The following is a 56,437-nucleotide window of genomic DNA, read 5'->3' as shown; positions in this document are numbered from 1 at the left end:
GGCGGCAACTACGCCTTCTTCCGCGAGCACGACGTCACCCGGCCCGGCTTCCCGCTCGCCGAACTGCGCGCCGACGGCTCCAGCGTGATCACCAAGCACCCGGGCACCGGCGGCGCCGTCACCACCGGCACCGTCACCGCCCAACTCCTGTACGAGACCGGCGGACCGCGCTACCTCGGCCCGGACGTCACGGCCCGGCTGGACAGCGTGCGGCTCACCGGGGAGGGCCCGGACCGGGTCCGGATCGACGGCGTGCGCGGCGAGGCCCCGCCGCCCACCCTGAAGGCGGGCCTCAACCGGCTCGGCGGCCACCTCAACGAGGTGGTGTTCGTCCTCACCGGCCTGGACATCGAGGCCAAGGCCGACCTGGTGCGGCGGCAGTTCGCCGACGCCCTGCCGCCCGGCGCCCGGCCCGCCGAACTGCGCTGGACCCTGGCCCGCACCGACCACCCGGACGCCCCGACCGAAGAGGGCGCCTCCGCCCTGCTGCGGCTGGCCGCCCGCGACCCGGACCCGGCCAAGGTCGGACGCGAACTCGGCAAGGCGGCCGTCGAGTTGGGTCTCGCCGGGTACCCGGGCTTCCACCTCACCGCCCCGCCCGGACCGGGCGCGCCCTACGGCGTGTTCAGTGCCGCGCACGTCGATGCGAAGGCCGTCGAGCACACCGCCGTGCTGCCGGACGGCCGCCGGATCGCCGTACCGCCGGCGCCCGTCACCACCGGGGCCCAACAGCCCCACCAGACCCGCCCGGTGGAGGCCGAGCTGCCCGAACCGCTGCCGGCCGGCCCCACCCGGCGGGCCCCGCTCGGCCTGGTGGCCGGCGCCCGCAGCGGCGACAAGGGCGGGGACGCCAACCTCGGTGTCTGGGCCCGCTCCGCGGACGGCTGGCGCTGGCTGGCGCACGCCCTCACCGTCGAGCGGCTGCGCGAACTCCTGCCAGAGACCGCCGGGTTGAGCGTCACCCGGCACGTTCTGCCGAACCTGCGCGCGGTCAACTTCACCCTCACCAGTCTGCTCGGCGAGGGCGTCGCCGCCCGGCACCGCTTCGACCCGCAGGCCAAGGCCCTCGGGGAGTGGCTGCGCTCGCGCCACCTCGACATCCCGATCCTGCTCCTGGACAGCCCGGAGGCCCTGCTGTGACCGTCCTGACCACCCGTATCGACCCGGCCGGGCCCGATCACGCCGAGCACCGCGCCGCGATGGTCGCCAAGCTCGCCGAACTCGACGCCGAGCACGCCAAGGCGCTGGCGGGCGGCGGCCCCAGGTACGTGGAGCGCCACCGCAAGCGCGGCAAGCTGCCGGTCCGCGAGCGGATCGAGCTGCTGGTCGACCCGGACTCCCCGTTCCTGGAGCTGTCCCCGCTGGCCGCGTGGGGCAGCGACTACCCGGTGGGCGCGGCCCTGGTCACCGGGATCGGCACGATCGAGGGCGTGGAGTGCGTGATCACCGCCAACGACCCGACGGTGCGCGGCGGCGCCAGCAACCCCTGGACCCTGCGAAAGGCCCTGCGGGCCAACGAGATCGCGCTGAACAACCGCCTCCCGCTGGTCAACCTGGTCGAGTCGGGCGGCGCCGACCTGCCCAGCCAGAAGGAGATCTTCATCCCCGGCGGCGCCCTCTTCCGCGACCTCACCCGGCTGTCCGCCGCCGGAATCCCCACCGTGGCCGTGGTGTTCGGCAACTCGACGGCCGGCGGCGCCTACGTGCCGGGCATGTCCGACCACACCGTGCTGGTCAAGGAGCGCGCCAAGGTGTTCCTCGGCGGCCCGCCGCTGGTGAGGATGGCCACCGGCGAGGAGGCCGACGACGAGTCGCTGGGCGGCGCCGAGATGCACGCCCGCGTCTCCGGCCTGGCCGACCACTTCGCGGTGGACGAGGCGGACGCGCTGCGGATCGCCCGCCGGATCGTCGCCCGACTCGACCACCGCAAGCCCGGCCCCGGCCCGGACCGGCTGGCCGAACCGCCCGCGTACGACGAGGAGGAGCTGCTCGGGATCGTCCCCGGCGACCTCAAGGTGCCCTTCGACCCGCGCGAGGTGATCGCCCGGATCGTCGACGGCTCCGACTTCGACGAGTTCAAGCCGCTCTACGGCACCAGCCTGGCCACCGGCTGGGCCCGCCTCCACGGCTACCCGGTCGGCGTCCTGGCCAACGCCCAGGGCGTGCTGTTCAGCCAGGAGTCCCAGAAGGCCGCCCAGTTCATCCAGCTGGCCAATCAGCGGGACACCCCGCTGCTCTTCCTGCACAACACCACCGGCTACATGGTCGGCAGGGACTACGAGCAGGGCGGCATCATCAAGCACGGCGCGATGATGATCAACGCGGTCGCCAACTCGAAGGTCCCGCACCTGTCGGTCCTGATGGGCGCCTCGTACGGGGCCGGCCACTACGGCATGTGCGGGCGGGCCTTCGAGCCGCGGTTCCTGTTCGCCTGGCCGAGCGCCAAGTCCGCGGTGATGGGCCCGCAGCAGCTCGCCGGCGTGCTGTCGATCGTCGCCCGGCAGTCCGCCGCGGCGAAGGGACAGCCCTACGACGAGGACGCGGACGCGGCGATCCGGGCGATGGTCGAGCAGCAGATCGAGGCCGAGTCGCTGCCGGTGTTCCTCTCCGGCCGGCTCTACGACGACGGCGTGATCGACCCGCGCGACACCCGGACGGTGCTCGGCCTGTGCCTGTCCGCGATCCACAACGCGCCGGTCGAGGGCGCGCGCGGCTATGGCGTCTTCCGACTGTAAAGGACCCCCGAGACGATGATCACCAATCTGCTGGTCGCCAACCGGGGTGAGATCGCCCGCCGGGTCTTCCGCACCTGCCGGGAGCTCGGCATCGCGACCACCGCCGTCCACTCCGACCCGGACGCCGGCGCCCCGCACGTGCGCGAGGCCGACGCGGCCGTCCGGCTGCCCGGCGCCGCGCCCGCCGACACCTACCTGCGGGCCGACCTGATCGTCCGGGCCGCGCTCGCCGCCGGGGCCGACGCCGTCCACCCCGGCTACGGATTCCTGTCCGAGAGCGCGGACTTCGCGCGGGCCGTGCTGGACGCGGGACTGCTCTGGATCGGCCCGCCGCCGGCCGCGATCGCCGCGATGGGCTCCAAGACCGCCGCCAAGGAGCTGATGGCCGCGGCCGGGGTGCCGGTGCTCGGCGCGCTGACCGAGCCCACCGAGGCCGACCTGCCCCTGCTGGTCAAGGCCGCGGCGGGCGGCGGCGGGCGCGGCATGCGGGTCGTCCGGAGCCTGGCGGACCTCCCCGGCGAACTGGCGGCCGCCCGCGCCGAGGCGGCCAAGGCCTTCGGCTCGGACGAGGTGTTCTGCGAGCGCTACCTGCCCGCCGGACGGCACGTCGAGGTCCAGCTGCTGGCCGACGCCCACGGCACCGTCTGGGCGGTCGGCGACCGCGACTGCTCGCTGCAGCGGCGGCACCAGAAGGTGATCGAGGAGGCCCCGGCCCCCGGCCTGCCCGCGGAGGTGCGCGCCGGCCTGCACGCGGCGGCCCGCGACGCGGCCGGGGCGATCGGCTACACGGGCGCCGGCACCGCGGAGTTCCTGCTCACCGGGGACGGCCGGTTCTACTTCCTGGAGATGAACACCCGCCTGCAGGTCGAACACCCGGTCACCGAGGCCGTCACCGGGCTGGACCTGGTGGCGCTGCAGCTCGCCGTCGCCGAGGGAGAGGCGCTGGCGCCCGAGCCCCCGGCCCCCGGCGGCCACGCGATCGAGGCCCGGCTCTACGCCGAGGACCCGGCCAAGGACTGGCAGCCCGCCACCGGGACCCTGCACCGGCTCGAACTCACGCTCCCGTACCAGGAGTTCACCGGAGCAGGAGCAGGAGCAGGAGCAGGAGCAGGGGCAGGAGCAGGACCAGGTGCGGGCGCAGGCACCGGAACGGGCACGGGCACCGGACTGCGGCTGGACTCCGGAGTGGAGGCCGGCAGCGAGATCACCCCGCACTACGACGCGATGCTCGCCAAGGTGATCGCCTGGGCGCCCACCCGCGCGGCCGCCGCCCGCCGGCTCGCCGACGCGCTCGCCCGTGCCCGCATCCACGGCCCGGCCACCAACCGGGACCTGCTGGTGCGCGCCCTGCGCCACCCGGCCTTCCTGGCCGCGGAGCTGCACACCGGTTTCCTGGCCGAGCACGCGGCCGAACTCACCGCCCCGGACAGCAAGGGCGCCGACCGCGCCGCGCTGGCCGCCGCCCTCGCCGACGCCGCGGGCCGCCGCGGCGCCCTGCCCTCCGGCTGGCGCAACCTGCCCTCGCAGCCGCAGCTCAAGCGCTTCCGGGCCGAGGACGGCACCGAGTCGGCCGTCCGCTACCGGCTGACCCGCGCAGGTCTGCTGGCCGAGGACCACCCGGGCGTCGAGCTCGTCGAGGCCGCGCCGGACCGGGTGGTGCTGTCCGAGGACGGGCTGCGACGCACCTACCGGGTCGCCCGCTACGGCGACCGGGTGCACGTCGACACCCCGGCCGGCGGCACCGTGCTCACCGCCCTGCCGCGCTTCCCCGACCCCACCGTCCGCACCGAGCCCGGCGCGCTGCTCGCCCCGATGCCCGGCACCGTCGTCCGGGTCGTCGCCGCCGTCGGGGACACCGTCGCCGCCGGCCAGCCGCTGCTGGTGCTGGAGGCGATGAAGATGGAGCACCGCGTCGCCGCCCCGTCCGACGGCACCCTCGTCGAACTGCGCGCCACCCCCGGCCGGCAGGTCGAAACCGGCACCCTGCTGGCCGTCGTCCAGCCCATCGAAGCCTGAGGAAGGACCCGCATGTCCACCATCGGCAGTCAGCTCCTGGAGACCCCCGAACGCCAGGCCCTGCGCCGGGCCGTCGGCGACCTCGGCCGCCGCTACGGCTCCGCCTACTACCTCGCCAAGGCCCGGGCCGGCGAACCCGCCGACGAGCTGTGGGCGGACGCCGGCAAGGCCGGATACCTCGGCGTCAACCTGCCCGTCGAGTACGGCGGTGGGGGCGGCGGCATCACCGACCTCGCCATCGTCCTGGAGGAGCTCGGCACCGCCGGCTGTCCGCTGCTGCTGCTCATCGTCTCGCCGGCGATCTGCGGCACCGTGATAGCCCGCTACGGCACCGAGGAGCAGAAGCGCCGCTGGCTGCCGGGCCTGGCCGACGGCAGCCGCCGGATGGCCTTCGGCATCACCGAACCGGACGCCGGATCGAACTCCCACCGGATCTCCACGGTGGCCCGCCGGGACGGCGAGGACTGGCTGCTGACCGGCCGCAAGGTGTTCGTCTCCGGCATCGACCACTGTGACGCGGTGCTGTTCGTGGCCCGCACCGAGGACGCCAGTACGGGCAAGCTGAAGCCCTGCCTGTTCGTCGTCCCGCGCGAGACCCCCGGCTTCGAGTTCCGGGCGATCCCGATGGAGCTCGTCGCCCCGGAGAAGCAGTTTCAGGTCTTCCTGGACGACGTCCGGCTGCCCGCCGACGCCCTGGTCGGCGACGAGAACGCGGGCCTGCTCCAGCTGTTCGCCGGCCTCAACCCCGAGCGCGTCCTCACCGCGGCCTTCTCGCTCGGCCTCGCCCGCCAGGCCCTCGGCAAGGCGGTCGAGTACGCGAAGACCCGTACGGTCTGGTCCACCCCGATCGGCGCCCACCAGGGCCTGGCCCATCCGCTCGCCCAGTGCGCGGTGGAGATCGAGCTGGCCCGGCTGATGACCCAGAAGGCCGGGCTGCTCTACGACGCGGGGGAGGACCTCGCCGCCGGGGAGGCCGCCAACATGGCCAAGTACGCGGCCGGCGAGGCCGCCGCCCGTACCGTCGACCAGGCGGTGCAGACCCTCGGCGGCAACGGCCTGACCCAGGAGTACGGGCTGGGCGCGCTGCTGGCCGCCACCCGGGTCGGCCGGGTCGCCCCGGTCAGCCGGGAGATGGTGCTCAACTACGTGGCCCAGCACACCCTCGGGCTGCCGAAGTCGTACTGATGCACGAGATCTCGCCCAGGTGTGCGAACGCGCCGGTGGTGTTCCCGGTGCGCGGCGGTCGGCCCGAGGGCGGTCGCCGGGGCGTCGGGCGCGAGCGCGGGGAGCCGGATCCCGGGTGAGCGGCGCGGCGGGCGGCGGTGCTCACCCGGACGGTCCATTCGAGCCCGTGGTGCACACCGTCCCGTCGGGCGCCCCCCGGGAGCAACCGCGCCACGCACGGACCGTCACGGGTTCCCCGCAATGGCCGAGCCGGACCCCCGACTGTCCGTATGCTCCTGAACGCGCCCCGCACGGAACTGCTCGCCGGTTTTGTTGCTACGTCAACTTCCTTACTGGAGGCTCACCTTGGTGTTCCGCAGCGAGTTCCCCGACGTCTCCGCGGTCGACCAGCCGATCCACGAGGCGGTACTCGGCGCCGCGCACAGGTACGGCGACCGCCCGGCCCTGATCGACGGCGTCACCGGCGAGAGCACCAGCTACGCCCAACTCGCCGCCGCCGTCGAGCGGGTGGCCGCCGGGCTGGCCGAGACAGGCGTGCGCCGCGGTGACGTCGTCGCCCTCTTCAGCCCCAACTCGACCGCCTACCCGATGGCCTTCTACGGCGCGACCAGGGCCGGCGCCACCGTCACCACGGTCTCCTCCTTCGCCAAGCCCGCCGACCTGGCCGGCCAGCTGCGCGACAGCGGCGCCCGCTGGCTGGTCACCGTCTCCGCCTTCCTGTCGACCGCCCGTGCGGCCGCCGAACTCCTCGCCGAACAGGGCCACCCGCTGGCCGGGACCGTCGTCCTGGACGGCGCCGAGGGCCACCGCTCGCTCGCCGACCTGCTGGCCGCCACCGGCCCCGCCCCCGAGGTCGCCATCGACCCGGGCGAGGACATCGCCGTGCTGCCGTACTCCAGCGGCACCACCGGCCTGCCCAAGGGCGTGATGCTCACCCACCGCTCGATCGCCACCAACCTCGCCCAGTGCGACGCCCTCTACCGCCCCGCCGAGGGCGAACGGGTGCTCGCCGTCCTGCCCTTCTTCCACATCTACGGGCTGGCCGCGCTGCTCAACCAGCCGCTGCGCTGCGGCGCCACCGTGGTCGTGCTGCCCCGCTTCGACCTGGAGCAGTTCTGCCGCACCGTCCAGGACCACCGGGTGCAGGCCCTGGTGGTCGCCCCGCCGATCGCCCTCGCACTGGCCCGGCACCCGATCGTGGACCAGTACGACCTCTCCTCCGTCGAGTACCTGCTGTGCGCCGCCGCCCCGCTGGACCACGAACTCGCCGACGCCTGCGCCCGGCGCCTGGGCCTGCCGCACCTGCTCCAGGGCTACGGCATGACCGAGCTCTCCCCGGTCACCCACGTCGTCTCCCCGCGCGAGGGCGACCCCTCGCCCGGCTCGGTCGGCCGGATGGTCCCCTCCACCGAGCTGCGGATCGCCGCCCTGGACGGCTCCGACGGCGACCTCGGGCCCGACGAGCGCGGCGAGCTGCTGATCCGCGGCCCGCAGGTGATGAAGGGGTACCTCGGACGGCCCTCCGAGACCGCCGCGGTGGTCGACGCCGAGGGCTGGCTGCACACCGGCGACGTCGGCTTCGTGGACGAGCGCGGCTACCTGCACATCGTCGACCGGGTCAAGGAACTGATCAAGTACAAGGGCTACCAGGTCGCCCCCGCCGAGCTGGAGGCCGTCCTGCTCGGCCACCCGCAGATCACCGACGCCGCCGTGATCGGGGTCCCGGACGCCGAGGGCACCGAGTGCCCCAAGGCCTTCGTGGTCCGCGCCCCGGGCAGCGCCCTGACCGAGGAGGAGGTCACCGGGTACGTCGCCGGGCAGGTCGCCCCGTACAAGAAGGTCCGCGCGGTGGAGTTCGTGGACGCCGTCCCCAAGTCCGCGGCCGGCAAGATCCTCCGCCGCGAACTGCGCGCCCGCGAGGCCGGTCGCGCCGGCGTCCACTGACCGGACCGGGCCGCCCCGGCGGCCGAAGACCGGCGCCCGTCTGTGAGGATCTTCCTGCCGCGCCCCGACCGGGACCCGCCGCGCCCCGATCGGAACAGGAACCGCCCGCCGCCATGACCAGCCACTCCGCCGCCCGCGCCCCGCAGCAGGACCGCAGCCGAGCCACCCGGGCCCGGCTGCTCGCGGCGGCCGTGGAATGCCTGGCCGAACTCGGCTGGCACGGCTCGACCGTCACCGTCGTCGCCGAGCGGGCCGGGGTCTCCCGGGGCGCGGCCCAGCACCACTTCCCGACCCGCGAGGACCTCTTCACCGCGGCCGTCGAGCACGTCACCGCCGAGCGGCTGGCAGCCGTCCGCGCCCACGCGGACGAACTGCCGGCCGCCGGGCCGGACCGCACCGGGGCCGTGGTCGACATGATCGTGCGCCTCTACACCGGCCCGCTGTTCCGCGCCGCCCTGCACCTGTGGACCGCCGCCGCCACCGAGGAGGTGCTGCGTGAGCGGATCATCGCCCTGGAGGGCCGCGTCGGCCGGGAGGCCCACCGGGCCGCCGTGGAGTTCCTGGACGCCGACGAGAGCCGCCCCGGCGTGCGCGAATCCGTGCAGGCCACACTGGACCTCGCCCGCGGACTGGGCCTCGCCAACCTGCTCACCGACGACAGCCACCGACGTTCCGGAGTGATCCGGCAGTGGGCGGGCGTTCTGGAGAGTACGCTGCGGCCGGTACGCCCATGACGCCCGTACAGCCGGAGCGGCCGGACGCCCCCTGACCAAGGGGTCGCCGGGCGGCCGATGTCCGTGCAGTCTGGAGAAGAATCCCGGCCGACACGGACCGCGAGGCCCCCGGCCGGGCACGAGCCGAACCGGGGTGCTGCCTGATCATGCACGGACACGAGTGGGACGCGACCGACGCCGCCCCGGCACCGGGCGGCAATCCCGGACGTTCCGACGGCACGTACCCCGAAGGCCATCGGCTCGTCCCGCTCGCCACGGTGCTGCTCCAGGACGACGGACTGATCCTGCACTGGAGCGAGGACGCCGAGGCCCTGCTCGGCTACTCCTCCGAGGAGGCCGTCGGCAGCTACGCCGCCCAACTGCTCACCGACGAGTCCGACCGCTCCGAGGTGCTCGGCCTCTTCCAGCGGATCATGGGCGGCAGCGGTTGGTCCGGCGTCTTCCCGGTGCGCCACCGCGACGGCCACAAGGTCGACCTGGAGTTCCGCACCTACCCGATCGCCGTCCCCGGCGGCACCCTGCTGCTGCTCGCCACCGCCTCCGACACCCGCGCCCTGCACGCCGTCGAGGCCGACCTCGCGGTGCTGGACGGCGTCTTCGACCGCTCGCCGATCGGCATGGCCGTCTACGACACCGAACTGCGCTACATCCGGATCAACGAGGCGCTGGCCCGGATGAACGGGGTGCCGGTCGCCGCCCACCTCGGCCGCCGGATATCCGCCGTGCTGCCCGGCATCAACAGCGCCGAGATCGAGCAGATCATGCGTCAGGTGCTGAGGACCGGCAAACCCGTGGTGGACGCCCGCTCGCACGGAAGGGTCCCCGGCGACCCCAAGCGGGACCACGCCTGGTCCGCCTCCTACTTCCGGCTGGAGGACTCCACCGGCCGGATCTTCGGGGTCTGCTCCTCGATCATCGACGTCACCGAGCGCTTCCAGGCCGAGGCCCGCGCCGCCCGCGCCCAGGAACGGCTCGCCACCATCGCCGAGGCGACCGCCCGGATCGGCACCACCCTCGACCTCCAGCGCACCGCCGAGGAGCTGATCGAGGCGGTCGTCCCCCGGTTCGCCGACTTCGCCACCGTCGACCTGCTGGAGCCGGTGCTGCGCGGCTCCGAGCCCACCGTGATCCCCTCCGACCGGAACATCACGCTGCGCGCCGTCGCCGTCGGGGAGTCCTACGAGAGCGGCCTCGCGCACGCCGTGGACGTGGTCGGCGAGACCTCCGAGTACTCCCCGGACCGCAGCTACGTCCAGTGCCTGCGCAGCGGGAAGCCGCTGCTGCGCTCGCACGTGGACGAGGAGGCGCTGCGCGGCCTGGTGGCCAGCGAGGACCGGGTGGCCCCCGGCATAGCGGCGGGCATCCACTCGTACCTGATGGTGCCGATCACCGCCCGGGGCATGGTGCTCGGCGGCTCCGAGTTCATCCGGATGCGCAACCCCGAGCCGTTCACCGCCGCCGACGTCGCCCTCGCCGAGGAACTGGTCGCCCGTACCGCGCTGGCGCTCGACAACGCCCGGCTCTACCGCCGCGAGCGGGAGACCGCGCTCACCCTCCAGCGCAGCCTGCTGCCGCAGGAGGTGCACCGCACCCTCGGCCTGGAGATCGCCTACCGCTACCTGCCCAGCAGCGTGGTCAGCGAGGTCGGCGGCGACTGGTTCGACGTGGTGCCGCTGTCCTGCGGACGGGTCGCCCTGGTGGTCGGCGACGTGATGGGCCACGGCATCCGGGCCGCCGCCACGATGGGCCAGCTGCGCACCGTCGCCCGGACCCTCGCCACCCTCGACATGCCGCCCGAGCAGGTCCTCACCCGGCTGGACGAGACCGCCACGGGGATCGGCGAGGGCCAGTTCGCCACGTGTATCTGCGCGGTGTACGACCCGCTGGAGCGCACCGTCCAGATCGCCGCGGCCGGGCACCTGCCGCCGGTCCGGGTGGGCCCCGACGGCACCGCCGCCCGGGTGGACGTGCCGCCCGGGGTGCCGCTGGGCGTCGGCGGGGTGGCCTTCGAGTCGATCGAGTTCGACATTCCCGAGGGCGGCATGGTCGCGCTCTACACCGACGGCCTGGTCGAGCGGCGCGGCCAGGACCTGGACGCCGGCATCGACCTGCTCGCCCGCACCCTGTCCGGCCCCGGCCGGACCCTGGAGGAGAACTGCGACGCCGTCCTCGCGGCGCTGGTCACCGACGGCACCGAGGACGACATCGCGATGATCATGGCCCGGGTGCTGCCGCTGCCCGCCGACCGGATCGCCACCCTGCCGCTGTCCGGCGGGGGACGGGTACCCGGCAAGGCCCGCCGCTTCACCCGCGCCACCCTGGAGGCCTGGGGTCTGTCGGCGCTCACCGACTACGCCGAGCTGCTGGTCAGCGAGCTGGTCACGAACGCCCTGCTGCACGCCGACGCCCCGCGCCGGCTGCGGCTGTTCCGCGACCGGGTGCTCACCCTGGAGGTCTCCGACGCCGGCGGCCAGACCCCCCAGCTGCGCCCGTTCGCCGAGCAGGACGAGGGCGGACGCGGGATGTTCCTGGTCAGCGAGCTGGCCCAGCGCTGGGGCAGCCGGCTGACCCGGGACGGCAAGGTGGTCTGGGCGGAGCTGGAGCTGCCCTTCGGGGCCTCCTGAGGGAACGCCCGCTCCGGCAGACGGGAACGGCCGTTCCCCCGGGGGAAACGGCCGTTCCCGGGCACTGCTACGCGGTGACCTTCGGCTGCTCGGCCGGTGCGTCGACCGCGTCCTGCGAACCGGTCGCCGCCCCGGGCTTCGGCTCGGACAGCCCGCGCAGCAGCCGCCAGGCCATCACGGCCGCGCCGACCAGCAGCGCGGCGGCCAGCAGCCCGGCGCTGTTCATGCCGTTGACGAAGGATTCCCGGGCGCTCGCCAGCAGCGGCCGGGCGAGTTCCGGCGACAGGCCCTGCGCCGTCTCGACGGCCGAGCCCAGCGATTCGCCGGCCCGGGCGGCGGCCGCCGGGTCCGTCCCGGCCGGGACCGCCAGCCCGCTCGCGTAGATCGAGCCGACCACCGAGCCCACCAGGGCGATGCCGAGCGCGGTGCCCAGCTCGTACGCCGTCTCCGAGACCGCCGAGGCGGCCCCGGCCTTGTCGGCGGGCGCGGCGGTCAGCACCAGGTCGGCGCCGAGCGTGTAGACCACGCCCTCGGCCGTCCCGACCAGCAGGAAGGAGGCGGCCAGCAGCAGGTAGGTGGTGTCCTGCGACAGCCAGCCGAGCGCGCCCACGCCCAGTCCCATCGCCAGCAGGCAGGCCGTCAGCGCCTTGCGGGCGCCGAAGCGCCGGGCGATCGCGGCGGTGAGCAGACCGCCGGCCACCGAACCCGCGAAGGCCGGCAGCTCGGCCAGGCCCGCCTGGAGCGGCTGGTAGCCGCGGACCAGCTGGAGGTACTGCGAGACCACGAAGATCACGCCGGAGAGCCCGACCAGGGAGATCAGCGAGGCCGAGACGGCCGCCGTGAACCGCCGGTCGCGGAACAGCCGGACGTCGAGCAGCGGGGTCTCCAGCCGCAGCTGGCGGCGGACGAAGAGGAACAGCGCGGTGGCGCCGAGGACGAAGGTGACCGGCACGTCCCAGCGGTCCACGCCGTGCGCGGCGGCCTCCTTGATCGCGTACACCGTGCCGATCACACCGGCCATCGACAGCAGCACGCTCAGCACGTCCCAGCGGCCCGGCTTCGGGTCCTTGGACTCCGGCAGCAGCCAGGCGCCGGACACCAGCAGCAGGATCAGCACCGGGATGTTCAGCAGGAACACCGAACCCCACCAGAAGTGCTCCAGCAGCACCCCGCCGACCACCGGCCCGAGGGCGGCGCCGGCGGTGGCGGCCGCGCCCCAGATGCCGATCGCGGTGGCCCGCTCCCGGTCGTCCGGGAAGAGACTGCGGATCAGCGAGAGCGTGGACGGCATGATCGTGGCCCCGGCCACGCCGAGCAGCGCGCGGGCCAGGATCAGCCAGCCGGCGCTCGGCGCGTAGGCGGCCAGCAGCGAGGCGGCGCCGAAGGCCGCGGACCCGGCCAGCAGCAGCTTCTTGCGGCCGATCCGGTCGCTCAGGGCGCCCATGCTGACCAGCAGGCCGGCCAGCACGAAGGAGTAGGAGTCGCCGATCCAGAGCAGCTGGGTGCCGCTGGGGCGCAGCGTCTCGCTGATCGACGGGATGGCGAGGGAGAGGACGGTCGCGTCCAGGGCGACCACGGTCACGGCCAGGACGAGGACGGCGAGGCCGGTCCAGCGCTGGCGGGCGGTCAGGGTGTTCATGGTTTATCGGTGTCCGGCCTGTGGTCGGAAGTGCTGTGGACAGGGGTGGTGGTGCTGCCGGCGGTGGCGCCGGCGGGGGTGCGGGTGTCGGGTCTGCGCAGCGCGCCGCCGAGGAACAGCTCGGCGAGCGAGAAGGCGGCGTCGCGCGGGGCGAGCCGGCCGTCCTGGATGGACCAGCCGACGCCGGCCACCAGGTCGAAGAAGGCCTCGCTCAGCCAGGCGGCGCTCAGTTCGATGCGGAACACGCCCTGCTGCTGGCCGCGCAGGAAGAGCGCGTGCAGCCGGGCGATCTGGACCTCCCAGAGGTCGTTGATGTCCTCGTGCTCGTAGAGCTGGTTCTCGCCGGCCAGGAAGGCGCAGAGCATGGCGTCCGGGACGGAGGAGTCCACCAGGCGGCGCAGCGCGGCCTCGGCGTCGCCCCGCTCGACGTCGGCGGTGTCCAGCGCGGAGGCGAAGCGGCGCAGCCCGAGCAGGCCGATCTCGCGGATCAGAGCGTCGCGCCCGGGGAAGACCCGGTGCAGCGTGGCACGGCTGATGCCGGCGGCGCGCGCGATCTCGTCCAGGTGGGCGGTCGGGCGGCGGGAGAGGACGCCGACGGCGGCTTCCAGGACGGTGTCGCGATCGGTGGCCATGCAGCGAGTCTAGTTCACGTGAGACGTGGATGTCTCATTCTTTTGTTCGAGCTCTCAGGTGAGGCGTCGGGTCTCGGTGACCGGGCAGCAAAAAACCGGGGACGGTGGGTGTACCGTCCCCGGTCCGGGGTGCCGCCGTGCGGCCTCAGCTCTGGTTGTAGAAGCCGGTCTCGTCCAGCGGGCGGTCGATCACCATGACCTCGACGTCGGCCGGGGTGAGCAGGAAGACCCTCCGGGCGATCCGCTCGATGCCGCCCCTGGTGCCGAAGATCAGCCCGGAGGCGAAGTCGACCATGCGCTTGGCCTCGGCCTCGTTCATCTCGGTGAGGTCCATGACCACCGGGATGCTCGCCCGGATGTGCTCACCGACCGTCCGGGCCGCCTCGAAGCCCGTCGGCCGCAGGGAGACGATCTTCGTGGGCGCGGGGGCGGCCGGAACCGTCTCCTGATCCACCCACTCGTCGTCGTACACCGCGGCCGGGTAGTTCCCCGAGGGCATCAGCCACCCGTTGTGGTGCTCGTCGCGAAGTGCTCCCATGCCGCGCCTCCCTGCCTCGTCCCGTCCTGGTCCCCCGGGGTCGCGTGCCGTTCTTGACACGTCATCCACTCGTCGGAACTGTCCGAGTATCGCACTGTTCACCGGTCCCGTGCCCGCTCGCAACCCCCGTACGAGTCGTGCCGCGCCGGAAACCCGGGCGGACCCGGGCACTTCCAGTGACGCGGCGCGGCACCGTACGGTTGCGCGCGTTGACCTTATCGGTCGCGGTCACGGCTTAATTGACCTTCTGTCAACAATGAGGAAACGATTTCACCCGTCGCGTCACTCGCCGGTCGCGCCGTCGATCAATTCGCGCAGAAGATCCGCGTGGCCGTTGTGTCGCGCGTACTCCTCGATCATGTGGGTGAGGATCCACCGGAGCGTCACCGGCTGTCCCCGGCGCAGGTTCTTGGCGACGGTGTCCAGCGGCAGGCCGGCGACGGCGAGGCGGGCGGCCTCGACCTCGGTGCGCCAGACGGCGAAGTCGGCCGCGACGTCGGCGGTGTCGACGTCGTCGAAGTCGGCGTCCTCGTGCTCCTCGGTCCAGAAGTGCCCGGTGATCTCCCGGCCGAGCAGGACGGACTGGAACCAGTACAGCTCCACCTCGGCCATGTGCCGGACCAGGCCCAGCAGCGAGAGGCTCGACGGCGGGATGGAGCGCAGCCGCAGCTGGTCGTCGGTCAGATCCTCGCACTTGAGGGCGAGGGTGCGGCGGTGGTAGTCGAGGAAGGCGGTCAGGGTGGCGGCCTCGTCGGCCGTCATCGGCGGGTCCACCCGCGGGTTCGGTTCGGTCATGCGCGCCATCCTGGCGTCCGGCCGCGCGCGGGCGCGAGCGATTTTGCTCCCGGCTCTGCCGCCGGCCCCGTGGAGCGGCTCAGCCGGCCGTCGCCCGGCGGCGGGTCCGGACCGTCCGCCAGAGGCCCACCACGCTGCCCAGCACCAGCAGGGCGATCACCCCCGCCGACAGCAGGAAGGCCGCCGAGCCCGGGCGGCCCGCGCTGGCCGCCGCCGTGACGTACACCGCGGTGGTCGGCACCACGCCGATCGCGGTGCCCAGCACGAAGGGCAGGAAGCGGACCCCGGAGAACGCGGCGCCGTAGTTGGCCGCCTGGAACGGCATGCCGGGCAGCAGCCGCAGCACCAGCACACTGCGGAAGCCCTGCTCGGTGAACCGCCGGTCCAGCGCCCCCAGCACCTTCCCGCGCAGGTACGGGCGCAGCGCCTCCCGGCCGAGGCCCCGGCCGAGCCCGAAGGCCAGGGCCGCGCCCACGGTGGTGCCGAGCACCGCCAGCAGCACGCCCTGCTGGATGCCGAGGAGCAGACCGGCCACCGCGTTCAGCGCCGGCCGGGGCACGAAGGCGAGCGTCCCCACCGCGTAGACCAGGGCGAACAGCGGGCCGAACCAGTACCCCGGCATCCGGTCCGCCAGCCCGCCGGACAGCAGCTCCGTCGGGCTCCACAGCAGCAGCGACCCGGCCGTCGCGGCGAGCACCACCACCAGCAGCGCGAACCGCCACCACGGGGAACGCGGTGCGACGGCGGGCGCCCGCGGCACGGCGGGCGGCACGGGAACGGCATCGGGCTCGAACACCGCCCGAGCCTAACCGGTGCCCGGGCCCCGCCGGCGCCCCGGGCGCCGGGCCGACCCGCGGGCCGGCCCTCAGACGGGTCGGGAGAGGAACCCCAGCAGGCGCTGCCACGAGTCGCGGGCCGCGTCGGCGTGTTCGACGGCAGCGAGCTCGAAGAAGTTGTGGGGTGCCCCCGGATAGCTGACGAACTCGTGGGGGCAGCCGGCCGCGGTGAGTGCCGCGTCGAAGGCCTCGACGGCGGCGGCCGGGATGTGCTCGTCGGCGCCGCCCCAGAAGGCGAGCACGGGGGCGGTCAGCCCCCCGGCCAGTTGGGTGGGCCCGGGGGCGCCGTCGATGGTGTCCGGGTAGCCGTAGTAGCCGACCGCGCCGGCCAGGCCGAAGCGCGGGGCGGCGGTGCGGAAGGCCTGCCGGCCGCCGAAGCAGAAGCCGAGCGCGACCACCTCGGCGGGCCCGGCGGCGCGCAGCCGTTCCAGTGCGGCGGTGATGTCGGCGTCCAGTCCTCCGGGGGTGAGCGCGAGCAGGTGGGGGAGCAGGTTCGGCATTTCGCCGAATTCCGCCGGGCGCTTTTCCGGGGCGGCTCCGGCGGTGCGGCCGTAATAGTCGAGGACGAGGGCCGGGTGGCCGTGTCCGGCGAGCCGGGCGGCGGTCCGGCGGTAGAACGGGGAGAGGCCCCTGTTGTCCGGCAGGACGAGCACCCCGGGCCCGGTGGCGGTCTCCGGCCGGGCCAGGAAGGCGCCGAACCGGGTGCCGTCGGCCGAGGTCAGGGTGAGTGGGGCGGCCTCGGCCAGGGGCCACGGGGCGGGGCCGAGGGCGGGCGGGGCGGCGTCCGGGTCGCAGCACACGGGGGAATTCCTCTCGTGGAGCACGAAAACCGCCGGGCGCGGTGCGCCCGGCGGTTCGAGACCTTAGCGGGAAATTCCCTCAGGAATTCATCATCATATCGCGGAGAGATCTTTTCCGGAAGGCTTTTCCGGTGACATTGCGGTCACGTTCTCGTCGCCGGAATTCCGTTCGGCCAGCCGCAGCGCCCCGGCGCTCAGCAGCAGGGCGCAGGCGAGCGCGGTGACCAGGCCGAAGGAGACGGTCAGCGAGGTGGCCTGGGCGAGGGCGCCGATGACCGCGGGGGCGATCAGGCCGGAGGTGTAGGTGACGGTGGCGACGCCCGCGATGGCCTGGCTGGGGTTGGTGCCGATCCGGCCGGCCGCGGCGAAGGTGAGCGGGACGATCACCGCGATGCCGATGCCGATGAGGGCGAAGCCGGGGATGGCCAGTGCCGGGCTGTCCGCGGCGACCACCAGCAGGCCGCCGGCGGTGGCGACGGCGCCGCCGATGCGGGTGGTGCGGACGGCGCCGAGGCGGCGGATCGCCGCGTCCCCGGCGAGCCGGCTGACCGCCATGGTGAGCGAGAAGGCGGTGTACGAGGCGGCGGCGACGGTGGCCGAGGCGCCGGTGACGTCCCGCAGGTAGACGCCGCTCCAGTCCATCGAGGCGCCCTCGGCGAAGACCGCGCAGAACCCGACCAGTCCGATCACCAGCGAGCTGCGCGGCGGCAGCGCGAACCGCGGCGGCTCCTCCGCGCCCTCGTGCGCCCGGAGGTCGGGCAGGCCGCGGCAGACGGGCTGGGCGAGCGCGAGCAGGACCAGCGCGGTGACGGCCAGCTGGATCCGGGCGTCGAGGTCCAGGTGGGCGGCGAGGATGCCGAAGGGGGAGGCCAGCAGGCCGCCCGCGCTCCACATCCCGTGCAGCCCGGACATGATCGAGCGGCCGAGCCGCTCCTCGATCTCCACGCCCTGGGCGTTCATCGCGACGTCGGCCATCCCGGAGGTGGCGCCGTACACCAGCAGCGCCGCGCACAGCACCGGCAGCGAGGGGGCGAGCGCGGGCAGGGCGAGGGACAGGCACCAGAGCGAGATCAGCCCGCGCACCGCGGCCCGGCCGCCGTAGCGGTGCACGAAGCGGCCGGCCAGCGGCATGGCGAGGGAGGAGCCGACGGCGGGCATGACCAGGGCCAGGCCGAGCTGGCCAGCCGAGAGGTCGAGGTGGTGCTGGATCCAGGGGATGCGGGTGACGAAGCTGCCGGTGACGGCCCCGTGCACCAGGAAGGTCAGGGCGATGCTCCTCCGGGCCCGGCGGGGCGCGGCCAACGGCTCCGGCGGCGGTGGTGCGGTGGTTCCGCTCATGGGTTCTTCCCTCCCGGTCGCGCGGTGAGGGGCGCGACAGTGCCCTGTGACGGTCGCTAAATTATCAGGAAGGGACCCTGATAGAAATGCTCTGGAAGGATGAGCTGCCATGACCACCGCGCGTACGGCCACGCCGAGCACCGCCCGGGCGATCAACGACCGGTTGGCGCTCAACCTCCTGCTCGAACAGGGCCCCCTGACCGCGACCGAGCTGCGCGACCTCACCGGCCTGTCCCGGCCGACCGTCGCCGACCTGCTCGAACGCCTCCAGCGCACCGGACTGGTGGCCGTCGTCGGCGAGCGCGGCGAACAGCGGCGCGGCCCCAACGCCCGGCTCTACGCGCTGGTTGCCTCCCGGGCCCACCTCGCCGCCTTCGACGTCCGCTCCGGCGGCGTCAGCCTGGTCGTCGCCGACCTGGCCGGGCGCGGCCTGGCCACCGCCGAGGTCCCGGTCGAGGGCGACGGCGGGCCGGACACCGCCGGGACCATCGTCGCCGCCCTGCTGGACACCGCGCGCGGCGTCGGCGTCGAACGGCTGCACACCGTCGCGGTCGGCGCCCCCGGACTGGTCGACCAGGCCACCGGCCGGCTGCAGAGCACCGGCAAGCTCCCCGCCTGGCACGCCGAACTCCTCGCCGCGCTGCGCGAGCTGCCCGGCACCGAGGTGATCCTGGAGAACGAGGTCAACCTGGCCGGGCGGGCCGAGTACCGGGTCGGTGCCGCGCGCGACCGCGACACCTTCGTGCTGCTGTGGCTCGGCCACAGCGTCGGCGCCGCCGTGATCCTGGACGGGCGGCTGCGCCGGGGCTTCTCCGGCGGCACCGGCGAGATCTGCTTCCTGCCCGTTCCCGGCACCGTCGCCCTGCCCAGCGCCGACAGCTGCGAGGGCGGCTTCCACAGCCTGGTCGGCAGCGCCGCGATCTGCGCGCTGGCCCGCGCCCACGGGCTGCCCGCCGGCCCGGCCGGGGACGCCCCCGCCGCCGAGGCCGCCGTACGGGCCGCCCTGGCGGCGGGCGCGGCGGGCGAGGTCTTCCTGGACGAGCTGGCCGAGCGGATCGCGATCGGCGCGGCGAGCGTCTGCGTGGTGCTGGACCCCGGCTGCGTGGTGCTCGGCGGCGAGGTCGGCCGGGCCGGCGGGCCGGAGCTGGCCGGGCGGGTCGAGCGGCGGCTGGCCCGGCTCTCCCCGCTGAGCACCGAGGTGCGGGCCGGCACGGCGGGCGGCGGCGCGGTGCTCGCCGGGGCGGTGCTCACCGCCGGGGACGCGGTGCGGCGCGACCTCTTCGGCGAGCCGTGAACGCCCTCGCGTGATCATCCGCGCCGTCCGTACGGCAGGATGGCGCAGGGGCACTCGCCCCGGGAACCCGAACCACCGTCAGGAGACGCTCATGGGCCAGCCCGAGGTGCCGGCCAACCCGTACCGCATCGGCGAGGCCGCGGCGCTGCTCGGCGTCAGCGCCGACACCATGCGGCGCTGGGTGGACGCCGGGCGGGTCGCCGCCGCGCGGGACGAGCACGGGCACCGGATCATCCCGGGGGCCGAGCTCGCCGCCTTCGCCCGGGAGCTGGCCCGGCCGGAGAACTCCGAGGCGGAGGGCCGGCCGTCCTCGGCGCGCAACCGCTTCCCGGGGATCGTCACCCACGTGGTGCTCGGCGACGTGGCCGCGCAGGTGGAGATCCAGGCCGGGCCGTTCCGGGTGGTGTCCCTGATCAGCCGGGAGTCGGCGGAGGAGCTGAACCTGGTCCCCGGCGCACCCGCCACGGCGGTCATCAAGTCCACCAATGTGATGGTCGAACGACGCTAGTCGGGGCCCGTCGCCCGAGCACGGGCGGCCCCGGCCCCACGAGTCCCGGAACCGAAGGAGAGGCCCGGATGCCACCCCCGCACCTGCCGACCACCCAGAGCGCCGTGCTCGCGATCGGGGCCGTGGCCGACCGGCACGGCCGCACCGTCCGCGCCCAGCACGACATCGGCCGCGACCGGACCTTCGCCGGGCTGGTCGGCCCGGGCGGCCCGGGCGGTCCGGGCGGTCCGGACGCGGAACTGGACGCCGTCCCGCACGAGGCACTGCTGGAGTTCGACGGCCGCCCCGCCGTCACCGTCCGGCTGTTCACCCACGACGAGGTCACCGTGACCGTCGAGGGCATCGCCTTCGACGTCGACCGCGACCGCGTCCCCGGCGTCCTGAACGCCCTCTGGTCCGACCTGGTGCACGTCAAGGCGCGCACCTTCCCGCCGTCCACCACGCTGATCGTCACCGTCCCGGGGGAGCCGAGCCACCGCGAGGCCATCGGCGTCCACGACCTCACCCCCTGGCTCGCCGGAAGGATCCGTTGAACGCCATGGCCAAGCCGCTCGCCGTCGCCCACCGCGGCGACCCCTACCGCCACCGCGAGAACACCCTGCCCTCCGTCGAGTCCGCGCTCGCCGCCGGGGCCGACGCCGTCGAGGTGGACGTCCGGCTCACCCGCGACCGGGTGCCCGTACTGCTGCACGACCCCACCCTGGAGCGGCTCTGGCGCGACCCGCGGTCGATCGACCGGGTCACCGCCGACCAGCTGGAGGAGCTGCGGCAGGGCCCGCTCACCGTCCCCACCCTCGCCGAGGCGATCAAGGCGGTCTCCGCCGTCGACGGCCGCAGGCTGCTGATCGACCTGGACGACGCCGGACCGGCCGCGGCCGCCTGGTCGGTGGTCACCGGGCTCGGCGCCGAACGCGCGGTCGCCTTCTGCGGTCCCACCGCCGCCATGCTCGCGGTGCGCGAACTGAGCCCGGACGCCGAGATCGCGCTCACCTGGAAGCAGCCCGGGATGCCCGTGCGCGCCCTGCTGGACGACCTGCGCCCGCGCTACCTCAACCCGCCGTTCGGCCTGGTCACCCCCGCGTTCATCGCCGCCGCGGCGGAGCAGGGGCTCGCCGTCTCCACCTGGACCGCCGACCTGCGCCGCACCATGCGCCGGCTGCGCGAGAGCGGCGTCGCCTCCATCACCTCCAACCGGATCGGCGTCCTGCGCTCCGTGCTGGACGGCCGCCGGTGACCGGACCGCTCCTGAGCCGACGGGCGCTCGGCCGGGCCCTGCTGGCCCGTCAGCACCTGCTCGCCCGCACCGACCAGCAGCCCGCCGCACTGATCCACCACCTCGGCGGCCTCCAGGCCCAGGCCGCACCCCAGCCGCCCTACCTCGGACTGCTGGCCCGGCTCGACGGCTTCACGCCCGAGCGGCTCAGCACCCTGATCGAGCAGCGGGCGGTGGTCCGGACCGCCCTCCAGCGCGGCACCATCCACCTCGTCACCGCCGAGGACTGCCTGACGCTGCGCCCGCTCCTCCAGCCGATGCTGGACCAGGCGATGCGCACCACCTTCGGGAAGCAGCTGACCGGCGTGGACCTGGACGCGCTCGCCGCCGAGGCCCGCACCCTGGTCGAGGAGCGGCCGCGCACCTTCCAGCAGCTCGGCGCGCTGCTCGCCGCGAGCCGCCCGGACCGCGACCCGGCCGCCCTCGCCCAGGCCGCCCGCTGCCGGCTGCCGCTGGTGCAGGTCCCGCCGCGCGGGCTGTGGGGGCGCGGCGGACCGGCCGCCCACACCACCGCCGAGGCCTGGCTCGGCCGCCCGCTCGACCCGTCACCCGGCCCGGACGGCCTGGTGCTGCGCTACCTCGCCGCGTTCGGCCCCGCCTCCGCGGCCGACCTGCGCCAGTGGTGCGGCCTGGCCGGCCTCGCCCCGGTGCTGCGGCGGCTCGCACCGAGCCTGCGGGCCTTCCGGGACGAACAGGGCCGGCAGCTGTACGACCTGCCCGAGGCGCCCCGCCCCGACGAGGACACCCCCGCGCCGGTCCGGCTGCTCGCCCCGTTCGACAACCTGCTGCTCTCGCACGCGGACCGCACCCGGGTGCTGCCCGAGGAGCACCGGGGCCGGGTGATGACCCGCAACGGCATCGTGCACGGAACCCTCCTGGTGGACGGGCTGGTCGCCGGGACCTGGCGGCTGACCGGTGACCGGGAGGTGACCGTCGCCCCGTTCGCCCCGCTGCGCCCGGCCGACCGGCGGGCCGCCGAGGCCGAGGCGCAGCGGGTGCTGGTCTTCGCGGGGGCGGGCGAGGACGGCGCGGTGCGGTTCGAGGCCCCCGGGTAGCTCGTTCGGGTGCTCCCGGCCGGTCCGCCGCGCGGGCCGTCGGAACCTCTGCTGAGCTGGGGCGGTCCGGAATCGTCGAGACCCCGGCGGAGGCGACCGTGTCCGTGGAGCGCGCGCCCGGCGAGGAGCGGCGGCCGGACCACCGCAGGCCGTACCTGATGCTGCCGCCCGCGCTGCGGCAGGCGGCCGCCTGGTCGCTGGCGGTGATCCTGCTGATCGCCGTCGCCTCGCTGGTGGTCTTCGCGCTGGTCGAACTGCGGGCCGCGACCGTGCCGTTCCTGCTGGCGCTGCTCGGGACCTCGCTGCTCTACCCGGTGGTGCCCTGGCTGGTGCGCCGGGGTGTCGGGCGGGGCCTGGCCGCCGGGCTGACCTGCACGGTGCTGGTCACGGCGGTCGGCGGGGTGATCGCCCTGCTGGTCAACTCCCTGGTGCACAGCGCCCCGCAGATCGCCGCCTCGCTCCCGGAGGCCGGGCGGCGGCTGGCCGGCTGGCTCGGCCCCTTCGGGTCGAAGATCCAGCACGCGCTGAGCAACGCCAAGGGCGAGACCAATTCGCTGGTGTCCACCCTCACCAACGGCGTGCTCTCCGGGCTCGGCCTGCTCACCCAGCTGATCACCGGCGGGGTGCTGGCGCTCGCCCTGGTGTTCTTCTTCCTGCGGGACGGCCACCGCACCGGCGACGCCATCCGCTCCTTCCTGCCCGAGCGCAGCGCCACCACCGTGATCGCCTGCGCCGGGCGGGCCTTCGACGCGATGGCCGGGTTCATGCGCGGCACCACCCTGATCGCCCTGATCGACGCGAGCTTCATCACCATCGGCCTGCTGGCTCTCGGTGTGCCGGGCGCGCCGGGGCTGGGCGCGCTGGTCTTCATGGGGGCCTACATCCCCTTCGTCGGTGCCTTCCTGTCCGGCACGGCGGCGGTCCTGGTCGCCCTCGCCGACGGCGGCATCGGCACGGCGCTGTGGGCGCTCGGCGTGGTGCTCACGGTGCAGATGATCGAGGGCAACATCCTCCAGCCGGTGATCCAGAGCCGCACGGTGGAGCTGCACCCGGCCACCATCATGGTCGCCGTGGTGGCCGGTGCCGGTATCGCCGGCATCATCGGCGCCCTGCTGGCCGTCCCGGTCTGCGCGGCCGGCATGGGTGTCATCTCGGTGCTGCGCGGGGATCCGGACCGGTCGGCGGCGCCGGACCGCTGAGCAGCCGGCCGGGCGGAGCGGAAAGCGGGTTGCCGTCGGTCGGGGGACCATGTGAGCATTGCTAATGCGACAAGGGTCGCAATAGTGCTTCGGGAGGGGTCGCATGGAACTGTTCGAGGTGGCCGAGGCGGGGGCCGGGCCGTACGGGATCGCCGTGGGGCCCGACGGGGGTGTCTGGTTCACGCTGGTGCACAGCGGGGAGATCGGGCGGCTGGACCCGGACGGGACGGTGCGGCGGTACGGCCTCGGGGCGCCGGGCTGCGGGCCCGCGGTGATCACGGCGGGGCCGGACGGGGCGCTCTGGTTCAGCCGGATGCGGGACCACCGGATCGGGCGGATCGACGTCCACGGGCGGGCCGGCTCGTTCGAGCTGCCGGGCGAGGACCCCGGCCCCTACGGGATCGCCGCGGGGCCGGACGGGGCGCTCTGGTTCACCGAGCTGAACGCCGACCGGGTCGGGCGGATCACCGTGGACGGCGAGGTGACGCGGTACCCGCTGCCGGTCGACGGGGCCTTCCCGTCGCTGATCACGGCCGGGCCGGACGGGGCACTGTGGTGCACGCTCAACCAGGCGGACGCGGTGGCGAGGGTCGGCACCGACGGCGCGGTGACCGTCCACCGGCTGCCCACCGAGGGCACCGCGCCGGTCGGGATCACCGCCGGGACGGACGGTGCGCTCTGGTACGTCGGGATCGGCGGCGGGCTGGTCGGGCGGATCACCGTGGACGGGAAGGTCACCGAGCATCCGCTGGCCGACCGCTCGGCCAGGCCGCACGCCGTCGCGGCCGGACCGGACGGGGCGCTCTGGTTCACCGAGTGGGGCGCCGGCCGGATCGGGGTGCTCACCCCGGACGGGCGGCTCGACGGCCACCCCGTCCCGGGCGCGGGCGCCGAGCCGCACGGCATCGCCGTCGCCCCGGACGGCACGGTGTACGCGGCGCTGGAGCGCGGGCAGATCGCCCGGCTGACCCCGGCCCGGGACGCCCGGGGCGCCCGGGGCGCTCAGGGCTGACGGCGCAGCAGCTCCTCCAGGTCGGCGAGCAGGCCGAGGGCGGCGGCGCGGTCGGGGGCCGGCGCCGCCGGGGCGGGGGAGCGCTCGGCGATCACCCGCAGGGCGGCCGCGGCCTGGCGGGCGAACATCGCCAGCAGGTCCAGCTCGGGCAGGCTGGCGCGGGCCTGCGGCGCCGGGTCCAGCACCTCCAGGACGCCGAGCACCCGGCTGCCGTGAGTGAGCGGCGCGGCCATCAGGGCGGTCGGGACGTACGCGGTGGACTCGGCGAAGTCCCGGTCGAAGGTGCGGTTGGCGCCCAGGTCGTCCACCACCATCGGCTCGCCCGAGGCGGCCACCCAGCCGGCGATCCCCCGGCCGGCCGGGAAGCGGCGGCCGACCAGCGACTCCTCGCCGCGCCCGGAGACGGCCTGGAAGACCAGCTCCCCGGCCGCCTCGTCGAGCAGGCACACCGAGCCCGCCCGGGCGCCGAAGATCGCCCGGGCGACGTCCACCACGGACTGGAGCAGCTCGCGGGCCAGCGGGTCGACGGCGGGGTCAGTGCTGAGGGTCATCGGGCGCCTCCGGGGTGGGGGTGGAAGGGACCTGGACATTGGCCGCGGTGAGGTAGAGCGCGCTCTTCAGCTGGAAGGTGGTCAGCCTCGGCCGCCGGGACAGGATGCGGGCGCAGAGCCCGGCCACGTACGGGGTCGCGAAGCTGTTGCCGGTGGTGCGGATGGTGGCGCCGCCGAGCCAGGGCACCCGGACGTTCTGGCCGGGCGCGAAGAACTCCACCGGCGGGGCCGGGTTGTACAGGTGCAGCCGCGGGTCGTCCTCCTGGTGGCTGCCCACCGAGATGACCGAGGAGAACCGCCACGGGTAGCTCTCCACCGGGGTGTTGTGGGCGGAGGCGACGATCGCGGTGCGGGCGAAGAAGGCGTCGTCGGCGATCGCGTGCAGCTCGTCCAGGAAGCGGGTCCGGGTGGTGGAGAGGCTGAGGTTGATCACGTCGAAGCGCTGCCCGACGGCCCAGCGCAGCCCGGCGATCAGCATGTCGCCGGTGCCGGTGAAGCGCTCGCCGAGGACCCGGACGCTGTAGAGCTCGCAGTCCGGGGCGGTGCGGCGGATGATGCCGGCGCAGGCGGTGCCGTGCCCGCAGGTGTCGCCGGCGGAGTCCGGGCGGACGACCAGCTCCCTGGTGGCCGGGTCCCTGGCCACCGCCCAGGAGCCCTGCACCGGCCCGACCAGCGGGTGGTCGGGTTCGACCCCGGAGTCGACCACGCAGACCCGTACGCCCTTGCCGGTGCCCCCGCCCCCGCCGCTCTCCTCGCCGTCGGGGGCGACGGCGTCGGCGAGCACCGGCAGGTCGGCGGGGGTGCGGTCGCGCAGGCTCCAGGTGAGGCCGGCCGGGCCGCTCACCGGGTGCCCCCGAGCCGCTCGGCGCGCCGCACGCCCGGCAGGTGGCCCTTGGCGGCGAACCGGTCCCGGGCGGTGGCGGCGGCCGCCGCGGCCTCGGCGGGGCGGTCGAGCAGCAGCAGGGCGTGCGCCCGGTCGAGCGCGGTCAGCGCCTGCAGCAGCAGCGACTCGGTGGCCTCCGCGGCGGCCAGGGCGGCGGCGGTCAGGTCCAGGGCCGGCGCGGCCTCGCCCCGGGCGGCGGCGAGCCGGCCGCGCAGCGCGTCCAGTTCGATCGCGAGCACCGGCGGCAGCGCGGCGAGGGCGTCCGCGCCGTCCAGGTGCCGGGCGGCCTGGGCCGGGCGGTCGGTGTCCAGCAGGACCCGGGCGGTGGTCAGGGCGAGGCGCGGCAGCGGGGCGGGGCTGCCCTGGTGGCGGGCGATCTCGGCGGCGTCGGCGAGCAGGTCCAGCGCCTGGCCGCTCTGGCCGAGGGCGGCCGCCGCCTGGGCGGTCAGCGCGGGCAGTGCCACCATCGCCTCGGCCAGCGACAGCTCCCCGGCGAGGCTGTTGGCCTCGGCGAGCAGCAGCTCGGCCTCCTCGGGGCGCTCGCGCAGGGCCAGCAGGACGGCCAGCGGGCCGTTCAGCGCGATCCGCACGGTCCGCCGGCCGGTGCCGTGCTCGCCGAGCAGGGCGCGCAGCCGGAAGGTCGCGTTGGGGACGGGCTCGGGGCCGGCCAGCAGGGAGGCGGCCAGTGCGGCCAGCACGGCGGCCCGGTCCAGCTCGGCGTCGGTGCGGCAGACCCGGTCGAGGGCCTGGTCCAGCAGCAGCTCGGCCTCGGTGTGCCGGCCGGCCAGCAGCTGCTCCTCGGCCAGCCGCAGCCCGGCCCGGGCCCGGCCGAGGTCGTCCCCGGTGTCGGTGAACAGCGGCAGGACGGCGCGGGCGGTCGCGGCGGGCTGGTCCGGGCCGGGCGGCAGGCCGCGGGCGGCCAGCGCGAGCCGGGCGTGCGCGGCGTCCAGCGGGTCGGCGGCCGCGTCCCGCACCTGGGCGAGGACGGGCAGCGCCTCCTCGGCGCGGCCGAGCGCCAGCCGGGCCTCGCCGAGGCGGCGCAGCGCGGGGCCCGCGGCGCGCTCTCCCGGGTAGTGCAGCCGGACGGCGCGCTCCAGCAGGTCGGTGGCGGCGGGCAGGTCGGCGCGGGCCAGCGCGCCGGCCCCGGCGGCGCCGAGGGCGGCGGCCGCGCGGGTGCGCAGCACGTCGGTGCGGGTGTCCAGCAGGCCGAGTTCGAGCCGGTAGCGGTGGGCGCGTTCCAGGTGGCCGCCGACGGCGGCGTCCCCGGTGGAGCGGACGGCCGGCAGGTCGGCGGCGCGCTCGTGGCGCTCGGCGCGGGCCCGCTTGGACATCGACTGGTAGACGGACTCCTGGACCAGGCCGCTGCTGAACCGGTAGCCGGCGCCGGCCGGTTCGACCAGCCGCAGCTCGGCCAGCCGGGCCAGCGCGGCGTGCAGCCGCGGCGGGGTGTCGTCGCCCCCGGCGGACGGGCCGGCCGGCAGCCCGTCGATCGGGCCGGTGAAGACGTCGTCCTCCGGGTCGGCGAAGGCGTCCTGGTCGCTGCCGCCGTGGGCGAGTTCGGCGAGTTCGGTGGCGGTGAAGGCGCGGCCGAGGACGGCGGCGAGGTCGAGGGTGGCGCGCTCGTCGCGCTCCAGCCCGTCGATCCGGGCGCTGAGCAGGGCCCGTCCGGTGGGCGGCAGTTCGTCGGTCAGGACGGGGCCCTCGGTCTCGGTGAGGGCGGCCAGCAGCTCCTCCAGGTGCAGCGGGTTGCCCTCGGCGCGCTCCAGCAGCCGGGTGGGAACCGCGTCCTGGTGGGCGCTCAGTTCGGTCAACTGGGCGGCCAGCAGGGCGGATTCGTCCCAGGACAGGCCGCCGACCGGCAGTGCCGGCAGCTCCGGGCGGGCGGCCGGGAGTTCGGGGCGGGTCAGGCAGAGCAGCAGCACGGGGGCCGCGCCGAGCTCGGCCGTCAGCCACCCGGCGGCGTCCACCAGCGCCGGGCCGGCCCACTGGCAGTCGTCCAGGACCAGGACGGCCGGGCGCTCGACGGTGCGGCCCCGCAGGATCGCGGCCAGCAGCTCCAGCGAGCGGCGGGTGTCGAGGCCCGGCGCCGTCGCCTCGTCCAGCCGGGCCAGCGCCTCGGCCGGAGCGGCGCCCCCGGGCTCGTCCAGCAGGGTCCGGACCGCCTCGGCGATCGGCGCCAGCGTGCCCTGCTCGCCGAAGCTGCGGCAGCGGGCGGTGCCGCAGCGCGCGGTGCGCCGGCCGATCCGCTCGCGCCACTCGCGCACCAGCCGGGTCTTGCCGATGCCGGCCTCGCCGGCGACCAGCAGCAGCTCGGCCCCCGAGCCGCCCGCCACCCGCGCCAACGCGGCGTCCAGCTGCGCCAGTTCGCGATCCCGGCCGACCAGCGGGACGTCGAAGCGGCGCAGCAGCTCCGGGTCGTCCTCGTCCAGGGCGACCAGGCGGTAGGCGGTGACCGGCTCGGCCTTGCCCTTGAGGTGCAGCGGGCCGACCTCGTCCACCTGGGCGGCCGGACCGGCCGCGCGCAGCGTCTGCGGGCCGATCAGCACTTGGCCGGGGGCGGCCCGGGTCTGCAGCCGGGCGGCGATGTTCACGGTCTCGCCGGAGATCAGCGCCTGGCGCGCCGAGGCGTCCGAACCCGCCACCACCTGGCCGGTGTTGACACCGATCCGGACGTCCAGGCGGACCCCGAGGGTGGCGTCCAGCTCGGTGTTGAGGTCCTCCAGGTCCTCCAGCATGGCGAGGGCGGCGGCCAGCGCCCGGTGGGCGTCGTCCTCGCGGATCACCGGGACGCCGAAGACGGCCATCACGGCGTCCCCGATGAACTTCTCCAGGGTGCCGCCGTGCGCCTCGATCCGGCGGTGCATCCGCTCGAAGTAGCGCAGGATCACCTCGCGCAGGGTCTCCGGATCGAGCGCGCCGGACAGGGCGGTGGAGTCGACCAGGTCGCAGAAGACCACCGTGACCAGCTTGCGCTCCTCGGCGGCCAGGTCGAGGGCGGCGCCCCGGGCGGCGCCGCAGGAGGGGCAGAACTGGTCGTTGGTGCCGACGGGCTGGGCGCAGAGTGGGCAGGGCATGGTGGCCGTCCTTCGGTCGTCCTTCGCTGTGCGGGGCGTGCGCGGCGGAGCGGGTGTGCGCGGGCGTTCCCGGCCAGGGTCGCGGGCGCGGCTTCGGGCCCGGTTCGGGAACGCCTGGCGAGCGGTATGGCCGCAGGCGGGGCGGGGTGCGGGGGCCGGCCGACCGGGCCCGGTGCGGCCCGCGCGGCCGCGCCGGGCCGCGCCGACCTGCGGACATACCGGATCCCGACCGGCCCCGAAGCCGGGCGCAGCCGGTCCCGCCCAGCATGGTGGGCGACGGCGGGCGGCCGCCCGCCGTCGCCGTCACCACCCCCCACGCGGAAGGGAGTTCGACCATGGCCGAGAACATGGAGCAGCAGAACGTCGGCGAGAGCGGCGAGGAGGGCCCGGAGGTCGAGGCGCACGTGGCCAACATCCTGGACCTCCAGTCGATGAAGGTCCTGAGCGAGGCCTCCGACGGCAACTGCTTCAGCCTGATCAGCTACGTCGCCGGCGCCGAGACCTCCGCCTGACCGGAGTCCGCGCGCCGGGCCGGGCACGGGGGCGGACGCACCGCCGCCCCCGGCCGCCGGCCGCCGAAGGCCTCCGGGGCGGTCCCGCCGGGACGGGACCGCCCAGGCCCGATCCGCACCCCCGCGGGTGCCCCCGCCCGACCACGGAGGACGGCCATGGAGCCCACCCCGCTCGCCCGCAACCGGGACTTCCGGCTGCTCTGGGCCGGCGGCCTGCTGGCCTCGCTCGGCTCCCAACTCGCCTCGATCGCCCTGCCGCTGCTGGTCCTGCGGGAGACCGGATCGGCCGCCCGGGCGGGCGCCGTCGGCACCGTCTCGGTCGGCGCGCTGCTGCTCACCATGCTGCCCGGCGGGGTGCTCGCCGACCGGATCGAGCGGCGCCGGCTGATGCGGATCTGCGACGTCCTCGGCCTGCTCGCGGTCGGCGCCCTGGTCGTCGCCGTGCTGCGCGGGCACACCCCGCTGCCGCTGGTCCTGCTGGTCGCCGCCGCCGGGGCGCTGATCACCGGCGTCTACGGGCCCGCCGCGGGCGGGCTGCTGCGCGCGGTGGTGCCCGCCGGGCAGGCCCGCGAGGCCTCCTCCCGGATGCAGGCGCGCGGCGCGGCCGCCCGGTTGATCGGACCGCTCGGCGGCGGGGCGCTGTTCGCCTGGCACCCGGTGCTGCCGTTCCTCGCCGAGGGCGTCGGACTGCTGCTGTCCACCGTCTGCGTGGCGCTGATGCGGACCCGCTCGCTGCCCGCCGCGAGGAACGGACCGGTGCTCGGCCGGGCCGAGCTGACCGCCGGACTGGCCTTCATCTGGCACCGGCCCTATCTGCGCACCCTGCTGCTCATCTTCGGCCTCGGGATGAACTTCGCGTTCAGCGCGCTGATGTTCGCCACCCTGGCCGTCGCCTCCGACGGCGGCCGCTCCGGTGTCGGAGGCGGCACGGTCGTCTCCTGCACCGCGGCCGGCGCCCTGGCCGGCGCGCTGCTGGCTCCCCGGCTCGGCACCCGGGTCCGGGACGGCAGCCTGGTCGCGCTCGCCTGCTGGGCCTGCGCGCTCACCGCCGGGGTCCTGGTGCTCACCCGGATGCCGCTGCTGATCGGACTGCTCTGCGCGGCCTGCATGTGCCTGTCCACCGTCGCCAGCATCGGCTTCGTCTCCGGCATGCTGATCGCGGCGCCGCCCGACCGGATCGGCCGGGTGCAGAGCGCGGCCGGCTTCCTGTCCACCCTGGTCCAGCCGTTCGGCCCGCTGGCCGCCGGCGCCCTGCTCGGCTCGCTCGGCGGCACCCGGACCTTCGCCCTGCTGGCCCTCGCCATCGCGCTCTGCGCGGCCGCGGTCACCTGGGCGCCGCCGGTCCGGCGCGGACCGCAGCCGCGCCCGGCCCTCTGAACACCGCCCGCTCCCGCAGGACTTCGGAACAGGAGACCCCATGGCCGGCGCCCACGAGACCCAGCTGTACTGCCTCGCCGATCCGATGTACTACGACACCCCCGGGCGGCTGCGGGACGGGGCGGACCGCTACCCGCCGGGCCTCGGCGAGCCGCCCGCGGGCTGGCGGCGGGAACAGCGCGGACTGTGGACGGTGCTGCGGCCCGAGGTCCGGTCGGCCGACGCCCGGCTGCCGGAGCAGGGCTGGAAGCTGCACGTGTCGGCGGTGCGGGAGAGCGCCGAGCGGACGCTGGAGGCCGTCGCCCGGATCTGCCTCGACCGCCGGGTCGCGTTCAAGTTCCTGCGCGGCCCGGCGGCGCTGGCGGTGACGAACGGCAAGTTCGCGGGACGCGGCAGCAGCGGCAAGTTCATCACCGTCTACCCGGCCACGGAGGGCGAGTTCCTCACCCTGGCCGAGGAGTTGGCGCGGGCGCTGGACGGCTTCCCCGGGCCGTACGTGCTCACCGACCTGCGGATCGGCGACGCCCCGGTGTTCGCGCGCTACGGGGCCTTCGTCGAACTGTGGTGCCAGGACGCGGCCGGGCGGGTCGTCCCGGCCTTGCGCGACCCCTCCGGCGCGCTCGTCCCCGACCCTCGCGAGCCGGCCTTCCGGCTGCCCGGGTGGGTCGAGCCGCCGGCCGCGCTGCGCCCGCACCTGGCCGCCCGGGCGGCGGCCCGCGGGCACCTGCCGTACCGGATCGTCGAGGTGCTCCGGTTCTCCAACGCCGGCGGGATCTACCTCGCCGAGCGGCACGGCACGGGGGAGCGGGTGGTGCTGCGCGAGGCCCGCCCGCACACCGGGCTGGACGGCGCCGGGGCGGACGCCCTGACCCGGCTGCGGCGCGAGCAGTGGGCACTGGAGCGGCTGGCCGGGCTGGCGTGCGTGCCGCGGCTGCACGAGGTGCGCACGGTGTGGGAGCACACCTTCCTGGTGCAGGAGCACGTCGAGGGCGTCCAGCTGTTCACCGAGGCGATCCGGCGCTATCCGCTGGTGCACCAGGACTGCACGCCGGAGCAGCGCGCCCGGTACGCGCGGTGGGTGGGCCGGGTGGTGGCGGGGCTGGAGCAGGCGCTCGCCGCCCTGCACGGGCGGGGCGTGCGGTTCGGGGACCTCCACCCGGCCAACGTGGTGCTCCGGCCGGACGGGTCGGTGGTGCTGGTGGACTTCGAGTACGCGGCCGCGCTGGACGACCGGCGGGTGCCGGTGGCCGGCGCGGCCGGACAGCACGTCCCGCCCGGACTGACCGGCGCCGAGGCCGACCGCTGGCTGCTCTGGGCCACCTGGCTGATGCTGCTGATGCCGGTGCTGGAACTGGCCGACCTCGACCCGGGCAAGCTCCCGGCGCTGGAGCGGCGGGCGCGCGCGTGGTTCGGACTCGGGACGGAGGAGGGGCCGGTGCGCCCTGGAGCGGTGGCCCTGGTGGAGTCGGCGAGCGAGCGGCGCGGGCGGGAGCTGCTGGCCGGGCCCTCGCTGGACCCGGTGCGCCGGGAGCTGGTCGCGGGCCTGCACGCGGGCGCCACCCCGGACCGGCCGGACCGGCTCTTCCCCGGGGACGTGGCCGGGTTCGCCGACGGCGGCACGGGCGTGTCGCACGGCGCGGCTGGGGTGCTGTACGCGCTGCACCGCGCCGGGGCCGACCGGCCGCAGGAGTACGCGGACTGGCTGGTCGCCGCGGTGCGCCGGCGGGCCGACCGCCCCGGCACCGGCGGACTGTACGACGGGCCGCTCGGCATCGCGCTGGTGCTGGCCCGGATCGGCCGGACGGAGGAGGCGGAGGAGCTGCTCGGGCGCGTCCGCACCGCCCGCCCGGCCCGGGAGGCGGGCCTGTTCGGCGGCCGGGCCGGCGCGGCGCTCGCCCGGCTGCGGCTGGCGCAGGCGCTGGACCGCCCCCGGGAACTGGCCCACGCGCTGGACGACGCACGGGAGTTGGCCGCGGTGCTGCGCGGCGAGCCGGTGCCCGGGCTGGACGAGCCGGCGGCCGCCGGGCTGCTGTACGGGCTGGCGGGGATCGCGCTGCTCCAGCTGCGGCTGTACCGGCGGACCGGCGAGCGGTGGCTGCTCGACTCCGGGCGGACCGCGCTGGAACGGGCCGTGGCCGGGTGCGTCCGGGTGCCCGACGGGTCGGTGCAGGTGCTGGAGGCCGGGCGCCGGCTGGCCTACCTGGACCGGGGCAGCAGCGGGATCGCGCTGGTGGTACGGGAGTTCCTGGAGCACGCGGAGCTGCCGGGCGGGGAGGCCTTCCTGGCGGACGTGCGCAAGGTCTGCGCGCCCGGGTTCATCCGGGAGCCGGGCCTGTTCCGCGGGAGGGTCGGGCTGACGCTGGCGCTGGACCGGCTGGGCGGGGCGCCCGCGCGGGAGGCCGTGCTCGGGCAGGTGCGCAAGCTCCAGTGGCACCTGGTGGCCCGGCCGGAGGGGCTGCTGGTGCCGGGGATGCGGCTGAGGCGCTTCTCGGCCGATCTGCACACGGGCGCGGCGGGGGTGCTGCTGGCGCTGAGCGGGCTGGAGGAGGGGCGCGGGGAGCCGCGGGCGGACGTGCTGGACCTGCTGACCCTGGGGTGAGCGAACCGCGCGGCCGTCAGGTCGGCGCCGGTGCCCCACGGGCGCGGCCGTCACGTCGGCGCCGGTGCCCGAACGGCCTCCACCGCGCGTTCGCGGGCGTGCAGATGGGTGAGCCGCGGCAGGGCGTACAGGGCGGCGTGGGCGGTGACCTCACCGGTGGGGGAGGTCACCGCCCCGGTGTCGGTGAGCGCCTCCAGGGTGCGCAGGGCGAGCCGCTCGGGCCGGCCGAGGGCGGCGGCGGCCTCGGGGAGGGTGAAGAGCAGGGCGAGCGGCAGGGCGGCGAGCCGGGCCAGGGCGAGCCGTCCCCGGTCGGTGAGGTCGTGCCAGCCGGAGTCCAGCCGGGCGCGGACGGTGACGTCCCCGGCGACCAGTTCGTCCAGGGCGCCCGCCGGGTCCTCCAGCCGGGCCGCGTACTCGGCGAGCGGGAGGTGGCGCAGCACGGCCAGCCGGGTGCCCGCGACCCGGACGGCGAGCGGCAGCAGCCCGCAGGCGGCCACGATCCGGGCGGCTGCGGCGCGGTCGGCGCCGGTCCGGCCTGTGCCGACGATCCGGCCGAGCAGGTCCAGGGCCTCGGTGGGGGCGAGCGGCGGGACGGCGACGCGGCGCACCGAGGCGAGGCCGGCCAGCTGGCTGCGGGAGGTGACCAGCACGGCGCTCGGGCCGAAGCCCGGCAGCAGCTCACGGACCACGGCCTCGCCCGGGGCGTCGTCCAGGATCAGCAGCAGCCGGCGCCCGGCGAGCGAGGCGCGCCAGAGGGCGGCGGCCCGGGCCGTGTCGCCGGGGCCGGGGGCGGGGTCGGGGCCGGTGGCGTGGGCTGGGGCGGGGGCGAGCCGAACGGCTCCGACGGGTGCGACGGGTGCGGCGGGTGCGGCGGGTGCGGCGCCCGGGCGGCCGGTGAGGACGGCGAGTTCGGCGAGCACCTCGGACAGCGGGCGGGCGGTGCCGTCCTCGGCGCGCAGCCGGACCAGCACCCGGCCGTCCGGGAAGCGGTCGGCGAGCAGGTGGCCGGCGTGCACGGCGAGCGCGGTCTTGCCGCAGCCGGCCGGGCCGGAGAGCACCGCGACGCGCCCGCCGCCCTCACCCAACTCGTCGACGAGACAGCGCAGTTCGTCGGTTCTTCCGGTGAAGTCGGCGGTGTCGGCGGGCAGCAGCGCGGCGCCGTTCGGCCCGGCGCCGCGCTCCGGGCGGGCGGCGGTGGGCAGGGAGCGGCCGCGGGCGAGCAGCTCCCGGTAGCGGGCGGTCAGCGCGGGGCTCGGCTCCAGCCCCAACTCCCTGGCGAGCAACTGGCGGTGGGTGTCGTAGACGGCGAGCGCCTCGGCCTGGCGGCCGGACAGGTGCAGGGCGTTCATCCGGGCCGCCTGGAGGCGCTCGCGCAGCGGGTGGCGCTCGGCGAGCTCGGCGAGGTCCTCGGCGACGGCCCCGGGGTTGCCGAGCTCCAACTCGGTCTCCGCCCAGTCCTCGTGGACACCCAGGCAACGGGCCTCCAGCCGGCCCGCCTCCGCCTCGACGGCCGGCGAGCGGCGCAGATCGGCGAGCGGCGGGCCCTGCCAGAGGTCGAGGGCCTGGCGCAGCAGCCGGGCGGCGGGGGCGAGGGCTCCGCCGTCGGCGGCGGCCCGGCCGGCCCGGGCCAGGGCGCGGAACCGCAGCAGGTCCAACTCGGGCTCGGCGACCCGCAGCAGGTAGCCGGCGGCCGAGTGCACCAGCCGGTCGGGCCCGTCCCCGCGGCCGAGCAGGGTGCGCAGGGTGCAGATGTAGACCTGGAGGTTCTTGCGGGCGGTGCGCGGCGGCTCCTCGGGCCACACCGCGTCGGTGAGCAGGTCGACCGGGACGGCGGTGTTGGCGCGGCTCAGCAGGACGGCCAGCACCAGCCGCTGCTTCAGCGGCCCGAGGGCCAGCGGGCGGCCGTCGGCCTCCCCGGTGAGCGGGCCGAGGACGGCGAAGCGCAGCCGGGCGGGGGTGGCGGGCTGGGCCAGGGGCATCGGCGTACCTCCGGGGCGTGGGCGTGGGCGTGCGCGTGGGTGCGGGCGTGGGCTTGGGCGTGCGCGGCAACGGTGTGGCAGGTGGCAGGTGGCAGGTGGCAGGTCGTGGGGCTGCCGGCGGTGGGGCGGCCGGGGTGCGGGTGCGGGTGCGGGTGCGGCGGTGCGGTGTGGGCGCAGGCTACTTGACGGCCGATCGGCGCTGAAGGCCGCGGAAGCGGCCGGCTCCGCTCCCCCCGGGCCCATGACCGGGGCCGCGCGGCGGGGGGTCGACGGTGGGGTCCGTACGGCTGTGCGATCGCCGTTCCGGCAGGTCGGCCGGGGTGGCGGGGACCGGTCGGGCCGGGTGGACGGGCGGCCCGCGGGGCGCCGCCGGGCGGGCGTACGGGACGGTGGGGAAGGGCGCGTTCCGGCGGTTCTCGACCGGGGCTCCGCGCCGCGGTGAGCGCGGCCCGAGCGGGCGGCGATCCGGGCACGCGGCCGCCGACGGCCGGTCAGGACGTGCCGGGCGGGCTGCCGGGAGGTGTTGGCCGGCCGGTCGGGAGGTCCCGGGTACGCGGTCGGGAGGTCCCGGTCGGGGCCCGGGAACTCGGGCCCAGCGGCCCCGGGCGGGCGGGCCGAAGGGCCCTGGGGTGCGGAGGGCACCTGTTCGGATCATGGAGCGCCATCCATTCGCACGACGTTCCGAAGGAGTGCGTCCTTGAGCGCCACCCAGGCACAGGGCGACCCCACCTCACCGCCAACGGCCCTCCCCGCAGGGACGGCCAGGGCCAGGAGGCCCGGTTCGGCCCTGGTCAGACTGCTGACCACCACCGACCACAAGACGATCGGCACCATGTACCTGGTGTCGTCGTTCGCGTTCTTCCTGATCGGCGGCATCCTCGCCCTGGTCATGCGCGCCGAACTCGCCCGGCCCGGAACGCAGATCCTCTCCAACGAGCAGTTCAACCAGGCCTTCACCATGCACGGCTCGGTGATGCTGCTGCTGTTCGCCATGCCGCTGTTCACCGGCTTCGCCAACTGGATCATGCCGCTCCAGATCGGCGCGCCGGACGTCGCCTTCCCACGCCTGAACATGCTGTCCTACTGGCTGTTCATGTTCGGCTCGCTGATCGCCGCGGCCGGCTTCGCGACCCCGGGGGGCGCCGCCGACTTCGGCTGGTTCCTCTACGCGCCGCTGTCCGACGCGATCCACTCGCCCGGCGTCGGCGCCGACATGTGGATCATGGGCGTGACGCTGTCCGGCTTCGGCAGCATCTTCGGCGCCGTCAACTTCATCACCACCATCATCTGCATGCGCGCTCCGGGCATGACCATGTTCCGGATGTCCATCTTCTGCTGGAACGTGCTGCTCACCTCGGTGCTGGTGCTGCTGGTCTTCCCGGTGCTGGCCGCCGCGCTGCTGGCGCTGGAGTGCGACCGCAAGTTCGGCTCCCACGTCTTCGACCCGGCCAACGGCGGGGCGATGCTCTGGCAACACCTGTTCTGGTTCTTCGGGCATCCCGAGGTGTACATCCTGGCGCTGCCGTTCTTCGGGATCGTCTCCGAGGTCATCCCGGTGTTCAGCCGCAAGCCGATGTTCGGCTACTCCGGCCTGATCGCCGCGACGGTGGCCATCGCGGGCCTGTCGGTGACGGTGTGGGCGCACCACATGTACGTCACAGGGCAGGTGCTGCTGCCGTTCTTCTCCTTCATGACCTTCCTGATCGCCGTCCCGACCGGGGTGAAGTTCTTCAACTGGGTCGGCACCATGTGGCGGGGCTCGCTGAGCTTCGAGACACCGATGCTCTGGACGGTCGGCTTCCTGGTCACCTTCCTGTTCGGCGGCCTGACCGGCGTGCTGCTCGCGGCCCCGCCGATCGACTTCCACGTCTCCGACTCGTACTTCGTGGTCGCCCACTTCCACTACACGCTGTTCGGCACCGTGGTCTACGCGATGTTCGCCGGCTTCCACTTCTGGTGGCCGAAGATGACCGGCAAGAAGCTCGACGAGCGGCTCGGCCGGATCACCTTCTGGACCCTGACGGTCGGCTTCCACGCGACCTTCCTGGTCCAGCACTGGCTGGGTGCCGAGGGCATGCCGCGCCGGTACGCGGACTACCTGGCCTCGGACGGCTTCACCACCCTGAACACCTTCTCCACCATCGGTTCGTTCCTGCTCGGCCTGTCGATCCTGCCGTTCCTCTACAACGTTTGGAAGACCGCCAAGTACGGCGAGAAGGTCACCGAGGACGACCCGTGGGGCTGGGGCCGCTCGCTGGAGTGGGCCACCTCCTGCCCGCCGCCGCGGCACAACTTCGTCAAGCTGCCGCGGATCCGCTCCGAATCCCCGGCGTTCGACCTCCACCACCCGGACATCGCGGCCATGGACGTCCTGGCGCACAGCGGCAAGCCCGCCACGCACCTGGGCGACGTGGAGCCGACGAAGTACGACCGGCCGCTGAGCCGGGCGGACCGGGCGGCCGCCGCCGTCGCGGTCAAGGCCCCGCCCTCCGAGGCCGCCGCGTCCACCGAGTCACCCTCCTCGGGCGGCTGAGCCCGCCCCTCGAACGCCGTCCCCGCCCGCGTCGCTGCCCCCGGGCGGGCGGGGACGGCCCCCTTCTCCCCTTCTCCCCTCCCCACCCCTTCGTGACCAGGAAGGCCGGGTCGTGAACCACACCGTTCTCGCCATCGGCACCGCCGCCCTCACCGCGAGCGGCTGTGTCTGGTACCTGCCCGCCATCGCCGACCTCCAGGCCGGCGCCGACCGGCCCCGATCCACCCGTACGGCCGCCGCGGCCTGCGTGCTGTGGTGGGCCGGGCTCGCGCTCGCGGGCGGGCTGCTGCTCGTCGTGCCGGACTGGCGGCCCGCCGCGCAGATCGCGCTCGCCGGACTGGTCGGCGGCACGGCGCTGCGGCTGCGGGCCCTGTGGGACCGCCGCCGGGAGGTGAAGGAGACCGCGGCCCGCTGGGCCGCCCTGGACGCCGGGCCCGCCCCGCGCTCCCACCGGCCGCCGGCCCTGGCCCTGGCCGGGTGGCTGGTGGTCGGCGCGGCCGTCGCCTCGCTCGGGGCGGTCGCCATCCTGGTGTCCGGCGGCGGCGAGGTCGTGCCCCGGGTGGTGCTCGCGGCGGTCAGCGGCGCGGGCATCGCGCTCGCCTTCCTGCTGATGGGGCTCGGGAACGTACGACGGCAGGGGCGCTGAGGACGCTTGGGCCGGCGCGCCTCCCGAGCGGCCCGGCGGACCCTGAAGAGACCTGAAGAGAACCGCAGGACCGGCCCCGGCCCGGCCCGGGCCGTGTGGCCCGGCCGGAATGGGGCCGTTGGGCCCTGGGCCCGCGGCCGGGTCCGGGGGATGATGCCCTGGGCCCCGCTGGGAGTGTGCGGGGGTGCGACGAAGGTGGAGCCGCGTGATGGCGACCAAGACGGAGGGTGCCGGGGCTCCGGCTCCGGTCCGGGTGTTCCTGCTGGACGACCACGAGGTGGTGCGCCGCGGGGTGCACGACCTGCTGGACTGCGAGCCGGACCTGGAAGTGGTCGGGGAGGCGGCGACGGCCGAGCAGGCGCTCGTCCGGGTGCCCGCGCTGCGGCCCGACGTGGCCGTGCTGGACGTCCGGCTGGGCGACGGCGACGGTGTCTCGGTCTGCCGTGAGCTGCGCTCGCGGATGCCCGGGCTGGCCTGCCTGATGCTGACCTCCTTCGACGACGAGGAGGCGCTGCTGGACGCCGTGATGGCGGGCGCCGCCGGGTACGTGCTCAAGCAGATCAGCGGGACCGACCTGGTCGCCGCCGTCCGCACCGTCGCCTCCGGCCGCTCGATGCTCGACCCCGGCGCCGCGACCCGCCTCCTGAACCGCCTGCGCAGCGACGCCGAGCCCGCCCAGCCGGTCACCACCGGACCTGGCCTGACCGTGCGCGAGCAGGAGGTCCTCGAACTCATCGGCGAGGGCCTGACCAACCGGCAGATCGGCGAGCGGCTCTACCTCGCCGAGAAGACCGTCAAGAACCATGTGTCGCGGCTGCTCGCCAAGCTCGGCGTCGAGCGGCGGGTGCAGGCCGCCCTGATCGCCACCGAGCTGCGCCAGGCCTCCGCGGCCGCGCAGCCTTCCGTGCTGCGCACCGGCCGGGGCTGAGCCCGGCCGTTCGCGGCCGTTCGGCACCGGTTGCGGCCGCTCGGTGCGATTCGGTGCCGTTCGGAGCCGAACGGCCCTTCGCCCCCGGGCCTGGGACCCGGGGCCGACGGCCCGCCGGGCGGGGCTCTCGCCGGGCCCGGCCGGGACCATCGGCCCTCGCGGCCCGGCCCGGGCCCGGGCGAGCATCGCTCGCATGAACCGCGACCACGTCCCGTCCCCCCGGCCCGTTCCGTACGACCCGCCCGTCCCGTACGCCCCGCCCGCTCCGGCCGTCGCGTACGACGGCCCGGCTCCGTTCGACCGGCCCGTTCCGTCCGGCCGCCCTGTTCCGCAGGACCGGCCCGACCTGCCGGAACTGCGCGAACTCGACCGGAAGCGGTCGCTGGAGCTGCTGGCCCGGGCCGAGGTCGGCCGGGTGGTCTACACGGTCGACGCCCTCCCGGCCGTCCTGCCGGTGCCGTTCCGGCTGGCCCCCGGCGGTGTGCTGCTCTCGGCACCGGCAGGCTCCGAACTGGCCCGGGCGGTGGACGGCGCGGTGATCGCCTTCGAGGCCGACGAGGTGGACGGCCGGGACGGCTCCGGCTGGTTCGTCACCGTCCTCGGCCGCGCGCAGGTCCGCCCGGCGGCCAGGGCGGCCGATCCGGGCGGCACGGTCCGCATCCGCATCCGCCCGGAACTGGTCATCGGCCGGTGCCTGGCCTGAGCCGGCGGCCCCGAGGCGTCCTCACGGCCCCAGCAACGCCAGGGCGGTGCGCAGGAGTTCGGCGTCCGCCGCGGCGTCCGCGGTGCCGGCCAGGCCGGAGCGGAAGAGCGAGGCGCCCTCGATCAGCATGACGAACACCTGGGCGCGGGCGTGCCGTTCCTCCTCGGTCAGGGCCGGTTGGCGTTCGGCGAGGAAGCAGGCGACCAGCTCCCGGTAGCGGTCGTAGAAGGCCCGGACGGTGGCGGCCACCGAGGGGTCGCGGGCGGCCAGCGCCCACAGCTCGGCGAACAGGCGGACCAGGCGCACGTCCTGCTGCTCGGCGAGCAGTTCGCGGAGCAGGGCGTCCTCGTCGCGGCCCGGGTCGAGCAGCGGCGCGAGCCGTTCCACCGAGCGGGCGAGGACGCGCTCCAGCACGGCGGCCACCAGCTCGGCGTGGGTCGGGAAGTAGTGCTGGAGGTGGCCGAGGCGGACGCCCGCGGCGGCGGCCACCGCCCGCATGGACAGTTCGGTGCCGCCCGCGGTGACGAGCAACTCCTCCGCGGTGTCCAGCAGTTCCTCCCGCCGCTGGGCGCCCTTGCCGCTCAGGCCCCGGACGCTGCTCATGCCGCCGCCGCCGTGCCGCGCCGCTGGTCGGCCGCGGTGGCCGTGACGGTGACGGTGACGCCCAGGGCCGCCAGGTCCTCCAGGACCTGCCCGGGGCGCGGGGTCTGCTCGGGGAAGGCCACCCCGGCGGGCGGCGGGGCGCCGTCCGTGCCGAGCGCCCGGCGCAGCGCCAGCAGGGCGCCGACGGCGGTGAGCCGGGCCTGGCCGCCCCGGTCCTCGACGGTGGCGGTGAGGGCGCGTCCGCCGGAGGCGACGTCGGTGCGCAGCAGGGCGGTGCCGCCCTCGCCGGGGGAGTGGAGCAGGGCGCGGCGGGCCGGCTCCCAGCGGTCGCCGCGGCCCCAGCGGAAGAAGCCGGCGTGCCGGGCCGCGAGCAGGGCGGTGGTGGAGGAGCGGGAGCTGAAGCCGATCCGGGTGGCGGCGGTGGTGGTGCCCAGCGTGAGCGGGAGGGTGAACTGCTCGGGGGTGTCGATCCCGGCGACCAGGGTCGGGGTGTCGCCGATGCGGACGGTCCGCGGGCGGCTGAGCGGGGCGACGGAGCGGCGTCGGCCGTCCTGGATCACCTCGTAGTCGAGTCCCAGGCGGTCCATGAACTCCACCGAGTCGGCGCCGGCCCGGTCCGCGAGGTCCCAGCGGATGGCGGTCTCGATCCGCTCGGCCCCGCCCAGCCGGTCCGCCAGGGCGGCGGCGACCAGGCTGGTCACCCCGCCCATCCAGGCCGAGGAGAGCAGCACCGGGGCGGTCGGGCGCAGCAGGGCGGCGAGCGTCGCCGCGCGCTGGAGCCGGGCGGTCCAGCGGGTGACGTCCACGTACGGGACGCCCGCGCGGACGGCGGCCCGCAGCACCCGGTCGTCCGGGTCGTTGACCACCCCGACCACGGCCCGGACGGCGGCGGTGAACGGCTCGGGGTCGGCGAGGTCCCAGCGGCGGACGGTGGTGTCGTCCAGTTCGGCGGCGAGGGCGGCGCCGCGCTGCTCGGAACGGCCGGTGAGCAGCAACGGCCAGGTGGGGGAGGCGAGTCGGGCGAGTTCGGCGCCGACGGTGCCGTAGCCGCCGACCAGCAGGACGGGGCCGTCGGGGTTGTGGCTGAGGCGGTCCGAGGGGAAGGTGGGGTGTGCGGAGAGATCTGTGACGGATGTGGGGCTCATGGAGACAAATATAGGTCAGCCGACCTAAAATTTTCGTCATGACATACTCCGATTCCTCCGAACAGACCTTTGACCTGCGTTCCTTCGACAGCGGCCACGGCCGCCTCGCCTACCTCGACGCCGGTACGGGCGAACCCCTGGTGCTGCTGCACGGCGGCCTGCTGGACCGCCGGAGCTGGGCCGACCAGCTCCCCGCCCTGCTGCCCGAATACCGGGTGATCGCCCCGGACACCCGCGGCCACGGCGCCTCCGACAACGCCGGCCGGCCCTTCCGCCCCGCCGACGACCTGGCGGACCTGCTGCGCCACCTCGGCCTGGGCCCGGTGACCGTGATCGGGCTCTCCATGGGCGGGACGATCGCCCTCGACCTCGCCCTCGAACACCCCGAACTGGTCCGCGCACTGGTGATCAGCGGCAACGGCACCAGCGAATCCGAGTTCACCGACCCGTGGCTCGGCGAACTCGCCGCCCACCAGACCGCCGCGCTCGCCGAGGGCGACGCCGAGGCCTGGCTCGACTCCTTCACCAGCCTCGCCTCCGGGCCGCACCGCCGCCTGGACGAGGTCGACCCGGAGGTGGTGCGCCGGCTCAAGGAGATGACCCGGAGCACCGTCGCCAAGCACACCCCCGACGAGCCCCAGTACCTGGTGCCGGTGACCGACACCTGGAAGCGGCTCACGGGGATCACCGTCCCGCTGCTGGCGATCAACGGCGGCATCGACTCCGTGGACCACATCAACCTGGCCGAACGGGTCGTGCGCACCGTCGTCGAAGGCCGCGCGGTGATCGTCGAGGGCACCGGGCACTACCCCAACATGGAACGGCCGGAGGAGTTCAACAGCCACCTCCTCGGCTTCCTGCGCACCCTGCCTGCCCTGCCTGCCCTGCGCGGCTGACGGCTGACGGCTGACGGCTGACGGGAGGCGGGAGGTGGCGGGAGGCGGGAGGGCCTCAGGACCCGATCGGGGCCTCCCAGACCAGCCGGGTGCCGCCGCCCTCGGCCGGGTCGACGGTGAAGGAGCCGCCGACCCGGTCGGCGCGCTCGGCCAGGTTGCGCAGCCCGCTGCGCCGCCCGCCCTCGGGCACGCCGACGCCGTCGTCCGTCACGCTCAGCGCCACCCGCCCGGCCAGGGCGCGCAGCGTCACCTCGACCCGGGACGCCTTGGCGTGCCGGGCGGCGTTGCTGAGCGCCTCGGCGAGGACCGCGACCACGTGCCCGGCCAGCTCCTGCGGCACGTCGGTGTCCAGCAGGCCCTCCATGCTCAGCCGGGGCGGGAAGCCGAGCGTGCCCTGGGCGTCGGTGACCACCCGGGTGGCGCGGGCGCGCAGGCCGCGGTCGGGCTCGCTGTGGGCGCGCAGACCGAAGATGGTCGAGCGAATGATCTTGATGGTCTCGTCCAGGTCGGCCACCGCCCGGGCCACCCGGTCCGCCGCGGCCCGGCTCTCGATCAGCCGACCCGCGCTCTGCAGCGTCATCCCGGTCGCGAACAGCCGCTGGATCGCCAGGTCGTGCAGGTCCCGGGCGATCCGGTCGCGGTCCTCCAGCAGGTTCAACTGCTCGGCGTCACGCCGCCGTTCGGCCAGCTCCAGGGCCAGCGCCGCCTGGTCGGCGAAGCCCAGCAGCGGGCCCGTCTCCTCCGGCCCGAACGCCGGCTGACCCTGCGCCCGGGCCAGCAGCAGCACGCCCCGCCCGTACCCGGCACCCGTACCCAGCGGCACCGCCACCGCCGCGCCCAGCCCGTCGAAGCGGCCCGCCGGACCGGCCGGGAAACGGGTGTCGCAGGCCAGCTCGTCACTGGTGGCCGGCGAGCCGGAGGCGTACGCGGCGCCCGACAGCGTGCCGTCCACCGGCACCGTCACCCCCAGCCGCGCCGACGGTGTGCCACCCAGCGCGACCTCCACCGTCAACTCCTCGGCCCGCTCCTCCGGACCGGCCAGCGCCACCGAGACGTCCGCCAGCTCGGCGCCCGAGATCTCCCGCGCCCGACGGGCGATCAGCTCGACCACCTCCAGCCGCGGCGCCCCCGACAGCAGGCTGCGGGTGATCTCGGTGCTCGCCCGCAGCCAGCGCTGACGCAGCTGCGCCTCCTCGTACAGCCGGGCGTTGTCGATCGCCACACCGGCCGCGACCGCCAGGGTGGAGATCACCGCCTCGTCGTCCTCGTCGAAGTCCAGCCCGCCGCGCTTGTCCGTCAGGTAGAGGTTGCCGAACACCTCGCCGTGCACCCGCACCGGCACCCCCAGGAAGGTGTGCATCGGCGGATGGTTCGACGGGAAGCCCACCGAGGCCGGGTGGTCGGACAGCACCGGGCAGCGCAGCGGCCGCGGCTCGCGGATCAGCTCGCCCAGGATGCCCCGGCCCGACGGCGGCGGGCCGATCTCGGCGATCTCCTCCTCCGTCAGGCCCACCGTCAGGAACTGCGACAGCGTGTGCCCGTCCGGCCCGATCACCCCGAGCGCCCCGTACCGGGCGTCCACCAGATCGGCGGCGGCCTCCACGATCCGGTGCAGCGCCTGCGCCAGGTCCAGCTCCCGCCCGACCGCCAGCACCGCCTCCAACAGGCTGTGCACCCGGTTCTGGGTGCCGCGCGCCGCGTCGATCCGCCACTGGAGCTCCTCCAGCAGCTCGTCCAGGCGCAGCCGTGGCATCCGCGCGCCGCCACCCGCCGCGCTGCCGTCCGCTCCGCCCACCGCTGTCCTCCTCGTCGTGCTGCCCTGACCGGCCCGTCCACCGTCCGGACGCGCCCCGTCCGCCCCGCGGACGGCCGCCCCCACCGCCCGACCCGACTCGGGTGCCGTCCGACCAGCGGGATTGTCCGGATGACACGATAGACCGCCCGCTCTGTCCCGCTCCGGGCCGGGGAGGGGTTCGGTGACCGCTCCGGAGGGGCTGCGGTGTCAGTGGCGTGTGCAAGGCTTCCGTTGATGACAGGACGGAACGGAGCCACGGTGAGGTGATGACGACGGGGCAGGAAGCCATGGAGAGCGCGGGACTCGCCCGTTTCACCTACCGGCTGCGCGTGTCGTCCGGTGCGCTGGCTCACCTCCACGCCGAGTGGGGCAGATGCCGGTGGGTGTGGAACGAGTGCGTCGCGAAATCCAAGCAGGTCCACGACCGTAACCGTGACCGTCCGGAGGGCGGACGGTTGACCTGCGGCCCGGCGCAATTGGACCGGATGCTGACCGGGGCCCGTGCCGTCAACCCGTGGCTGCGTGCGGGAGCCAGTGTTCCGCAGCAGCAGACTGTCCGGGACTTCGGGAAGTCCCGGACAAAGGCGCAGAAGGACCTGCGCGAGCGGGTACCCGCGCGGCGGCGGGCGGGAATGCCGAAGCACAAGAAGCTCAAGGACAGCCGTCCATCCTTGAACTACACCCGTCGGGGTTTCCGGATCAGGGAGGGGCGATTGCACCTCGCCGGCGGCATTGTGCTGGCGGTGGTGTGGTCCCGAGAGCTTCCTGCCGATCCGTCGTCGGTGCGTGTCTACCAGGACGCGCTCGGGCACTGGTACGCGAGTTTCGTCGTCCCCGCCAGTGTCGAGAGGCTTCCCCCGGTAGGATCGGCGATCGGCATCGACTGGGGTGTGACGGTCACGGCCACGACCACGAGCGAAGCTCATGACCTCCCCCACGCCGAGCACGGCAAGCGGGCGCAGAAGACGATGTCCCGCTACGACCGGATGATGGCCAGGCGCAGGCCGAAGAAGGGCCAGCCCGGATCGAAGGGTTACCGCGAAGCCGTGCGTCTGCGTGCCAAGGCGCACAAGAAGGTCGCTCGGCAGCGTCAGGACACCGGCCGGAAGTGGGCGAAGAACGTCGTTCGGGATCACGACCGGATTGCGGTGGAGGATTTCCGACCGCGGTTCCTGGCCGAGACGACCATGGCGAGCAAGGCGGCCGACGCCGCGATCGGTAGCGCCAAGGCGGCGTTGGTCGAGATGGCCCGGAAGCACGGCCGGACGGTGTACCTGGTCAACCCGGCGTACACCACGATGGACTGCGGGTACTGCGGGGCGAGAGCCAAGCACCGCTTGCCGCTGTCCCTACGCACCTTCACTTGTACGGCGTGCGGTTTCTCTTGTGCGAGGGACAAGAACTCCGCCCGCGTGATGCTGAACCGGGCAGGTCTGGACCCGGCTGGCGTTGAATGCGTAGGACGCGGCGGTCCGTAGGACAGCCGCGCGGCACGAGTCAGGAATCCCCTGCCCGACGACGGCTCCGTCACCAGGGAGGGGAGCGGTCAAGGTAGTGCCCCGGTGTCGGTGGTGGGGACAGCGGGGTCGGCCGTAGGCTCCGTCGGGCGGGCCTTTCGTCCCGCCGCGCAGGGTCCTGCGGCCTCTGCCGCCGGGCCGCGCGCAGCTGCCAGGGTGGGGGAGGAGCGGACGGGGCGTCAGAGCGCACCGCGGCCCGCACCGAACCGCCGAGCGTCGACGACCTGTCGACAGTGTGGAGGAACAGTCATGACGTCAACCGTGCTGGCCGGGGTCGACGGATCGCCGCAGAGCGCCGCGGCCGCCCACTGGGCCGCCGCCGAGGCGGTGCGCCGGGGCGCCTCGCTGCGCCTGGTGCACGCCTGGCCGTGGCTGACCGACGGCGTGTCCTCCTTCGCCGAGGAGGACGACCTGCCCGAGGCCGTCCGCCGCACCCTCGCCGGGGCCGCCGAGGACATCCGCGGCCTGCACCCCGACCTGGCCGTGGAGACCGACGCCGTCCTGGACGCACCGGTGGACGGCCTGCTGGCCGCCGCCGCGGAGGCGGAGCTGCTGGTGCTCGGCTCGCGCGGCCGCGGCGGCTTCACCGGCCTGCTGCTGGGCTCGGTCAGCATGTCGGTGGCCGGGCGCAGCACCGTGCCGCTGGTCGTGGTGCGCGAGGAGGGCGAGGCCGGCGCGGGCGAGGTGGTGGTCGGCGTCGACGCCCACACCCCCGAGACCGAGGTGCTCGACTTCGCCTTCCGCGAGGCGGCCCTGCGCGGCGCCCGGGTCCGGGCGGTGCACGGCTGGGAGCTGCCGCCGGTGTTCGGCTACGCGGGCGGCGCCGTCCCGGCGGCCGAGCTCGCCCAGCTGGAGGCGCTGGAGGCCAAGCTGCTCTCGCTCGCCCTGGCCGGTCCGCGCGAGCAGCACCCGGAGGTGGAGGTGGTCGAGGACGTGCAGATCGGCGCCGCCCGCGCCCTGGTCGAGGTCTCCGCCGGCGCCGCGCTGGTCGTGGTCGGCCGGGGCCGCCGCCCGGTCGAGTTCGGGCCCCGGCTCGGCCGGGTCGCGCACGCCGTCCTGCACCACGCCGAGGCCCCCGTCGCGGTCGTCCCGCACGGGTGATGGACGGCCCGTCCGGTGGATCCGCCCCCGTCCCGATCCACCGGACGGGCCCGACCGCCTCCCGCCCGGGCCTCCCGAGCGGGAGGCCCCGGCCCGGCAGCCGCGAGGACGGGCCCAAGGGCCCTGTCCCCGGACCGGTCGGGGCGCGCACGCTCGAAAGCAGCGGGACCCGCGGGCCCCGTGCAGCCGAACCCCGCGGTTGAAGCCGAAGCCTCGCGGTTGAAGGTTGAAGGAGTGGATCGCCATGACGCTCGACCCGGCTCTCACCCAGATGCTCAGTACGGCCGACCTGCGCCTGCTCGCCGCGGCCGGCGGCGCGGCGCCCTCGCTGCACAACAGCCAGCCCTGGCGCTTCGCGCCGACCCCGGACGGGCGCGGGCTCGCCGTGCACGCCGACACCGGGCGTTCCGTACCGCTGGCCGACCCGGTCGGCGCCGCGGTGCACATCGCGGTCGGCGCGGCCGTGTTCAACCTGCGGGTGGCGGCCGGCCGGCTGGACCGGGAACCGCAGGTCCGGCTGCTGCCGGAGGCCGCCGAGCCCGGCCTGCTCGCCGTGCTCGACCTCTCCCGGCCGGCCGTCGAGGAGACGCCCTTCGGCCGCGACCTCTACCCCGCGATCGCCGCCCGGCACTCCAGTCGCGAGCCCTTCACCCAGCGCGACGTCCCCGAGGCGGTGATCGGCGAGCTGATGGCCGCCGCCCGCGAGGAGGGCGTCGCGCTCGCCGCACTGGAGGAGGACGGCGTACGGCGGGTGCAGGCGCTGACCGCCGAGGCCGAGCGCCGCATCGCCGCCGACCCGGCCCGCGTCGCCGAGTCCCGCTCCTGGCTGCGGTCCGACGACGGCACCGCCGAGGACGGCATCCCGCAGGCCGCGCTCGGCCCGCAGGACCACGACGCCCGGGTGCCGATGCGCGAGTTCGCCGGCCGCCCGCCGGAGGCGCCCGCGCAGCCCTCCCGGCGGTTCGAGGCGCTGCCCCAGCTGTGCACCCTCACCACCCCCGGCGACGGCCCGCTGGACTGGCTGCGCACCGGGCAGGCGCTGGAGCGGGTCTGGCTGCTGGCCACGGTGCACGGCGTCCGGCTCACCATTTGGCACCAGGCGATCGAGTGGCCGGACATTCGCTGGGCGCTGCGCGACCCGGCCGCCGGGCCGGGCCACGTCCAGCTGGTGCTGCGGGCCGGCTACGGCCCGCCCGGTGCGGCGACCCCGCGGCGGACGGTGGAGGAGACGCTCGGGGAGCGTCCTGCCTGAGCCGAGCGTCCTTCCCGGAGTGTCTCCCCCGGCCCCTGGGCCTCGAAGCCGTCGGGCTTCGGGGCCCAGGGGCCTTCGGGGACGGTCAGCGCGGCCGTTCGGCCGCGGGCAGCACCTGGGCGGCGAGCCGCAGCGACGGACTGTGCCGGAAGGTGAGGGTGAACTCCACCCACTGGCCGGCCCGCAGCGGCGGCGGCTCGGCGATCATCAGGTCCGCGTCCTCCGGGGTCATCCGCAGTTCGCCGCGGCCCGGCACCGGCAGCGCCGAGGCCGGCTCCCAGCGGCCCGCCGCGCCCTGGTGCAGGTGCCGCTTCAACGTGATCCGGCCGCCGAACTCCCAGGAGGCGCCGGTCAGTTCGTCGGGAACATCGCCCGGATTGCGGACCGTGAAGAAGGCCGCCGTGGCGGAGGCCGCACCCGCCGCCGGCAGCAGCACCCAGCCCGGTTCGGCCGTCACCGGGAGGGCGCGGCCGGCCCCGCCGACCGCCGTCCACCCGGTGAGCAGGACCAGGGCCAGGGCCGCCGCGCCGACCGGCGGGCCGGCCACCGCGAGACGCCCGGCGGCCCTCGCCGCCGTCCTCCCCCTCGCACCTGTCACACCTGTCATACCTGTCACGCCCTTCGCACCCGTCCTGTTCTTCGCGCCCCTCACCGCCGTCCTCCCCGGCGCTGTCCCCGCCCCGGCTCCCAGGTGCGCAGCCGCAGGCTGTTGCCCACCACGAGCAGCGAGCTGAGCGACATCGCGACCGCCGCCAGCATCGGGTTGAGCAGCCCGACCGCCGCCAGCGGGATCAGCACCAGGTTGTAGCCGAAGGCCCAGAGCAGGTTGGCCCGGATGGTCGCCAGGGTCTGCCGCGCCAGCCGTACGGCGTCCACCACCGCCTCGATGTCGCCGCGCACCAGGGTCAGCCCGGCCGCGCCGATCGCGGCGTCGCTGCCGGAGGCCAGCGCCACCCCGAGGTCCGCCGAGGCCAGGGCCACCGCGTCGTTGACGCCGTCGCCGACCACCGCCACCGTCCGTCCGGCGGCGCGCAGTTCGGCCACCACCTCGGCCTTGCGCTCGGGGGAGGCCGAGGCGTGCACCCGCTCGATGCCCAGCTCGGCCGCCACCGCCCGCGCGGCGCCCGGGCCGTCCCCGGTCAGCAGGACGGTCTCCAGGCCCAGCCCGCGCAGCCGGTGGAGCGCCCGCCAGCTGCCCGATCGCAGGGTGTCGCCGACCACCAGGACGGCCGCCGGCCGCCCGTCCAGCTCGACCGCGACGGCCGTACGGCCCTCCTCCGCGGCCTGCGCGGCCGCCTCGGCCAGGGCCGGCGGCAGGACGGAGTCGTCCGGCCGCACCACCCGCACGGCCCGGCCCTCGACCGTCCCGGACACCCCGAGCCCGGTGGTGGCCGCGAAGCCGTCCACGGCCGCCGGCGGCCCGCAGCGCTCCCGGGCCGCCGCCGCGACGGCCCGGCCGATCGGGTGCTCGGAGCGGTGCTCGACCGCGCCGGCCAGCCGCAGGGCCTCGTCCTGGGCGAGGCCGTCGGCGGTGGTGACGGCCGCCAGCTCCATCCGTCCGGTGGTCAGTGTCCCGGTCTTGTCCATCACCACGGTGTCCACCCGGCGCAGGCTCTCCAGCACCTCCGGGCCGCGCACCAGCACGCCCAGTTCCGCGCCCCGCCCGGTCGCCGCCAGCAGTGCCGTCGGTGTGGCCAGCCCGAGCGCGCACGGGCAGGCCACCACGAGCACCGCGACCGCCGCCGTCACCGCCGCCTGCGGGGCCGCGCCCGCGCCCAGCCAGAAGCCCAGCACGCTCGCGGCGATCGCGAGCACGCAGGGCACGAACACCCCGGCCACCGCGTCCGCCAGCCGCTGCGCCCGCGCCTTGCCGGCCTGGGCCTGCGCCACCAGCGCGGTGATCCGGGCCAGTTGGGTGTCCGCGCCGACGGCCGTGGCCCGGACCACCAGGGCGCCGCCCACGTTGACCGTCGCACCCGCCACCACGGCGCCCGGGCCGACCTCGACCGGCACGCTCTCCCCGGTCAGCAGGCTCAGGTCGAGCGCCGAACCCCCTTCGACCACCACCCCGTCGGTGGCCACCCGCTCGCCCGGCCGCACCACGAACTCCTGCCCGGGCAGCAGCAGTTCGATCGGCACCAGGCGCTCCTCGCCGTCCGCCCCGCGCAGGCACACCTGCTTGGCGCCCAGCTCGGCCAGCGCCCGCAGCGCGGACCCGCTGCGCCGGCGCACCCGGCCCTCCAGCAGTCGCCCGGCCAGCACGAACAGCGGTACGCCGACCGCCGCCTCCAGGTACACGTGCGCGGTGCCGCCGCCGTCGGCGGTCAGCGAGAACGGCATCCGCATGTCCGGATCGCCGGCCCCGCCGAGGAACAGCGCGTACGCCGACCAGCCGAAGGAGGCCACCACACCCAGACTGACCAGGGTGTCCATGGTCGCCGCCGCGTGCCGCAGCCCCCGCAGGGCCCGGCCGTGGAAACCGGCCGACCCCCAGGTCACCACCGGGACGGCGAGCGCGAAGCAGACCCACTGCCAGGCGGTGAACTGCGCCGACGGCACCATCGACAGCACCAGCACCGGGACGGCCAGCAGGGCGGTGACCAGCAGCCGCCACCGCTCGTCCGGCTCCTCGGCCGCCATCCCGACCGGAGCCCCCGCGGGCAGCGGCTCGGCGGTGTAGCCCGCCCGTTCGACCGCCGCCACCAGTTCCGCGACCGGGATCCCGGCCGGGTGCAGCACCCGGGCCCGCCCGGTCGCCAGGTTCACCCCGGCCGTCACCCCGTCGATCCGGGCCAGCCGCTTCTCCACCCGGCCCACGCAGGCGGCGCAGGTCATCCCGCCGACCGCCAGATCGGTGGCGACCACGGGCTCGGCGACGGCGCTCACCGCATCCCGCCCATGTCGTGCCCGCCCATTCCGGGCGACGCCCCGCCCCCGCCGCTCGGCCGCAGCCCGGGCGCCACCGGCCCCACCTGCCGGCCCTCCCCGTAGGCCACCACGAACACCACCACCAGCAGCAGGAGGAACCCCGCCAGCACACTCAACGGCCGGACACCCGGCGACTTCGCACTCACCTCCCAGCAGTCGGACACGACCGCGGAACGGTTCCCGTACGGTCCGAAACAGAGGCGCGAATAATCGGATGACGAGCCGCGGCCCGACCGGGTAGCGTCCGGGACGGCGCCTCCCGATGCGCCTGGCCCCGGTTACTTCCTTTTCGAAAACCATCAAGTGACACCGGTGCCGATTCTGATCCCGGGAGGCGCCCGTCCCGGCCCGCGCTCGGTGTGCCCGTGCCCGTGCCCGTGCCCGTGCCCGTGCCGGTCCCGGCACGCGCCGGTTTCGGCCCGCGCCCGTCCCCGCGTGCCCCGTCTCGCCCTTCCCCTCCCGCCTCGTCCTTCCCTCCCGCTCCGGCCCGACCACCCACCAGGGGGACCTCTGCATGACCCGGTTCAACCGCCAACGGACCAAGGCCGCCACCAGGGCCGAGATCCAGCGAGAACTACCGGGACTCACCGCACGGGGGGTGCCCTCCCCGCTCTCCACCCACGGCCAGTGGCCGATCCCGGAGGTCCGGCACCTGCGCTCGGCGCCGCCGCCGGTCGTCCGGCGCACCGCGGCCACCCCGGGAGGGACGGCCGCCCCGGGGACGGCCGTCACCAACCACCAGGGCGGCACCGGCTACCTCCGGGAGCCGAAGGAGGAGCTGTTCCTCCTCGCCGTCTCCCACCTGTTCGGCCAGGAGAGCTTCTACGAGTCGGCCGTCGAACGCGACGAGCGGTACGTGCGGCTGATCCGCGAGCACGCCGTGAGCGACCCCGAGTGGACCCTCGGGCTGCTGCGATGGCTGCGCACCGGGTTCCGCGTCCGGACGGCCGCCCTGGTCGGGGCCGTCGAGTTCGTCCACGCCCGGTCGGCGGCCGGCGCCGCCGGGTACTCCCGGCAGGCCGTCGACGCGGTGCTCCAACGCCCCGACGAGCCGGGCGAGTTGCTGGCGCACTGGACCGGCCGGTACGGCCGTCGGCTGCCCCAGCCGCTGCGCCGCGGCATCGGCGACGCGGTCCGCCGGCTCTACACCGGCCGCGCGCTGCTGAAGTACGACACGCCCTCGCGCGCCTTCCGCTTCGGTGACGTCCTGGAGCTCACCCACCCCGCGCCCGACCCGGACAAGCCCTGGCAGGGCGCGCTGTTCCGGTACGCCCTGGACCGCCGCCACCGCCCGGACCGCGCCCTGCCGCCCGCCGACCAGCGGCTGCTGAGCGCCCACCACGCGCTGCTCGGCGTCCCGCCGGCCGACCGCAGGGCGCTGGTCACCGAGCCCGGCGGCGCGCAGCGCCTCGCCGAGGCCGGGATGACCTGGGAGGCCCTGGCCGGCTGGCTGCAGGGCCCGCTGGACGCCGCCGCCTGGGAGGCCGTCATCCCCTCGATGGGCCCGATGGCGCTGGTGCGCAACCTCCGCAACTTCGACCAGGCCGGGGTCGGCGACGAGCCGGCGGCGCGGGCGGCCGGCCGGATCGCCGACCCGGAGGAGGTCCGGCGCTCCCGGCAGTTCCCGTTCCGCTTCCTCGCCGCCCACCGCGCCACCGGCTCGTCACGCTGGTCCGAGCCCCTGGAGACCGCCCTCGGGCACTCGCTGGCCGGGGTGCCCGCGCTGCCCGGCCGCACCCTGGTGCTGGTGGACCGCTCGTCCTCGATGTTCGACCTGCCGTCGGCCCGGACCCGGCTGAACCGGGCGGACACCGCCGCCGTCTTCGGCACCGCGCTGGCCCTGCGGGCCGAGCGGGCCGACCTGGTCCAGTTCGGCACCGGCAGCCGGGCGGTCGAACCGGAACCCTCGGTGCTGCGGACCCTGGGGCTCTTCCGCGACCTGGGCGGCACCGACACGGCCGGCGCGGTCCGCCGGCACTACCGGGACCACGACCGGGTGGTCGTGGTCACCGACGAGCAGGCCCACTGGTCGAGCGCCGACCCGTTCGCGTCCGTCCCCGAGGACGTCCCGGTGTACACCTGGAACCTGGCCGGCTACGCCGTCGGCCACACCGCCCCCGGCCCGCGCCGCTACACCCTCGGCGGCCTCAGTGACGCGTCCTTCGCGCTGATCCCGCTGCTGGAGAGCGGCCAGGACGGCGGCCACCCCTGGGAGCGGTCAGCTCCGCACACTGCGCGGCCCGGTCACCCCGGCACCCAACACGCCGACCCGGGACCGTAGTTCACGGTCAGCGGTGACCACCAGGCAGGTCCGCTCCGGAGCCTCGGTACGGGCCGCGCGGACCAGCTCCACGATCCGGTCGTCCCCGCTGCCGCTCGCCGCGACCACCCGCACCCCGGCCACCCCGTCGACGCCCCGGGCCGCGCCCTCCACCACCAGGACCACCTCCAGCGGGCCGGGCAGCTCCGGCACGCCCCGGGCGGCCACCGCGACCAGCCCGTCCCGCAGCCGCTCGGCGGCGCCCCGCCGGTCCCGCCACCAGCCGTCCGGCACGGAGCCGACCACGTTCGCGCCGTCGACGACCAGCAGGGGGAGCGGCCCGGCCGCGTTCTCGTCCATGGCCGCCAGCCTGCCACGTCGTCGCCCCGCGCCCGGCCGCGGGCACGTGCCGGGCCGCGCGCACGCGGCTCGGCCGAACCGGGGACGCGCCCGGCATGTCCGGCATGTGCTGCCGGGCGGCCGCACGGCGGTCGGGTAGGCAACGGGCCCATGGAGACACGCATCGACGAGATCGCCGAACGCATCTACCGGGTCTCGACCTTCGTCCCGGAGATCGCCCCGCCCACCGGGTTCACCTTCAACCAGTTCCTGGTCGACGCCGAGGAGCCGCTGATCTTCCACACCGGGATGCGCCAACTGTTCCCGGTCGTCTCGGAGGCGATCGGGAAGGTGGTGCCGCTGGAACGGCTGCGCTGGGTGACCTTCGGGCACGTCGAGGCGGACGAGTGCGGGGCGATGAACGAGTTCCTCGCCGCGGCACCGCACGCGCGGGTGGCGCACAACACGCTGGGCTGCCTGGTCTCGCTGAACGACCTGGCCGACCGTCCGCCGGTGCCGATGGACGACGGCGAGGTGCTGGACCTCGGCGGGCGCCGGGTGCGCCGCCGGCTGCGCAACATCAACACCCCGCACGTGCCGCACGGCTGGGAGGCACGGGTGCTGTTCGAGGAGCAGACCCGCACCCTGTTCTGCGGAGACCTGTTCACCCACCTCGGCAACGGGCCCGCCGTCACCGACGCCGACCTGGTCGAACCGGCCCTGGAGTCCGAGCGGCTGTTCCGCCAGACCTCCTGCCTGACGGCCGCCGCGGCCGCGCTGCGCTCCCTGGCCGAGCTGCGCCCGCGCACCCTGGCGGTGATGCACGGCTCCTCCTTCCAGGGCGACGGCGCGGCCGCGCTGAACGCCCTGGCGGACGGGCTGGAGGAGCGGTTCGGGCCGGAGTCGGAGTTCGTCGGGCTGCCCAGCGTGCTGGCGGGCCCGCACCCGTAACTCAGTCCGAGAGCGTGATCCGGATGCCGACGGTGCCGCGCTCGCCGCGCCGCAGCCGGCTGCCGAGCAGGGTGAGCACGCCGAGCAGGCCGTACTTCTGGCGCAGCAGCGTGCGGTAGGCGGCGGTGCGCTCGGGGCCGAGGATCTCGGCGGTGGCGGGGTACTGGTCGCCGGTCGGGTTGCCCTTGACGTCGCAGGGGCCGACCAGCACTTCCGCGCGGTTGCGGATCCGCTTGACCTTCCAGGAGTCCGCGACGGTCCAGACGCCGAGCGCCTCCCCGTCACGCACCACCCACACCGGGGTCGGTACAGTGCTGCCGTCCTTCTTGTACGTGGTGACGAGCAGGTAGCTCCCGGAGGAGAGCCGGACGATCCGGGAGAGCCGGTCCGCGGCGGAGGGGTCGGGCGTGGTCATGGCCGGAAGTCTAGGGCGTGTCCGACCATTCCCGCCGGGTACCCTCCTCGCCGGTCAGTCGGATCCGGGTCGGTGGGTTCGGGCGCGGGGGCGGGCGCTGCGGACCAGCGTGCGGGCGTGGCGGACCACGCGGTGCCGGCCGCGGCCACCGACGCCGGTGGCGCCCCCGACGGAGGTCGCGCCGCCCCCGCCGTACGCGGGGACGGGGACGGCCGGGGCGGGCGCGGCCCGGCGGCGGGCGGCGGTGCGGGCGGTGGCCCAGGCGGCGAGCGCGGTGCCGAGGGCCGCGGCGGTCCAGACGGCGGCGGCGAAGCCGGAGTCGGAGCTGCCGGCCACCGGCGGTCGGGACCAGGGCGGGAGCTGGTCGACGGCCTCGGCCTCGGCCCCGGCGGAGGGGGAGCGCGAGGGGCCGGCGGGCTCGTCGACCAGTTTGCCGACCGGCTGGACCTTCCCGGCGGCCGCGAAGCCCCAGTCGAGCAGGCTGGCGGCCTCGTCGTACACCTTGCCCTGCGCCTCGGGGTGCATCACCGTCACCAGCAGGGTGCGGCCGTCGCGTTCGGCGGCGCCGGTGAAGGTGGCGCCCGCGTTGGTGGTGTAGCCGTTCTTGACGCCGATCAGGCCGGGGTACTTGCCGAGCAGCTTGTCGGTGTTGGCGATGTCGAAGCTGGTGCGCCGGCCGGTGGTCTTGTCCAGCCCGCCGGGGAAGCTCGCGGTGCGGGTGGAGCAGTAGGAGCGGAAGTCGGTGTTGTGCAGCCCGGCCCGGGCGAAGAGCGTGAGGTCGTAGGCGGAGGAGACCTGGCCGTCCATGTCGTAGCCGTCTGGGGAGACCACATGGGTGTCCCGGGCCTGGAGGGCCCGGGCGCGCTCCTGCATCTCGGTGACGGTCCGCTGGATGCCGCCGTTCATGTGGGAGAGGACGTGGACGGCGTCGTTGCCGGAACTGAGGAAGACGCCCCGCCAGAGGTCCTCGACCCGGTAGGCCAGGTTCTCCTTGACGCCGACCAGGCTGCTGCCGGCGCCGAGGCTGGCGAGTTCGGCCGTGGTGACCTTGTGTTCCAGGCCCCGGTCGAACTTGGGCAGCACGGTGTCCGCGAACAGCATCTTGAGGGTGCTGGCCGGGGGCAACGGCAGGTGGGCGTCACGGGCGGCGAGCACCTCGCCGGTGGCCGCGTCGGCGACCAGCCAGGAGCGGCCGGTCAGTTCGGACGGCAGGGCCGGCGCTCCGGCGAGCGGCTCGACCTGGACGGCCTGGCGGCCGAGCCGCTCCCCGCCGACGGCGGGGACGGAGTCCTG

At 75.6% G+C, this 56,437-nt stretch carries 47 protein-coding genes (2 of these 47 running past the window's edge); 27 read left to right on the top strand and 20 right to left on the bottom strand.

From position 1 onward, the window contains the following. From ACFVUY_RS19765 to ACFVUY_RS19735, 7 genes are all read left to right on the top strand, one after another. On the top strand, positions 1-1,140 hold the 3' portion of the coding sequence (locus ACFVUY_RS19765) for an acyclic terpene utilization AtuA family protein (protein ID WP_387731645.1). Its footprint begins 537 nt before the window's first position; 1,140 of the gene's 1,677 nt are visible here — the last part of the coding sequence; the start codon falls outside the window, past its left edge; the stop codon is at positions 1,138-1,140. Further along, positions 1,137-2,735 carry an acyl-CoA carboxylase subunit beta gene (locus ACFVUY_RS19760; RefSeq protein WP_387731442.1) on the top strand — a complete coding sequence of 533 codons (1,599 nt, stop codon included), beginning with the start codon at positions 1,137-1,139 and terminating at the stop codon, positions 2,733-2,735. Before ACFVUY_RS19765 ends, ACFVUY_RS19760 begins: the two co-directional genes overlap by 4 nt. A gap of 15 nt (positions 2,736-2,750) precedes the next feature. Continuing rightward, positions 2,751-4,751 carry an acetyl/propionyl/methylcrotonyl-CoA carboxylase subunit alpha gene (locus tag ACFVUY_RS19755; RefSeq protein ID WP_387731440.1) on the top strand — a complete coding sequence of 667 codons (2,001 nt, stop codon included), beginning with the start codon at positions 2,751-2,753 and terminating at the stop codon, positions 4,749-4,751. Between the two features lie 12 nt (positions 4,752-4,763). Beyond that, positions 4,764-5,936 carry an acyl-CoA dehydrogenase family protein gene (locus ACFVUY_RS19750; protein ID WP_387687074.1) on the top strand — a complete coding sequence of 391 codons (1,173 nt, stop codon included), beginning with the start codon at positions 4,764-4,766 and terminating at the stop codon, positions 5,934-5,936. A gap of 345 nt (positions 5,937-6,281) precedes the next feature. Then, positions 6,282-7,880 carry a 4-coumarate--CoA ligase family protein gene (locus ACFVUY_RS19745; RefSeq protein ID WP_387731439.1) on the top strand — a complete coding sequence of 533 codons (1,599 nt, stop codon included), beginning with the start codon at positions 6,282-6,284 and terminating at the stop codon, positions 7,878-7,880. A 113-nt stretch (positions 7,881-7,993) separates the two neighbouring features. Beyond that, complete coding sequence (locus ACFVUY_RS19740; protein WP_387731436.1) at positions 7,994-8,614, top strand: TetR/AcrR family transcriptional regulator; 621 nt, start codon at positions 7,994-7,996, stop codon at positions 8,612-8,614. A gap of 146 nt (positions 8,615-8,760) precedes the next feature. Beyond that, on the top strand, positions 8,761-11,238 hold the full coding sequence (locus tag ACFVUY_RS19735) for a SpoIIE family protein phosphatase (RefSeq protein WP_387731433.1): 2,478 nt from the start codon (positions 8,761-8,763) through the stop codon (positions 11,236-11,238). 67 nt (positions 11,239-11,305) lie between these two features. On the opposite strand, the gene ACFVUY_RS19730 is transcribed toward ACFVUY_RS19735, so the two are convergent. From ACFVUY_RS19730 to ACFVUY_RS19700, 7 genes are all read right to left on the bottom strand, one after another. After that, the gene (locus ACFVUY_RS19730; RefSeq protein WP_387687081.1) at positions 11,306-12,877 is read right to left on the bottom strand and encodes an MFS transporter; all 1,572 of its coding nucleotides are present in this window, start codon (positions 12,875-12,877) and stop codon (positions 11,306-11,308) included. Continuing rightward, positions 12,874-13,509 carry a TetR/AcrR family transcriptional regulator gene (locus ACFVUY_RS19725; protein ID WP_387731430.1) on the bottom strand — a complete coding sequence of 212 codons (636 nt, stop codon included), beginning with the start codon at positions 13,507-13,509 and terminating at the stop codon, positions 12,874-12,876. The genes ACFVUY_RS19730 and ACFVUY_RS19725 overlap by 4 nt, the downstream gene beginning before the upstream one ends. A gap of 145 nt (positions 13,510-13,654) precedes the next feature. Continuing rightward, positions 13,655-14,047, bottom strand: coding sequence for a cell division protein SepF (locus ACFVUY_RS19720; protein ID WP_387687085.1), 393 nt, complete (start codon positions 14,045-14,047; stop codon positions 13,655-13,657). 282 nt (positions 14,048-14,329) lie between these two features. Then, a complete protein-coding gene (locus ACFVUY_RS19715; RefSeq protein WP_387731428.1) occupies positions 14,330-14,842 on the bottom strand; it encodes a DinB family protein in 513 nt (170 codons plus the stop codon). A gap of 79 nt (positions 14,843-14,921) precedes the next feature. Further along, the gene (locus ACFVUY_RS19710) at positions 14,922-15,638 is read right to left on the bottom strand and encodes a TVP38/TMEM64 family protein (protein ID WP_387687089.1); all 717 of its coding nucleotides are present in this window, start codon (positions 15,636-15,638) and stop codon (positions 14,922-14,924) included. 69 nt (positions 15,639-15,707) lie between these two features. After that, positions 15,708-16,478 (bottom strand): dienelactone hydrolase family protein, encoded by a 771-nt coding sequence (locus ACFVUY_RS19705; RefSeq protein ID WP_387731425.1) that lies wholly within the window; start codon positions 16,476-16,478, stop codon positions 15,708-15,710. A gap of 93 nt (positions 16,479-16,571) precedes the next feature. Beyond that, the gene (locus tag ACFVUY_RS19700; protein ID WP_387731422.1) at positions 16,572-17,816 is read right to left on the bottom strand and encodes an MFS transporter; all 1,245 of its coding nucleotides are present in this window, start codon (positions 17,814-17,816) and stop codon (positions 16,572-16,574) included. Between the two features lie 109 nt (positions 17,817-17,925). Here ACFVUY_RS19700 and ACFVUY_RS19695 point away from each other — a divergent pair, with 109 nt between their 5' ends. From ACFVUY_RS19695 to ACFVUY_RS19665, 7 genes are all read left to right on the top strand, one after another. Beyond that, entirely contained in the window at positions 17,926-19,110 is a 1,185-nt protein-coding gene (locus ACFVUY_RS19695) for an ROK family transcriptional regulator (protein ID WP_359913642.1), read from the top strand. Between the two features lie 91 nt (positions 19,111-19,201). Further along, the gene (locus tag ACFVUY_RS19690) at positions 19,202-19,618 is read left to right on the top strand and encodes a TOBE domain-containing protein (RefSeq protein ID WP_359913640.1); all 417 of its coding nucleotides are present in this window, start codon (positions 19,202-19,204) and stop codon (positions 19,616-19,618) included. A 68-nt stretch (positions 19,619-19,686) separates the two neighbouring features. Then, a complete protein-coding gene (locus ACFVUY_RS19685; RefSeq protein WP_387731420.1) occupies positions 19,687-20,151 on the top strand; it encodes a hypothetical protein in 465 nt (154 codons plus the stop codon). Between the two features lie 5 nt (positions 20,152-20,156). After that, a complete protein-coding gene (locus ACFVUY_RS19680; protein ID WP_387731418.1) occupies positions 20,157-20,852 on the top strand; it encodes a glycerophosphodiester phosphodiesterase in 696 nt (231 codons plus the stop codon). Beyond that, complete coding sequence (locus tag ACFVUY_RS19675) at positions 20,849-21,946, top strand: winged helix DNA-binding domain-containing protein (protein ID WP_387731416.1); 1,098 nt, start codon at positions 20,849-20,851, stop codon at positions 21,944-21,946. Before ACFVUY_RS19680 ends, ACFVUY_RS19675 begins: the two co-directional genes overlap by 4 nt. A gap of 98 nt (positions 21,947-22,044) precedes the next feature. Continuing rightward, on the top strand, positions 22,045-23,145 hold the full coding sequence (locus tag ACFVUY_RS19670) for an AI-2E family transporter (RefSeq protein WP_387687106.1): 1,101 nt from the start codon (positions 22,045-22,047) through the stop codon (positions 23,143-23,145). Between the two features lie 103 nt (positions 23,146-23,248). Further along, a complete protein-coding gene (locus tag ACFVUY_RS19665; RefSeq protein ID WP_387731413.1) occupies positions 23,249-24,157 on the top strand; it encodes a virginiamycin B lyase in 909 nt (302 codons plus the stop codon). Here ACFVUY_RS19665 and ACFVUY_RS19660 read toward each other — a convergent pair. The 3 genes from ACFVUY_RS19660 to ACFVUY_RS19650 are packed head-to-tail and all read right to left on the bottom strand — an operon-like array spanning position 24,148 to position 28,665. Continuing rightward, positions 24,148-24,708 carry a GAF domain-containing protein gene (locus ACFVUY_RS19660; protein ID WP_387687111.1) on the bottom strand — a complete coding sequence of 187 codons (561 nt, stop codon included), beginning with the start codon at positions 24,706-24,708 and terminating at the stop codon, positions 24,148-24,150. The two genes, ACFVUY_RS19665 and ACFVUY_RS19660, sit on opposite strands and share 10 nt — an antisense overlap. Continuing rightward, positions 24,692-25,552: a S8 family serine peptidase gene (locus ACFVUY_RS19655; RefSeq protein ID WP_387687113.1), complete on the bottom strand. Its 861-nt coding sequence runs from the start codon at positions 25,550-25,552 to the stop codon at positions 24,692-24,694. The genes ACFVUY_RS19660 and ACFVUY_RS19655 overlap by 17 nt, the downstream gene beginning before the upstream one ends. Next, complete coding sequence (locus ACFVUY_RS19650) at positions 25,549-28,665, bottom strand: adenylate/guanylate cyclase domain-containing protein (protein WP_387731409.1); 3,117 nt, start codon at positions 28,663-28,665, stop codon at positions 25,549-25,551. Before ACFVUY_RS19650 ends, ACFVUY_RS19655 begins: the two co-directional genes overlap by 4 nt. A 335-nt stretch (positions 28,666-29,000) precedes the next feature. Here ACFVUY_RS19650 and ACFVUY_RS19645 point away from each other — a divergent pair, with 335 nt between their 5' ends. The 3 genes from ACFVUY_RS19645 (at position 29,001) to lanKC (ending at position 33,153) form a co-directional block, all read left to right on the top strand. Next, complete coding sequence (locus ACFVUY_RS19645; RefSeq protein WP_380636940.1) at positions 29,001-29,177, top strand: hypothetical protein; 177 nt, start codon at positions 29,001-29,003, stop codon at positions 29,175-29,177. Between the two features lie 156 nt (positions 29,178-29,333). Further along, positions 29,334-30,554, top strand: a complete 1,221-nt coding sequence (locus ACFVUY_RS19640; RefSeq protein ID WP_387731407.1) for an MFS transporter — start codon at positions 29,334-29,336, stop codon at positions 30,552-30,554. 40 nt (positions 30,555-30,594) lie between these two features. After that, complete coding sequence (lanKC, locus tag ACFVUY_RS19635; protein ID WP_387731405.1) at positions 30,595-33,153, top strand: class III lanthionine synthetase LanKC; 2,559 nt, start codon at positions 30,595-30,597, stop codon at positions 33,151-33,153. A gap of 50 nt (positions 33,154-33,203) precedes the next feature. On the opposite strand, the gene ACFVUY_RS19630 is transcribed toward lanKC, so the two are convergent. Next, positions 33,204-35,132 carry a BTAD domain-containing putative transcriptional regulator gene (locus tag ACFVUY_RS19630; RefSeq protein WP_387731402.1) on the bottom strand — a complete coding sequence of 643 codons (1,929 nt, stop codon included), beginning with the start codon at positions 35,130-35,132 and terminating at the stop codon, positions 33,204-33,206. A gap of 697 nt (positions 35,133-35,829) precedes the next feature. On the opposite strand from ACFVUY_RS19630, the gene ctaD reads away from it, so the two are divergent. The 4 genes from ctaD to ACFVUY_RS19610 all read left to right on the top strand — a co-directional run bounded on the left by ctaD (position 35,830) and on the right by ACFVUY_RS19610 (position 39,942). Continuing rightward, entirely contained in the window at positions 35,830-37,665 is a 1,836-nt protein-coding gene (gene ctaD, locus ACFVUY_RS19625) for a cytochrome c oxidase subunit I (RefSeq protein WP_387687129.1), read from the top strand. A 112-nt stretch (positions 37,666-37,777) separates the two neighbouring features. Next, positions 37,778-38,311, top strand: a complete 534-nt coding sequence (locus ACFVUY_RS19620; protein ID WP_387687131.1) for a hypothetical protein — start codon at positions 37,778-37,780, stop codon at positions 38,309-38,311. Between the two features lie 208 nt (positions 38,312-38,519). After that, positions 38,520-39,239 carry a response regulator gene (locus tag ACFVUY_RS19615; protein WP_387731400.1) on the top strand — a complete coding sequence of 240 codons (720 nt, stop codon included), beginning with the start codon at positions 38,520-38,522 and terminating at the stop codon, positions 39,237-39,239. 193 nt (positions 39,240-39,432) lie between these two features. After that, complete coding sequence (locus ACFVUY_RS19610) at positions 39,433-39,942, top strand: pyridoxamine 5'-phosphate oxidase family protein (protein WP_387731398.1); 510 nt, start codon at positions 39,433-39,435, stop codon at positions 39,940-39,942. Between the two features lie 21 nt (positions 39,943-39,963). Here ACFVUY_RS19610 and ACFVUY_RS19605 read toward each other — a convergent pair whose 3' ends face one another. Both ACFVUY_RS19605 and ACFVUY_RS19600 read right to left on the bottom strand, forming a co-directional pair. Further along, entirely contained in the window at positions 39,964-40,545 is a 582-nt protein-coding gene (locus tag ACFVUY_RS19605) for a TetR/AcrR family transcriptional regulator (protein WP_387687139.1), read from the bottom strand. Then, the gene (locus ACFVUY_RS19600; RefSeq protein WP_387687141.1) at positions 40,542-41,690 is read right to left on the bottom strand and encodes a saccharopine dehydrogenase; all 1,149 of its coding nucleotides are present in this window, start codon (positions 41,688-41,690) and stop codon (positions 40,542-40,544) included. Before ACFVUY_RS19600 ends, ACFVUY_RS19605 begins: the two co-directional genes overlap by 4 nt. Before the next feature lie 38 nt (positions 41,691-41,728). Here ACFVUY_RS19600 and ACFVUY_RS19595 point away from each other — a divergent pair, with 38 nt between their 5' ends. Next, positions 41,729-42,586, top strand: coding sequence for an alpha/beta fold hydrolase (locus ACFVUY_RS19595; protein ID WP_387731396.1), 858 nt, complete (start codon positions 41,729-41,731; stop codon positions 42,584-42,586). A gap of 55 nt (positions 42,587-42,641) precedes the next feature. Here ACFVUY_RS19595 and ACFVUY_RS19590 read toward each other — a convergent pair whose 3' ends face one another. Further along, positions 42,642-44,339 carry a GAF domain-containing protein gene (locus ACFVUY_RS19590; RefSeq protein WP_387731642.1) on the bottom strand — a complete coding sequence of 566 codons (1,698 nt, stop codon included), beginning with the start codon at positions 44,337-44,339 and terminating at the stop codon, positions 42,642-42,644. 308 nt (positions 44,340-44,647) lie between these two features. Here ACFVUY_RS19590 and ACFVUY_RS19585 point away from each other — a divergent pair, with 308 nt between their 5' ends. From ACFVUY_RS19585 to ACFVUY_RS19575, 3 genes are all read left to right on the top strand, one after another. Beyond that, positions 44,648-45,859: an RNA-guided endonuclease InsQ/TnpB family protein gene (locus tag ACFVUY_RS19585; RefSeq protein WP_387687145.1), complete on the top strand. Its 1,212-nt coding sequence runs from the start codon at positions 44,648-44,650 to the stop codon at positions 45,857-45,859. 288 nt (positions 45,860-46,147) lie between these two features. After that, on the top strand, positions 46,148-46,999 hold the full coding sequence (locus ACFVUY_RS19580) for a universal stress protein (protein ID WP_387687148.1): 852 nt from the start codon (positions 46,148-46,150) through the stop codon (positions 46,997-46,999). Between the two features lie 244 nt (positions 47,000-47,243). Further along, positions 47,244-48,251: an Acg family FMN-binding oxidoreductase gene (locus ACFVUY_RS19575; RefSeq protein WP_387731394.1), complete on the top strand. Its 1,008-nt coding sequence runs from the start codon at positions 47,244-47,246 to the stop codon at positions 48,249-48,251. A gap of 85 nt (positions 48,252-48,336) precedes the next feature. Here the strand turns inward: ACFVUY_RS19575 and ACFVUY_RS19570 are convergent, their stop codons facing one another. The 3 genes from ACFVUY_RS19570 to ACFVUY_RS19560 are packed head-to-tail and all read right to left on the bottom strand — an operon-like array spanning position 48,337 to position 51,295. After that, the gene (locus ACFVUY_RS19570) at positions 48,337-48,849 is read right to left on the bottom strand and encodes a copper chaperone PCu(A)C (RefSeq protein WP_387687153.1); all 513 of its coding nucleotides are present in this window, start codon (positions 48,847-48,849) and stop codon (positions 48,337-48,339) included. 50 nt (positions 48,850-48,899) lie between these two features. Next, positions 48,900-51,137, bottom strand: coding sequence for a heavy metal translocating P-type ATPase (locus ACFVUY_RS19565; protein ID WP_387687155.1), 2,238 nt, complete (start codon positions 51,135-51,137; stop codon positions 48,900-48,902). Continuing rightward, positions 51,134-51,295 (bottom strand): hypothetical protein, encoded by a 162-nt coding sequence (locus tag ACFVUY_RS19560; protein WP_387731392.1) that lies wholly within the window; start codon positions 51,293-51,295, stop codon positions 51,134-51,136. Before ACFVUY_RS19560 ends, ACFVUY_RS19565 begins: the two co-directional genes overlap by 4 nt. A 398-nt stretch (positions 51,296-51,693) precedes the next feature. On the opposite strand from ACFVUY_RS19560, the gene ACFVUY_RS19555 reads away from it, so the two are divergent. Further along, the gene (locus ACFVUY_RS19555) at positions 51,694-53,460 is read left to right on the top strand and encodes a TROVE domain-containing protein (protein ID WP_387731389.1); all 1,767 of its coding nucleotides are present in this window, start codon (positions 51,694-51,696) and stop codon (positions 53,458-53,460) included. Here ACFVUY_RS19555 and ACFVUY_RS19550 read toward each other — a convergent pair. Continuing rightward, complete coding sequence (locus ACFVUY_RS19550; protein ID WP_387687160.1) at positions 53,398-53,799, bottom strand: NTP pyrophosphohydrolase; 402 nt, start codon at positions 53,797-53,799, stop codon at positions 53,398-53,400. The two genes, ACFVUY_RS19555 and ACFVUY_RS19550, sit on opposite strands and share 63 nt — an antisense overlap. Before the next feature lie 150 nt (positions 53,800-53,949). Here ACFVUY_RS19550 and ACFVUY_RS19545 point away from each other — a divergent pair, with 150 nt between their 5' ends. After that, a complete protein-coding gene (locus ACFVUY_RS19545; protein ID WP_387687162.1) occupies positions 53,950-54,729 on the top strand; it encodes an MBL fold metallo-hydrolase in 780 nt (259 codons plus the stop codon). Position 54,730: 1 nt separating this feature from the next. Here ACFVUY_RS19545 and ACFVUY_RS19540 read toward each other — a convergent pair whose 3' ends face one another. Both ACFVUY_RS19540 and ACFVUY_RS19535 read right to left on the bottom strand, forming a co-directional pair. After that, positions 54,731-55,144 carry a PPOX class F420-dependent oxidoreductase gene (locus tag ACFVUY_RS19540; RefSeq protein ID WP_387731387.1) on the bottom strand — a complete coding sequence of 138 codons (414 nt, stop codon included), beginning with the start codon at positions 55,142-55,144 and terminating at the stop codon, positions 54,731-54,733. Positions 55,145-55,198: 54 nt separating this feature from the next. Beyond that, a protein-coding gene (locus tag ACFVUY_RS19535; RefSeq protein WP_387731384.1) for a D-alanyl-D-alanine carboxypeptidase family protein crosses the window boundary here: on the bottom strand, positions 55,199-56,437 show its 3' portion. Its footprint extends 111 nt past the window's final position; 1,239 of the gene's 1,350 nt are visible here — the last part of the coding sequence; the start codon falls outside the window, past its right edge; its stop codon occupies positions 55,199-55,201.

The sequence above is a fragment of the Kitasatospora sp. NPDC058063 genome (genome assembly GCF_042885395.1).
GTDB lineage: Bacteria > Actinomycetota > Actinomycetes > Streptomycetales > Streptomycetaceae > Kitasatospora > Kitasatospora lactacystinica.
Note: the sequence above shows the minus strand (reverse complement) of the source record. Positions and strands in the feature narration are given on the sequence as shown.

What these genes read in the sequence shown, in the direction of transcription:
- ACFVUY_RS19690 (WP_359913640.1), top strand. Translation starts at nt 19,202, where the DNA reads ATGGGCCAGCCCGAGGTGCCGGCCAACCCGTACCGCATCGGCGAGGCC.
- ACFVUY_RS19720 (WP_387687085.1), bottom strand. Translation starts at nt 14,047, where the DNA reads ATGGGAGCACTTCGCGACGAGCACCACAACGGGTGGCTGATGCCCTCG.
- ACFVUY_RS19665 (WP_387731413.1), top strand. Translation starts at nt 23,249, where the DNA reads ATGGAACTGTTCGAGGTGGCCGAGGCGGGGGCCGGGCCGTACGGGATC.
- ACFVUY_RS19630 (WP_387731402.1), bottom strand. Translation starts at nt 35,132, where the DNA reads ATGCCCCTGGCCCAGCCCGCCACCCCCGCCCGGCTGCGCTTCGCCGTC.
- ACFVUY_RS19550 (WP_387687160.1), bottom strand. Translation starts at nt 53,799, where the DNA reads ATGGACGAGAACGCGGCCGGGCCGCTCCCCCTGCTGGTCGTCGACGGC.
- ACFVUY_RS19585 (WP_387687145.1), top strand. Translation starts at nt 44,648, where the DNA reads ATGACGACGGGGCAGGAAGCCATGGAGAGCGCGGGACTCGCCCGTTTC.
- ACFVUY_RS19605 (WP_387687139.1), bottom strand. Translation starts at nt 40,545, where the DNA reads ATGAGCAGCGTCCGGGGCCTGAGCGGCAAGGGCGCCCAGCGGCGGGAG.
- ACFVUY_RS19725 (WP_387731430.1), bottom strand. Translation starts at nt 13,509, where the DNA reads ATGGCCACCGATCGCGACACCGTCCTGGAAGCCGCCGTCGGCGTCCTC.
- ACFVUY_RS19740 (WP_387731436.1), top strand. Translation starts at nt 7,994, where the DNA reads ATGACCAGCCACTCCGCCGCCCGCGCCCCGCAGCAGGACCGCAGCCGA.
- ACFVUY_RS19610 (WP_387731398.1), top strand. Translation starts at nt 39,433, where the DNA reads ATGAACCGCGACCACGTCCCGTCCCCCCGGCCCGTTCCGTACGACCCG.
- ACFVUY_RS19650 (WP_387731409.1), bottom strand. Translation starts at nt 28,665, where the DNA reads ATGCCCTGCCCACTCTGCGCCCAGCCCGTCGGCACCAACGACCAGTTC.
- ACFVUY_RS19640 (WP_387731407.1), top strand. Translation starts at nt 29,334, where the DNA reads ATGGAGCCCACCCCGCTCGCCCGCAACCGGGACTTCCGGCTGCTCTGG.
- ACFVUY_RS19615 (WP_387731400.1), top strand. Translation starts at nt 38,520, where the DNA reads ATGGCGACCAAGACGGAGGGTGCCGGGGCTCCGGCTCCGGTCCGGGTG.
- ACFVUY_RS19700 (WP_387731422.1), bottom strand. Translation starts at nt 17,816, where the DNA reads ATGAGCGGAACCACCGCACCACCGCCGCCGGAGCCGTTGGCCGCGCCC.
- ACFVUY_RS19750 (WP_387687074.1), top strand. Translation starts at nt 4,764, where the DNA reads ATGTCCACCATCGGCAGTCAGCTCCTGGAGACCCCCGAACGCCAGGCC.
- ACFVUY_RS19660 (WP_387687111.1), bottom strand. Translation starts at nt 24,708, where the DNA reads ATGACCCTCAGCACTGACCCCGCCGTCGACCCGCTGGCCCGCGAGCTG.
- ACFVUY_RS19715 (WP_387731428.1), bottom strand. Translation starts at nt 14,842, where the DNA reads ATGACCGAACCGAACCCGCGGGTGGACCCGCCGATGACGGCCGACGAG.
- lanKC (WP_387731405.1), top strand. Translation starts at nt 30,595, where the DNA reads ATGGCCGGCGCCCACGAGACCCAGCTGTACTGCCTCGCCGATCCGATG.
- ACFVUY_RS19575 (WP_387731394.1), top strand. Translation starts at nt 47,244, where the DNA reads ATGACGCTCGACCCGGCTCTCACCCAGATGCTCAGTACGGCCGACCTG.
- ACFVUY_RS19755 (WP_387731440.1), top strand. Translation starts at nt 2,751, where the DNA reads ATGATCACCAATCTGCTGGTCGCCAACCGGGGTGAGATCGCCCGCCGG.
- ACFVUY_RS19555 (WP_387731389.1), top strand. Translation starts at nt 51,694, where the DNA reads ATGACCCGGTTCAACCGCCAACGGACCAAGGCCGCCACCAGGGCCGAG.
- ACFVUY_RS19540 (WP_387731387.1), bottom strand. Translation starts at nt 55,144, where the DNA reads ATGACCACGCCCGACCCCTCCGCCGCGGACCGGCTCTCCCGGATCGTC.
- ACFVUY_RS19685 (WP_387731420.1), top strand. Translation starts at nt 19,687, where the DNA reads ATGCCACCCCCGCACCTGCCGACCACCCAGAGCGCCGTGCTCGCGATC.
- ACFVUY_RS19590 (WP_387731642.1), bottom strand. Translation starts at nt 44,339, where the DNA reads ATGCCACGGCTGCGCCTGGACGAGCTGCTGGAGGAGCTCCAGTGGCGG.
- ACFVUY_RS19595 (WP_387731396.1), top strand. Translation starts at nt 41,729, where the DNA reads ATGACATACTCCGATTCCTCCGAACAGACCTTTGACCTGCGTTCCTTC.
- ACFVUY_RS19600 (WP_387687141.1), bottom strand. Translation starts at nt 41,690, where the DNA reads ATGAGCCCCACATCCGTCACAGATCTCTCCGCACACCCCACCTTCCCC.
- ACFVUY_RS19680 (WP_387731418.1), top strand. Translation starts at nt 20,157, where the DNA reads ATGGCCAAGCCGCTCGCCGTCGCCCACCGCGGCGACCCCTACCGCCAC.
- ACFVUY_RS19735 (WP_387731433.1), top strand. Translation starts at nt 8,761, where the DNA reads ATGCACGGACACGAGTGGGACGCGACCGACGCCGCCCCGGCACCGGGC.
- ACFVUY_RS19545 (WP_387687162.1), top strand. Translation starts at nt 53,950, where the DNA reads ATGGAGACACGCATCGACGAGATCGCCGAACGCATCTACCGGGTCTCG.
- ACFVUY_RS19580 (WP_387687148.1), top strand. Translation starts at nt 46,148, where the DNA reads ATGACGTCAACCGTGCTGGCCGGGGTCGACGGATCGCCGCAGAGCGCC.
- ACFVUY_RS19730 (WP_387687081.1), bottom strand. Translation starts at nt 12,877, where the DNA reads ATGAACACCCTGACCGCCCGCCAGCGCTGGACCGGCCTCGCCGTCCTC.
- ACFVUY_RS19695 (WP_359913642.1), top strand. Translation starts at nt 17,926, where the DNA reads ATGACCACCGCGCGTACGGCCACGCCGAGCACCGCCCGGGCGATCAAC.
- ACFVUY_RS19645 (WP_380636940.1), top strand. Translation starts at nt 29,001, where the DNA reads ATGGCCGAGAACATGGAGCAGCAGAACGTCGGCGAGAGCGGCGAGGAG.